The organism is Rhodococcus sp. FW305-130 (assembly GCF_058788335.1).
Map to the genome: position 1 here is coordinate 1 of NZ_JBYTAP010000014.1, position 55,067 is coordinate 55,067.

At 61.8% G+C, this 55,067-nt stretch carries 60 protein-coding genes and 1 riboswitch; of the genes, 36 read left to right on the plus strand and 24 right to left on the minus strand.

Features of this window, described 5'->3' with window-relative positions:
- The 6 genes from AC3WQS_RS29900 to AC3WQS_RS29925 all read right to left on the minus strand — a co-directional run.
- Positions 1-780 (minus strand): copper homeostasis protein CutC (locus AC3WQS_RS29900; RefSeq protein WP_492741630.1); only part of this gene is annotated, 780 nt, incomplete at its 3' end.
- Position 781: 1 nt separating this feature from the next.
- Positions 782-1,561 (minus strand): glucosamine-6-phosphate deaminase, encoded by a 780-nt coding sequence (gene nagB, locus AC3WQS_RS29905; protein WP_021334281.1) that lies wholly within the window; start codon positions 1,559-1,561, stop codon positions 782-784.
- Positions 1,549-2,790 carry an N-acetylglucosamine-6-phosphate deacetylase gene (locus AC3WQS_RS29910; RefSeq protein ID WP_492712858.1) on the minus strand — a complete coding sequence of 414 codons (1,242 nt, stop codon included), beginning with the start codon at positions 2,788-2,790 and terminating at the stop codon, positions 1,549-1,551. Before AC3WQS_RS29910 ends, nagB begins: the two co-directional genes overlap by 13 nt.
- Positions 2,787-4,460: a phosphoenolpyruvate--protein phosphotransferase gene (ptsP, locus tag AC3WQS_RS29915; protein ID WP_083059485.1), complete on the minus strand. Its 1,674-nt coding sequence runs from the start codon at positions 4,458-4,460 to the stop codon at positions 2,787-2,789. The genes AC3WQS_RS29910 and ptsP overlap by 4 nt, the downstream gene beginning before the upstream one ends.
- Positions 4,460-4,729 carry an HPr family phosphocarrier protein gene (locus AC3WQS_RS29920; protein WP_003941322.1) on the minus strand — a complete coding sequence of 90 codons (270 nt, stop codon included), beginning with the start codon at positions 4,727-4,729 and terminating at the stop codon, positions 4,460-4,462. The genes ptsP and AC3WQS_RS29920 overlap by 1 nt, the downstream gene beginning before the upstream one ends.
- A gap of 2 nt (positions 4,730-4,731) precedes the next feature.
- Positions 4,732-6,075: a PTS transporter subunit EIIC gene (locus AC3WQS_RS29925; protein WP_003941307.1), complete on the minus strand. Its 1,344-nt coding sequence runs from the start codon at positions 6,073-6,075 to the stop codon at positions 4,732-4,734.
- 327 nt (positions 6,076-6,402) lie between these two features.
- Between AC3WQS_RS29925 and AC3WQS_RS29930 the strand changes: the two genes are divergently transcribed.
- Both AC3WQS_RS29930 and AC3WQS_RS29935 read left to right on the plus strand, forming a co-directional pair.
- Complete coding sequence (locus AC3WQS_RS29930; RefSeq protein WP_003941324.1) at positions 6,403-6,633, plus strand: PTS sugar transporter subunit IIB; 231 nt, start codon at positions 6,403-6,405, stop codon at positions 6,631-6,633.
- Complete coding sequence (locus tag AC3WQS_RS29935; protein WP_019749215.1) at positions 6,630-7,088, plus strand: PTS sugar transporter subunit IIA; 459 nt, start codon at positions 6,630-6,632, stop codon at positions 7,086-7,088. Before AC3WQS_RS29930 ends, AC3WQS_RS29935 begins: the two co-directional genes overlap by 4 nt.
- Positions 7,089-7,142: 54 nt before the next feature.
- Here the strand turns inward: AC3WQS_RS29935 and AC3WQS_RS29940 are convergent, their stop codons facing one another.
- The 3 genes from AC3WQS_RS29940 to AC3WQS_RS29950 all read right to left on the minus strand — a co-directional run bounded on the left by AC3WQS_RS29940 (position 7,143) and on the right by AC3WQS_RS29950 (position 11,628).
- Positions 7,143-7,892, minus strand: coding sequence for a GntR family transcriptional regulator (locus AC3WQS_RS29940; RefSeq protein ID WP_019749216.1), 750 nt, complete (start codon positions 7,890-7,892; stop codon positions 7,143-7,145).
- A 149-nt stretch (positions 7,893-8,041) separates the two neighbouring features.
- The gene (locus tag AC3WQS_RS29945; RefSeq protein WP_492712857.1) at positions 8,042-8,815 is read right to left on the minus strand and encodes an SWIM zinc finger family protein; all 774 of its coding nucleotides are present in this window, start codon (positions 8,813-8,815) and stop codon (positions 8,042-8,044) included.
- Positions 8,812-11,628 (minus strand): DEAD/DEAH box helicase, encoded by a 2,817-nt coding sequence (locus tag AC3WQS_RS29950; RefSeq protein ID WP_492712856.1) that lies wholly within the window; start codon positions 11,626-11,628, stop codon positions 8,812-8,814. Before AC3WQS_RS29950 ends, AC3WQS_RS29945 begins: the two co-directional genes overlap by 4 nt.
- A gap of 164 nt (positions 11,629-11,792) precedes the next feature.
- Here AC3WQS_RS29950 and AC3WQS_RS29955 point away from each other — a divergent pair, with 164 nt between their 5' ends.
- The 3 genes from AC3WQS_RS29955 (at position 11,793) to AC3WQS_RS29965 (ending at position 14,248) form a co-directional block, all read left to right on the plus strand.
- Entirely contained in the window at positions 11,793-12,023 is a 231-nt protein-coding gene (locus AC3WQS_RS29955; RefSeq protein WP_492712855.1) for a hypothetical protein, read from the plus strand.
- A gap of 1,084 nt (positions 12,024-13,107) precedes the next feature.
- Complete coding sequence (locus AC3WQS_RS29960) at positions 13,108-13,803, plus strand: hypothetical protein (RefSeq protein ID WP_492712854.1); 696 nt, start codon at positions 13,108-13,110, stop codon at positions 13,801-13,803.
- Position 13,804: 1 nt separating this feature from the next.
- Positions 13,805-14,248: a hypothetical protein gene (locus tag AC3WQS_RS29965; protein WP_492712853.1), complete on the plus strand. Its 444-nt coding sequence runs from the start codon at positions 13,805-13,807 to the stop codon at positions 14,246-14,248.
- Between the two features lie 70 nt (positions 14,249-14,318).
- Here the strand turns inward: AC3WQS_RS29965 and AC3WQS_RS29970 are convergent, their stop codons facing one another.
- Positions 14,319-14,468, minus strand: coding sequence for a hypothetical protein (locus tag AC3WQS_RS29970; RefSeq protein ID WP_492712852.1), 150 nt, complete (start codon positions 14,466-14,468; stop codon positions 14,319-14,321).
- 224 nt (positions 14,469-14,692) lie between these two features.
- On the opposite strand from AC3WQS_RS29970, the gene AC3WQS_RS29975 reads away from it, so the two are divergent.
- The 7 genes from AC3WQS_RS29975 to AC3WQS_RS30005 all read left to right on the plus strand — a co-directional run bounded on the left by AC3WQS_RS29975 (position 14,693) and on the right by AC3WQS_RS30005 (position 18,924).
- On the plus strand, positions 14,693-14,959 hold the full coding sequence (locus AC3WQS_RS29975) for a hypothetical protein (protein WP_492712851.1): 267 nt from the start codon (positions 14,693-14,695) through the stop codon (positions 14,957-14,959).
- Positions 14,956-15,180, plus strand: coding sequence for a hypothetical protein (locus tag AC3WQS_RS29980; RefSeq protein ID WP_143538668.1), 225 nt, complete (start codon positions 14,956-14,958; stop codon positions 15,178-15,180). The genes AC3WQS_RS29975 and AC3WQS_RS29980 overlap by 4 nt, the downstream gene beginning before the upstream one ends.
- A 61-nt stretch (positions 15,181-15,241) precedes the next feature.
- Entirely contained in the window at positions 15,242-15,592 is a 351-nt protein-coding gene (locus tag AC3WQS_RS29985) for a hypothetical protein (protein ID WP_492712850.1), read from the plus strand.
- 83 nt (positions 15,593-15,675) lie between these two features.
- Positions 15,676-15,984, plus strand: coding sequence for a hypothetical protein (locus AC3WQS_RS29990; protein ID WP_492712849.1), 309 nt, complete (start codon positions 15,676-15,678; stop codon positions 15,982-15,984).
- Positions 15,985-16,212: 228 nt separating this feature from the next.
- The gene (locus AC3WQS_RS29995; protein WP_446695756.1) at positions 16,213-16,779 is read left to right on the plus strand and encodes an HK97 family phage prohead protease; all 567 of its coding nucleotides are present in this window, start codon (positions 16,213-16,215) and stop codon (positions 16,777-16,779) included.
- Between the two features lie 26 nt (positions 16,780-16,805).
- Positions 16,806-18,212 (plus strand): phage major capsid protein, encoded by a 1,407-nt coding sequence (locus tag AC3WQS_RS30000; RefSeq protein ID WP_492712848.1) that lies wholly within the window; start codon positions 16,806-16,808, stop codon positions 18,210-18,212.
- A gap of 304 nt (positions 18,213-18,516) precedes the next feature.
- Positions 18,517-18,924: an HNH endonuclease gene (locus AC3WQS_RS30005; protein WP_492712847.1), complete on the plus strand. Its 408-nt coding sequence runs from the start codon at positions 18,517-18,519 to the stop codon at positions 18,922-18,924.
- A 36-nt stretch (positions 18,925-18,960) separates the two neighbouring features.
- Here AC3WQS_RS30005 and AC3WQS_RS30010 read toward each other — a convergent pair whose 3' ends face one another.
- The 3 genes from AC3WQS_RS30010 to AC3WQS_RS30020 form a co-directional block, all read right to left on the minus strand.
- Positions 18,961-19,278 (minus strand): hypothetical protein, encoded by a 318-nt coding sequence (locus AC3WQS_RS30010; RefSeq protein ID WP_492712846.1) that lies wholly within the window; start codon positions 19,276-19,278, stop codon positions 18,961-18,963.
- Between the two features lie 406 nt (positions 19,279-19,684).
- Positions 19,685-20,218 carry a hypothetical protein gene (locus AC3WQS_RS30015; RefSeq protein ID WP_317828847.1) on the minus strand — a complete coding sequence of 178 codons (534 nt, stop codon included), beginning with the start codon at positions 20,216-20,218 and terminating at the stop codon, positions 19,685-19,687.
- A gap of 17 nt (positions 20,219-20,235) precedes the next feature.
- On the minus strand, positions 20,236-21,714 hold the full coding sequence (locus AC3WQS_RS30020; RefSeq protein WP_492712845.1) for a recombinase family protein: 1,479 nt from the start codon (positions 21,712-21,714) through the stop codon (positions 20,236-20,238).
- Between the two features lie 25 nt (positions 21,715-21,739).
- Between AC3WQS_RS30020 and AC3WQS_RS30025 the strand changes: the two genes are divergently transcribed.
- Positions 21,740-22,690, plus strand: a complete 951-nt coding sequence (locus tag AC3WQS_RS30025) for an NADP-dependent oxidoreductase (RefSeq protein ID WP_492712844.1) — start codon at positions 21,740-21,742, stop codon at positions 22,688-22,690.
- 80 nt (positions 22,691-22,770) lie between these two features.
- Entirely contained in the window at positions 22,771-23,472 is a 702-nt protein-coding gene (locus AC3WQS_RS30030) for an HNH endonuclease family protein (RefSeq protein WP_492712843.1), read from the plus strand.
- Between the two features lies 1 nt (position 23,473).
- On the opposite strand, the gene AC3WQS_RS30035 is transcribed toward AC3WQS_RS30030, so the two are convergent.
- Positions 23,474-24,706: a metal-dependent hydrolase family protein gene (locus AC3WQS_RS30035; RefSeq protein ID WP_021334169.1), complete on the minus strand. Its 1,233-nt coding sequence runs from the start codon at positions 24,704-24,706 to the stop codon at positions 23,474-23,476.
- Positions 24,707-24,864: 158 nt separating this feature from the next.
- Here AC3WQS_RS30035 and AC3WQS_RS30040 point away from each other — a divergent pair, with 158 nt between their 5' ends.
- The gene (locus AC3WQS_RS30040) at positions 24,865-25,500 is read left to right on the plus strand and encodes a TetR/AcrR family transcriptional regulator C-terminal domain-containing protein (RefSeq protein WP_492712842.1); all 636 of its coding nucleotides are present in this window, start codon (positions 24,865-24,867) and stop codon (positions 25,498-25,500) included.
- Here the strand turns inward: AC3WQS_RS30040 and AC3WQS_RS30045 are convergent.
- A complete protein-coding gene (locus tag AC3WQS_RS30045; RefSeq protein ID WP_492712841.1) occupies positions 25,487-27,061 on the minus strand; it encodes a molybdopterin-dependent oxidoreductase in 1,575 nt (524 codons plus the stop codon). The two genes, AC3WQS_RS30040 and AC3WQS_RS30045, sit on opposite strands and share 14 nt — an antisense overlap.
- A 127-nt stretch (positions 27,062-27,188) precedes the next feature.
- On the opposite strand from AC3WQS_RS30045, the gene AC3WQS_RS30050 reads away from it, so the two are divergent.
- Together AC3WQS_RS30050 and AC3WQS_RS30055 are read left to right on the plus strand one after the other, a co-directional pair.
- The gene (locus tag AC3WQS_RS30050) at positions 27,189-28,007 is read left to right on the plus strand and encodes a shikimate 5-dehydrogenase (protein WP_492712840.1); all 819 of its coding nucleotides are present in this window, start codon (positions 27,189-27,191) and stop codon (positions 28,005-28,007) included.
- A 13-nt stretch (positions 28,008-28,020) separates the two neighbouring features.
- Positions 28,021-28,482 carry a DUF6328 family protein gene (locus AC3WQS_RS30055; protein ID WP_003941357.1) on the plus strand — a complete coding sequence of 154 codons (462 nt, stop codon included), beginning with the start codon at positions 28,021-28,023 and terminating at the stop codon, positions 28,480-28,482.
- A gap of 1 nt (position 28,483) precedes the next feature.
- On the opposite strand, the gene AC3WQS_RS30060 is transcribed toward AC3WQS_RS30055, so the two are convergent.
- Both AC3WQS_RS30060 and AC3WQS_RS30065 read right to left on the minus strand, forming a co-directional pair.
- The gene (locus AC3WQS_RS30060; protein ID WP_315874107.1) at positions 28,484-29,320 is read right to left on the minus strand and encodes a sulfurtransferase; all 837 of its coding nucleotides are present in this window, start codon (positions 29,318-29,320) and stop codon (positions 28,484-28,486) included.
- A 22-nt stretch (positions 29,321-29,342) separates the two neighbouring features.
- The gene (locus AC3WQS_RS30065) at positions 29,343-29,966 is read right to left on the minus strand and encodes a LysE family translocator (protein ID WP_003941342.1); all 624 of its coding nucleotides are present in this window, start codon (positions 29,964-29,966) and stop codon (positions 29,343-29,345) included.
- 102 nt (positions 29,967-30,068) lie between these two features.
- On the opposite strand from AC3WQS_RS30065, the gene AC3WQS_RS30070 reads away from it, so the two are divergent.
- From AC3WQS_RS30070 to AC3WQS_RS30080, 3 genes are read left to right on the plus strand one after another with little or no spacing between them, the layout of a single operon-like run.
- Positions 30,069-30,542 carry an Lrp/AsnC family transcriptional regulator gene (locus tag AC3WQS_RS30070; RefSeq protein ID WP_003941284.1) on the plus strand — a complete coding sequence of 158 codons (474 nt, stop codon included), beginning with the start codon at positions 30,069-30,071 and terminating at the stop codon, positions 30,540-30,542.
- Positions 30,543-30,578: 36 nt separating this feature from the next.
- On the plus strand, positions 30,579-31,817 hold the full coding sequence (locus tag AC3WQS_RS30075; protein ID WP_003941402.1) for a benzoate/H(+) symporter BenE family transporter: 1,239 nt from the start codon (positions 30,579-30,581) through the stop codon (positions 31,815-31,817).
- Positions 31,814-32,263 (plus strand): acyl-CoA thioesterase, encoded by a 450-nt coding sequence (locus AC3WQS_RS30080; RefSeq protein ID WP_492712839.1) that lies wholly within the window; start codon positions 31,814-31,816, stop codon positions 32,261-32,263. The genes AC3WQS_RS30075 and AC3WQS_RS30080 overlap by 4 nt, the downstream gene beginning before the upstream one ends.
- Here the strand turns inward: AC3WQS_RS30080 and AC3WQS_RS30085 are convergent.
- Entirely contained in the window at positions 32,260-33,288 is a 1,029-nt protein-coding gene (locus AC3WQS_RS30085; RefSeq protein ID WP_020908344.1) for a phosphotransferase family protein, read from the minus strand. The genes AC3WQS_RS30080 and AC3WQS_RS30085 overlap by 4 nt on opposite strands.
- Positions 33,289-33,509: 221 nt before the next feature.
- Here AC3WQS_RS30085 and pdhA point away from each other — a divergent pair, with 221 nt between their 5' ends.
- From pdhA to AC3WQS_RS30110, 5 genes are read left to right on the plus strand one after another with little or no spacing between them, the layout of a single operon-like run.
- Complete coding sequence (gene pdhA, locus AC3WQS_RS30090; RefSeq protein ID WP_019749228.1) at positions 33,510-34,598, plus strand: pyruvate dehydrogenase (acetyl-transferring) E1 component subunit alpha; 1,089 nt, start codon at positions 33,510-33,512, stop codon at positions 34,596-34,598.
- Complete coding sequence (locus AC3WQS_RS30095) at positions 34,595-35,572, plus strand: alpha-ketoacid dehydrogenase subunit beta (RefSeq protein WP_019749229.1); 978 nt, start codon at positions 34,595-34,597, stop codon at positions 35,570-35,572. Before pdhA ends, AC3WQS_RS30095 begins: the two co-directional genes overlap by 4 nt.
- Positions 35,569-36,804 (plus strand): dihydrolipoamide acetyltransferase family protein, encoded by a 1,236-nt coding sequence (locus AC3WQS_RS30100; protein ID WP_019749230.1) that lies wholly within the window; start codon positions 35,569-35,571, stop codon positions 36,802-36,804. The genes AC3WQS_RS30095 and AC3WQS_RS30100 overlap by 4 nt, the downstream gene beginning before the upstream one ends.
- Before the next feature lie 10 nt (positions 36,805-36,814).
- Complete coding sequence (locus AC3WQS_RS30105) at positions 36,815-38,020, plus strand: MFS transporter (protein WP_019749231.1); 1,206 nt, start codon at positions 36,815-36,817, stop codon at positions 38,018-38,020.
- Positions 38,021-38,049: 29 nt separating this feature from the next.
- The gene (locus AC3WQS_RS30110) at positions 38,050-38,703 is read left to right on the plus strand and encodes a hypothetical protein (protein WP_020970091.1); all 654 of its coding nucleotides are present in this window, start codon (positions 38,050-38,052) and stop codon (positions 38,701-38,703) included.
- A gap of 374 nt (positions 38,704-39,077) precedes the next feature.
- Here the strand turns inward: AC3WQS_RS30110 and AC3WQS_RS30115 are convergent, their stop codons facing one another.
- Genes AC3WQS_RS30115 through AC3WQS_RS30125 form a run of 3 tightly spaced genes read right to left on the minus strand, consistent with a single transcriptional unit; the run spans position 39,078 to position 41,937 of the window.
- Entirely contained in the window at positions 39,078-40,505 is a 1,428-nt protein-coding gene (locus AC3WQS_RS30115) for an NAD(P)(+) transhydrogenase (Re/Si-specific) subunit beta (RefSeq protein WP_492712838.1), read from the minus strand.
- Positions 40,505-40,828, minus strand: a complete 324-nt coding sequence (locus tag AC3WQS_RS30120) for an NAD(P) transhydrogenase subunit alpha part 2 (RefSeq protein WP_003941319.1) — start codon at positions 40,826-40,828, stop codon at positions 40,505-40,507. The genes AC3WQS_RS30115 and AC3WQS_RS30120 overlap by 1 nt, the downstream gene beginning before the upstream one ends.
- Positions 40,828-41,937: a Re/Si-specific NAD(P)(+) transhydrogenase subunit alpha gene (locus tag AC3WQS_RS30125; RefSeq protein WP_047889211.1), complete on the minus strand. Its 1,110-nt coding sequence runs from the start codon at positions 41,935-41,937 to the stop codon at positions 40,828-40,830. Before AC3WQS_RS30125 ends, AC3WQS_RS30120 begins: the two co-directional genes overlap by 1 nt.
- 273 nt (positions 41,938-42,210) lie before the next feature.
- On the opposite strand from AC3WQS_RS30125, the gene AC3WQS_RS30130 reads away from it, so the two are divergent.
- Positions 42,211-42,447, plus strand: coding sequence for a DUF488 family protein, N3 subclade (locus tag AC3WQS_RS30130; RefSeq protein WP_372448798.1), 237 nt, complete (start codon positions 42,211-42,213; stop codon positions 42,445-42,447).
- A 15-nt stretch (positions 42,448-42,462) separates the two neighbouring features.
- Here AC3WQS_RS30130 and AC3WQS_RS30135 read toward each other — a convergent pair whose 3' ends face one another.
- Positions 42,463-44,001 (minus strand): AMP-binding protein, encoded by a 1,539-nt coding sequence (locus tag AC3WQS_RS30135; protein ID WP_060938991.1) that lies wholly within the window; start codon positions 43,999-44,001, stop codon positions 42,463-42,465.
- Positions 44,002-44,192: 191 nt separating this feature from the next.
- Here AC3WQS_RS30135 and AC3WQS_RS30140 point away from each other — a divergent pair, with 191 nt between their 5' ends.
- Both AC3WQS_RS30140 and AC3WQS_RS30145 read left to right on the plus strand, forming a co-directional pair.
- Entirely contained in the window at positions 44,193-45,011 is an 819-nt protein-coding gene (locus AC3WQS_RS30140) for a maleylpyruvate isomerase family mycothiol-dependent enzyme (RefSeq protein ID WP_060938990.1), read from the plus strand.
- A 34-nt stretch (positions 45,012-45,045) separates the two neighbouring features.
- A complete protein-coding gene (locus AC3WQS_RS30145; protein WP_060938989.1) occupies positions 45,046-45,687 on the plus strand; it encodes a Type 1 glutamine amidotransferase-like domain-containing protein in 642 nt (213 codons plus the stop codon).
- A gap of 39 nt (positions 45,688-45,726) precedes the next feature.
- On the opposite strand, the gene AC3WQS_RS30150 is transcribed toward AC3WQS_RS30145, so the two are convergent.
- Complete coding sequence (locus AC3WQS_RS30150; protein WP_003941297.1) at positions 45,727-46,053, minus strand: hypothetical protein; 327 nt, start codon at positions 46,051-46,053, stop codon at positions 45,727-45,729.
- Positions 46,054-46,628: 575 nt separating this feature from the next.
- Here AC3WQS_RS30150 and AC3WQS_RS30155 point away from each other — a divergent pair.
- Positions 46,629-46,898, plus strand: coding sequence for a GNAT family N-acetyltransferase (locus tag AC3WQS_RS30155; protein WP_020908356.1), 270 nt, complete (start codon positions 46,629-46,631; stop codon positions 46,896-46,898).
- 212 nt (positions 46,899-47,110) lie between these two features.
- Positions 47,111-48,295 (plus strand): MFS transporter, encoded by a 1,185-nt coding sequence (locus tag AC3WQS_RS30160; RefSeq protein ID WP_153211270.1) that lies wholly within the window; start codon positions 47,111-47,113, stop codon positions 48,293-48,295.
- Here the strand turns inward: AC3WQS_RS30160 and AC3WQS_RS30165 are convergent.
- Positions 48,288-49,856, minus strand: coding sequence for a carboxylesterase/lipase family protein (locus tag AC3WQS_RS30165; protein ID WP_060938987.1), 1,569 nt, complete (start codon positions 49,854-49,856; stop codon positions 48,288-48,290). The genes AC3WQS_RS30160 and AC3WQS_RS30165 overlap by 8 nt on opposite strands.
- 130 nt (positions 49,857-49,986) lie before the next feature.
- A riboswitch (TPP riboswitch) is annotated at positions 49,987-50,082 on the plus strand.
- On the opposite strand from AC3WQS_RS30165, the gene AC3WQS_RS30170 reads away from it, so the two are divergent.
- From AC3WQS_RS30170 to AC3WQS_RS30195, 6 genes are all read left to right on the plus strand, one after another.
- Positions 50,070-50,813, plus strand: coding sequence for a TenA family protein (locus tag AC3WQS_RS30170; RefSeq protein WP_019749242.1), 744 nt, complete (start codon positions 50,070-50,072; stop codon positions 50,811-50,813). Its footprint overlaps the riboswitch before it by 13 nt.
- Positions 50,813-51,841, plus strand: coding sequence for an ABC transporter substrate-binding protein (locus AC3WQS_RS30175; protein WP_060939032.1), 1,029 nt, complete (start codon positions 50,813-50,815; stop codon positions 51,839-51,841). The genes AC3WQS_RS30170 and AC3WQS_RS30175 overlap by 1 nt, the downstream gene beginning before the upstream one ends.
- Positions 51,819-52,622, plus strand: a complete 804-nt coding sequence (locus AC3WQS_RS30180; RefSeq protein WP_060938986.1) for an ABC transporter permease — start codon at positions 51,819-51,821, stop codon at positions 52,620-52,622. The genes AC3WQS_RS30175 and AC3WQS_RS30180 overlap by 23 nt, the downstream gene beginning before the upstream one ends.
- Positions 52,619-53,425 (plus strand): ABC transporter ATP-binding protein, encoded by an 807-nt coding sequence (locus AC3WQS_RS30185; RefSeq protein ID WP_060939033.1) that lies wholly within the window; start codon positions 52,619-52,621, stop codon positions 53,423-53,425. Before AC3WQS_RS30180 ends, AC3WQS_RS30185 begins: the two co-directional genes overlap by 4 nt.
- A gap of 306 nt (positions 53,426-53,731) precedes the next feature.
- Positions 53,732-54,289: a LysM peptidoglycan-binding domain-containing protein gene (locus AC3WQS_RS30190; protein WP_020908363.1), complete on the plus strand. Its 558-nt coding sequence runs from the start codon at positions 53,732-53,734 to the stop codon at positions 54,287-54,289.
- Between the two features lie 165 nt (positions 54,290-54,454).
- Positions 54,455-54,937, plus strand: coding sequence for a hypothetical protein (locus AC3WQS_RS30195; RefSeq protein ID WP_020970103.1), 483 nt, complete (start codon positions 54,455-54,457; stop codon positions 54,935-54,937).
- Positions 54,938-55,067 lie beyond the last annotated feature (130 nt).

Below are 55,067 nucleotides of genomic sequence, written 5' to 3' on the forward strand. Positions count from 1 at the left end.
GGATGTCCGTGTGTTTCGAGACCCCAGGGCCCGTGCGCCTTTGTCACCCGCGGGGGGTGAAGAAAGGCCCACAGCGCGGAGCGCGGCTGCCGCTTCCTGCGCGACTACTGCATCGGTGACGTCGTATCCGTCCGATCCCCCGCCCGGGCCACCGGACACCGCGACAACCTTGCGTGCCGAGAGATGCACCGCATCGACGCCGACGGCGGCGATTGCCGGGATGTCGTCGACGGTTATTCCGCCACCGGCCATGATCTGGATCCGGCCTGCGGCATGTTCGACCATTCGACCGATCTCGTCGAGACCCTCGCTGCAGGTATCCGCACCCCCGGACGTCAGCACGCGGGTCACGCCCAGGTCGATCAGTTCGTCCAGCGCGGTCAGTCGGTCGGCCACCACGTCCATCGCACGATGTACCGTCACCTCGACCCTCGCACGGTCCACGCATCCGATGACGCGACGCAGCACGACGGTGTCGATCGTATTGTCTACTGTCAGCGCGCCGACCACGATGCCGGAAGCTCCACCGGCCACGGCCGCACGTACGTCGTGCTCCATCACCCACACTTCGTCGGGTGAGAACACAAAACCTCCGGCGCGCGGACGGATCAGCGGGTGAACCGCGATCCCCACTTCCGACGCTGCCTCGATCACTCCAATGCTTGGCGTCAATCCCCCCGTCGGACCGAGCGCCGCACACAACTCGACTCGAGTCGCTCCTACCGAACGTGCGATCCTCGCCCCCCGCACGTCCTGCACCGCCAGCTCCAGAACCGTCATGTCAGAAGGACTGCCACGACGGCTTGTGCTCGAGCGCATACCGGTAGTAGTCGGCAAGTTTGAGCGAACTGGCCGCAGCTTCGTCGATCACGACGGTGACATGGCGATGCAATTGCATCACCGAAGCCGGGCAGAACGCAGACAACGGACCTTCGACGGCAGCGGCGATCGCATCGGCCTTACCCTCTCCGGTCGCGATCATCACCAGATGCCTTGCATCGCTGATGGTTCCGAGACCCTGGGTGAGCACATGGTGTGGGACGTCGTCCACCCCGTCGAAGAACCGTGCGTTGTCGATCCGGGTCTGCTCGGTCAGCGTCTTCACGCGAGTTCTCGAAGTCAACGACGATCCTGGCTCGTTGAAGCCGATGTGACCGTCGGTGCCGATGCCGAGCAACTGCACGTCCACTCCCCCAGCCGCCGCGATGCTCTGGTCGTATCGCGCGATCTCTTTCTCCGGGCACGGTGCTTCACCGTTGGGACTCGACACCATCGCCGGATCCAGATTGACGTGATCGACGAACTCCGACCGAATCACCGAGTAGTACGACTGCGGATGGCGTTTCGGCAATCCCAGGTACTCGTCGAGCAGAAACGCCCGAGCCAGCGAGAAGTCGAGTTCGGCATCGCGATGCCTCGCTGCCAGTTCACGATAGGTTCCGATCGGCGACGACCCCGTTGCAAGCCCAAGCGTCGTCGCCCCGGCTCTGACGTAGCCTTCGACGATGTCCGCGACGGTCGAGTCGACCTCCGCGGGTGTCGGCTGAATTACGATTTCCATGATTTTTCCTTTCCGGCGGCTTTTCCGCCGAGTAGTACACGCCCCAGGCGCAATTGACGATCGGTGACCACGATGTCGGCTCGGCAGCCCACGGCCAGCGATCCGATCAGGTCGCCAAGTCCCAGCAGACGCGCTGGGCTCCGAGTTGCCGCTGCGACAGCGTCTTCCAGCGCGACGCCGCCGTTGAAGACGGTGCTGCGCAGCACGTCGAGCAACCTCGCGGTCCCTCCGGCGATCGCGCCGACCGAGCCGTCGGTCGTCGCGAGCCGTGCGACGCCCGCCTGTACGGTGACGTCGAGCGCACCGAGTTGGTAGTCGCCGTCGTCCATTCCCGCAGCGGCCATCGAATCGCTGACCAAGGCGATCTGGTCCGGTCCGACAGCATCGAAGACCATCGACACGGTCTCGGGTGCAAGATGCACACCGTCTGCGATCAGTTCCACCACCATCTCGCCTCTCGCGGCAGCCGCCAGGCACGCCGCGACGGGACCCGGAGATCGATGGTGCAGGGGCGGCATCCCGTTGAAGAGGTGGGTCGCGCTGATCTGTCCGGCCCAATCCCCGTGCACCGCAGCATCGATGCGCGCCGATGTCGTTGCCGCATCCGCATCGGTGTGACCGAAACTCGGCACGATGTTGCGACGACGCATGATCGCGAGCAACTCTTCGAAGTTCTCGGTCTCGGGTGCCAAGGTCATGGACCGCACGGTCCCCCGCGCAGCGTCACAGACGGCTTCGAGAAGGTCCGGATCGCCGGGCACGATCGCCGCCGGATCCTGGGCACCGCAGCGAACGCCGTTGATGAACGGCCCCTCGAGGTGGATACCCAGAAGTTCTCCGCGTTCGACCAGATCGGCGAGCATCGTTGCTTGTCGCACCAGATCTGCGCGCGGTGCAGAGACCAGGCTGGCCAGCATTCCGGTCGTGCCGTGCTCACAATGGTGCGCCGCCGCGCGGCTCGCTCCACCGGCGTCGGTGTTCGGGAAACCAGCACCCGCGGCGCCGTGGCTGTGGACATCGATCAAGCCGGGCATGATCACCGCGTCGGTGCGTTCCGGAATGACGACGACGGGTGTGGACGCCACATAGTCCGCAGCCGAGCCGACCCAACTGATCTTTTCGCCGTCCACGACGACGACTCCGTCGTGAATCTTCCCGGCCGGAGATCCGATGACAGTTCCCCGCAATACGATCGGATCGCCGGCAGTAGCCGAGCCTGATGTACTCATGCCGACTCGCGAATCCGCGCGACGGCCGCTCTACCCTCGATCGGGTTTCGCGCGCCCCGCGCCGCAGCGGCCATGTCCTTGCACACCGCCAGATCGAGAGAGGCCAGTTGCGCGCGAACTGCGCCCAATGCCGGGACCGACATCGACAGACTCGTCACGCCCAAACCGACCAGAACCGGAGCCAACAGCGGGTCCGACGCGGATTCTCCGCACACACCAACTGGTTTTCCGGCATCGGCGCCCGCCTGACCGACCATCGCGATCAGATCGAGGACCGCCGGCTGCCACGGATCGAGCAGTTGCGCCAGGCCTCCGGCCATACGATCCACGGCGCAGGTGTACTGGCTCAGATCATTGGTACCGATACTGACAAAATCGAGGTGCTCGAGGATATCCTTCGCCCGCAACGCTGCAGCTGGAACCTCGATCATCGCTCCGACCTTGCCGATCCCCCGCGAACGCGCAAGTTCTGCAAAGTCTTTCGCCTCGTCGGCCGTAGCTACCATCGGCGCCATGACCCACAGATCGGCGCCCGTCGCATTGCCTGCCGCCGCGAGGGCGTCGAGCTGGCTGATGAGTGTGTCGGGATAAACCGTGCCGACACGGAGCCCGCGGATACCAAGGGCCGGATTCTCCTCGACCCCGAGATCGAGAAACGGCAACGGCTTGTCCGAACCCGAATCGAGAGTGCGGACCACCACCTTCTGTCCGGCGAAGTGCCCGAGCACCGACGCGTACGTCTGTGCTTGCTCCTCCACCGACGGTGCGTCGTGACGCCCGAGATACGAGAATTCGGTACGGAACAGTCCGACGCCCTCGCAATCCGCCGCTCCGGCCCGCGCGGCGTCCTCGAGGGTTCCGATGTTGGCCGACAACCTCACCGCGAACCCGTCACGCGTGCGTCCTGGACCCTGTGCCGAAGCCGACTGCTCTGCCACGAACGATGCTTCGAGGACAGCGCGCTCGCGCGTTTCTGCCGAGGGATCGATGGTGACCGTCCCGGTGGTGCCGTCGAGGATGAGAAGTTTCCCCTCCGCCAGCAGATCGGTTCCCGAACAGTTGACCACGGCCGGGATTCCGAGCGACTTCGCCAAGATAGCCGTATGGCTGGTCGGACCTCCTTCGGCAGTCAACAATCCGACCACGTCACTGGTGCCCAGCGTCGCTGTATCCGCCGGAGCGAGGTCGCGCGCCACCAGTATGTACGGGTAACCGGGAGTGGGGATTCCGGGCATCGGCTCCCCGCGAAGAACGGCCACGGCTCGCTGCCCGAGATCGCGCAGATCGGTTGCCCGTTCGGCCATGTACCCGCCGAGCGCCGTGAGCTTTTCACAGAAGGCGTCGAAGGCGACTGCGACGGCGTGTGCGGTCGGCAGCCCCGATTCCAGGTTCGCCTTGGCCGCCTTCACGATGCCCGCGTCGCGCGCCATCGCAGCCGACGTCGTCAGGATCTCCGCGGAGACGCCCTCGACTGTCTTTGCACGCGAGAGCAGTTCCTCCGCGACGGCGTCCAGTGCCTCACGGATCCTGATCAGCTCCGCCTCGGGACTGCCCGTGATCGGGTCCGCCGCCGAGGTCGGCTCAGGCGTGGAGAATCGCAACCACGGCGCGCAGACCGAACCCGCGCTCACTCCGATACCCGCGATGCGGTTGTCCACACTCGCCGTCATCAGGCTTCGTCCAGTTCGGATGCGAGAAGCTCTGCGAGCGAACCGACCGCAGCGTCGGCGCCGTCACCGTCAGCACGCAAGGTCACCGAATCCCCGAATGCGGCTCCGAGAGTCATGACAGACAACATGCTGGAGGCATCGACGGGTTCGCCGTCGCCGAGCGCGATGGTGACGTCTACCGGTAGATCGGCTGCGGCGCGCGCGAAGAGCGCTGCGGGTCGTGCGTGGAGTCCGACGCGGGATCCGATTGTCGTGGTTGCGATCGCCATGTTCAGCGTCCTTCCAGTTCCTTGTCGAGCTTGTTTTCCAGTTCGGCGACGAGCGGGGCGTCGGTGCGGCTGTCACCTTCGGCAGCCAGTGCCAGTTCGGCCTCGAGCAGCGCTGGGTCGGGCTCACCTGCAGCCACCTCGACCTCTTCTTCTCGTCCTGGCGTGCGCAGATTCCACTTCTTGATGACGAAGCTGAAAAGGAAGTAGTAGATCACGGCGTAGCCGAGTCCGATCGGGATCAACATCCATGCGTTGGTTGCCTTGCCGAAGTTCAACACGTAGTCGAAGAAGCCTGCGGAGAACGTGAATCCGTCGTGAATCCCCAGCGCATTGACCAAGGCCATCGACGTTCCGGTCAGGAGCGAGTGGATGACGTACAGGGGCCATGCGACGAACATGAAGGAGAATTCGAGCGGCTCGGTGATACCGGTGAGGAATGCGGTCAGGCCGGTGGAGAGCATGATGCCGCCGACGAGCTTCTTCTGAGAAGGCTTGGCGTTGCGCCAGATTGCGAAGGCTGCAGCGGGGAGGGCGAACATCATGATCGGGAAGAAGCCGGTCATGAACGTACCGGCGGAGGGGTCGCCGGCGAAGAACCGGTTGAGGTCACCGCGAACGATCTGACCGCTCGCGTCCTGGTAGTCGCCGATCAGGAACCACACGGCGGAGTTCAATATGTGGTGCAGGCCCGTGGGGATCAGGAGGCGGTTCGCTGCGCCGTAAATGCCGCCGCCCACAACGGTATTGGAAGCAACTGCTTCACCGACCCAGTTGAGGCCGGAGTTGAACAAGGGGTACACGAATGCCATCAGGACACCGACCACAAGACCGGTGATCGCTGTCAGGATGGGAACGAGCCTGCGCCCGTTGAAGAACCCGAGATAATCGGGAAGCTTCGTTCGATAGAACCGCTGCCACAGGATCGCCGACAGCAAGCCCATCACGATACCGGCGAGCACACCGTAGTTGATCAGGGATTGATCCCCGTTCGGGTCCGTCTTCCCTTCGAGGACGATCGGCGACATCGCCTTGAACACGCCGTCGATCACCATGTAGCCGACGACGGCTGCCAAGGCAGTCGAGCCGTCGGCCTTCTTGGCCCAGCCGATCGCGATACCGACGGCGAAGATCAGCGGCAGCCACGTGAAGACTGCTTGTCCTGCTGCAGAGATCACTGCAGCAGCACTGTGCATCGAACTGAATCGCCCGAGCAGGTCGTCCTGGCCGAGGCGGAGCAAGATTCCTGCAGCCGGCAGAACGGCGATCGGAAGCATCAAGCTTCGGCCGAGGCGTTGAACCCCGGCGAACACTTTCGATTCCTTCTTCGGGGTGTCTTCGAGAGTCATCAAGGACCTTCTTCGTTCGCCGGGCCGCGTCGCGATCGGCCGCTGGTTCTGGAAATTCGGGTGTCGTGCACGTGCAGGTTTCGTGAAAATGCAGGTCACGGTTCATGCTCGGAAGTGAGGGCAAAACCGTTTTGTCGAAACTGTTGTGGAGCCGGACTTCCAACGGGTACTGTCCGGTCATAACCAGTTGTAGTTTTACCTGGTCGAGGCGAGTTGTCAACACCCAAATGTGACATACGTAACCGGGATAGCCTTGACCAGCAACTAGTCAGCCCACCTGTACGACCGTTCAACGATCACGACCAACCCGACAATCAGGAGCAGCAAATGTCGAAAGCGGAAGCAATCATCAAGGGCCTCGGCGGCGCAGAGAACATCGTCGAGATCGAGGCTTGCATCACCCGCCTGCGTACCGAGGTCAAGGACGGAGCGAAGGTGAACGAGTCCGCCCTCAAGGCTGCCGGCGCACACGGCGTACTCAAGGCCGGAACGGTTGTCCAGGTCATCGTCGGGCCCGAAGCCGACACCCTTGCCGAGGACATCGAGGACATCCTGTGACGGTCGTCCTCGCCCCGCTGCCCGGCCGGGTCGTCGCACTCGCGGACGTCCCGGACCCGGTTTTCGCTCAGCAGATGGTCGGCTCGGGCGTCGCGATCGAACCCGCCCGCGGTCAAGGCCCGCTCACGGTCGTGGCGCCGATCAGCGGAAAGATCCTGAAACTTCACCCCCACGCGTTTGTGATCTTCGGCGAGAAGGCCACCGGTGTGCTGGTCCATATCGGCATCGACACGGTCAAGCTCGAAGGCGACGGATTCACGCTCATCGCCGCCGAGGGTGACACCGTCGATGCGGGTGATCCCATTGTCAGCTTCGATCCAGCGCACATCGACACGACCGGCTACTCGGCGATCTGCCCGGTTGTCGTGATGGATTCCAAACCGGACACCGTCGAATCCCCTTCCGTCGGTGGGGACGTCGCCACTGGCGACACTCTGTTCGACTGGTCGGCGTAACGCAAAGGGCGAGCACACCGGAAGGTGTGCTCGCCCTTTCGTTTCGAACGATGGCTATTGGTCTCCGCGCGTTTTGGGCCGCGCCTGGCCCTGCACTTCCATCTGCAACTGGTAGCGGTCGGATCGGTACCAACTGCGAGTGTGTTCGACCGGCGCGATCTCACTGAACGACACTCGATCGAAGTACAGAACCGGCGCGCCTTTACGAGTGCCGAGGAGAGTCGCGATCTCCGTACTGGCACCATCTGCACTGACAGTCTGCTCTGCCCGGTCGATCGGCTTGTCGTACTTGTCAGCGGTCGCCCGGTAGATCGAACCCGTCAAGTCCATGTCGAGTAGACCAGGCAACAGTTCCGGATTGAACCAGCCGTCGTCCACACTCACCGGCTCGCCGTCGGCGAGGCGCAAGCGCTTGACGTGATACCCCTCGGAACCCGGTCTCATATTCAGTGCGGCAGCAGTGCTTTCGGGGACCGGCCCCTGCTCACTGACCAGGACCACTGTGGTGGGGTGATGCCCCTGGGCCCTCATCTCCTCGGTGAACGACGCAAGGTGCAGCTTGGACTGGACAGCGCGGTGCGCGACAAAGGTGCCCTTGCCACGCACACGCACGAGGTGTCCGTCATTGACCAACTGGCCGATGGCCTCGCGAACAGTGATCCGACTGACGCCGTAGTCCTGCATCAGGTTTCGCTCGCTGGTCATCAAGTCGCCAGGCTGGAGTTCTTGGGTGCACTTGCGCAGGAGAATGGTGCGCAACTGCTCATGTTTGGGTATTGCGCTGTCGCGCAAATGAACGGGCATCACAGCGACTGTCCCTCCGAGAAATGAATAGTCGTCTATTCGCCGACGATAACGATCTGAAATCGCGGGCAGGTCCCGACCGGACCGGTCCAATTAACGATACTGGAATTCACGGTAGGAAACTAGCATCAGTCCGGAGTTGTCCGATTTCAACCGTCCAACCGTCGGTAGATGGACCGTATTTCGTCCAAGGCGACGTTCTGCTGAGCCATGTCCAATCCCAGTGCCGCCACCGCCTCACGCAGACGGCGGATATCCAGATCGTCTATCGCCGGTCGAAATTGCACCTTCGGTAGCGCGGGGAGGGCAGCAGCGATTCCGAACCAATTCTCGACGTCTACCGGAACAGTCGACTCGTCCTCCACTCCCCCGATCAACTGCTCCAGGTCGACCCCGCGAAGTCTCAGCAACCTCAGCGGATCGGTGTCGATCCGCTCGGCAGTCAAGAACGCCACGGCCGCAGCGTGTTTGCACGGCCAACCGTCATCGGGGCAGGTGCAGTCGAAACGGAAAGCCGACGGGCCGTCCGGTATCAGTTGGGCAGCAAGCATGTCCGGGACAGTGCCGGACACCAGCGCGGCAAGGCTTCCCGGCACTCGGCGGATCTTGGTGATGATGTCGTCGATATCCGATTGATCAAGAGTGTCGATCGACAGCGTGGAAACGAAAGGTTGAAGTTGGCTGCCCTGAACCTCGGCCGTCACCACTCCCGGTTCGATGTCGAGCGCCAAAACCTGACCCGAACGCGCATACGTTCGCCCGCGCGTGACACGAGGTTTGTCGCCGATCTCTTCGACGACGCGGACAAAAGCGTTGCCCCAGAACGTTCTCCCGAACGCTGGACGAGGCTTGACCGGCGCAGGTGCTCGCCGCCGGGGCCCGGTGTACTCGCTGAAATCGGGGCCTTTACCGCGCGGACTCATTCGCCCACCGCGTCGTCGCCGAGTCGCAACAACTCGTCCAATTGCTCGACGCTCATCTCCGTCACCCAGTTCTCACCGGTCCCGACTGCAAGTTCGGCGAGTTCACTTTTACTCGCGATCATCGTGTCGATTCGCTCTTCCAAGGTTCCGACGCACACCATCTTGCGGACCTGCACGTTCTTTCTCTGACCGATGCGGAAGACACGGTCCGTCGCCTGGTTCTCAACCGCCGGGTTCCACCATCTGTCGAGGTGAACCACATGGTTGGCCGCTGTGAGATTCAGACCCGTGCCGCCGGCCTTGAGCGAGAGCACCATGATGGGCGGACCGTCTGCGCCTTGGAATGCCTCGACCATCGCGTCGCGTCCAGCCTTGGACACGCCGCCGTGGAGAAACGGAACCTCGGTGGTGAACCGGTCGGCCAGGTACGGCACCACCAATTCGCCGAACTCACGAAACTGTGTGAACAACAGAACCTTCTCGTCGTCGCCGATGACCGACTCGACGATGTCCTCGACCAGTCCGAGCTTTCCCGAACGGTGTTGCCCGCGGCGCATCACCGGCGAACCGTCGCGCAGGAAATGCGCCGGATGATTGCACACCTGTTTGAGTTTGGTCAGCGCAGACAGGACGGCGCCTTTGCGCTTCATCCCTTCCGTTCCCTTGATCTGCGCCATCATCTCGTCCACCACGGCGCGGTACAACGCCGCCTGTTCCTCACTGAGATTCGCTCGAACCGTCATCTCCAACTTCTCCGGGAGATCCGCGATCACGGAGGGATCGGTCTTGACCCGTCGCAGCACAAAGGGGGACGTGACGGCTCGCAGTCTCGAGACGGCAAGTTGATCTTTTTCCCGCTCGATCGGCACGACAAACCGTTTGCGGAACATCTGCTCAGAGCCGAGTACCCCGCGATTGGCAAAATCGAGGATGGACCGCAACTCGTCCAGCCGGTTCTCCACCGGCGTTCCGGTCAGAGCAACGCGATGGTCCGCAGGAATGCTGCGAGCAGCGCGGGCCTGAGATGTCTTGGCGTTCTTGATGTGTTGAGCTTCGTCAAGCACCACGCGCCGCCAGTCGAGATCCTTGAGCGCCGCGACGTCGCGGGTCATGAGCGCGTAGGTGGTGATCACCAGATCACTCTCACGAACTGCCTGTTCCAACTCCGCCCCGGTAGCGCGATCCGAACCGTGATGAACGTAGACGCGCAGGCTCGGCACAAATCGCGCCGCTTCACGCTGCCAGTTTCCCACGACCGACATCGGGCACACCAAAAGTGTTGCTGTCTTGGACTTCTCGTGCGCAAGTAACGCCAACAGTTGCAGCGTCTTACCCAGACCCATGTCGTCGGCCAGTACCGCGCCGAGCCCGAGGGCACTCATGTACACCAACCAGTCGAGACCGCGTCGTTGATACGGACGCAAAGTCGCGTTGACCGTCGACGGTACCGCGACCTGCCGCGGAGCTACCGACTGGTCGAGCAGTGCAGAAGCCCATCCGGTTGCCTTCACTTCCTCGACCGGCAGGTCTTTGAGGTCGTCGGCGATCAAATCCTTGATCAGATCGACAATCGCCCGGTCCCCGCTCGAATGCCGCTGACTGACAAAACGAGCCGCGCGGGCCAGGACGTCTTTGTCCGCCTGAACCCACTCGCCGCGCAACTGGACCAGATCGGACTTCGCATCGACCAGTCGGGTCATTTCCTCGGCGGTGAGCACCTTGTTTCCGAGCGCCAATTCCCAATCGTATTCCAGCAATTGGTCCATACCGACCGTACGATTCTCCGCAACGATCGGAGACGCCGCCGAGGTCACCCGCACACGCAGGGATGGAGACACCACGTTCCAGGCACGCGGAAGCAGCAGCGTGATCCCTCGCTCTCGCAGGACTATCGCGCCGTGTCCGACCAGGTCCATCACGACAGGAGTGGGCAGCAACAGGTCGAGACTGTCCTCGTCGCGCGGCACGTCGCGAAAACGTGGGTAAGCCTTGATCGCCTCTTCGAGTTTGCGGCTGCCGAGCTGGATACGTTTGGGATCTGCCCGGTGCAGTCGAACACGTTCGGGCGCTTCACCTTCGGGACGCAAACACACGTGCAGACGCCACAGCGCATCGTCGTCCGGATCGGAATTGTCGTCGAGTTCAGGCTCGATCAGCCGCAGAACCAGGTCCGGCTCTCCGGCGGTGAACGTCGACCCCCATTCGGCGAGTCCCTCGGCCGCTCGTACCGACACGTCGTCGAAAGCGTCCCCGGACAACACGGCCTGCCACAGCGGGGTCTGCACCACCGGATGCGAGTCACCGAGAACACGACGGACGATCGGGTCCGTGAGTTCGTTCGTGATGTCTTCGATCGTCGCCCTCGGCGAGCCGACCGCCCGCTGCACCGGCGGCATGGCCACTACCAATTCGCCGATCCAGGCGCGCTGGCGTTCCCCCACCGACAACTGCCACCGCGGCCACCAACTACCCTCGGCTCGCGTCAGCGCCGGTACCACCCGGCCGGCGCGCACCCAACGGTCGATTCCTCGCGCCACGTGCACGAGAAAGTGCAGGTCTCCCGCGATTCGCTGATCGTCGGCCTTGAACCGCAGCAGGAGAGCGACTGCGTCCGGCGGCGCCAACGCAACAGCTGCGTACTCACTCTGCAAAGGCCCGCCAGGCACGGGCGGCATAGCGACATTCACACGATGACGGAACTTACGATGCAGGACAGCACTGACCGGATCTCGCGGATCGTCGGTTCCGGCACCGTCGTGCCCGTCGACCCACAGTTTGAGCCCCGATCCCGGTGACCAGAGTCCATGCAGCATCCGACCATCCAATCAGGTGCCACCGACACCGCTCTTCGTCACCACCCTTCCGGACCGTCCTTCCGATCTGGCTGGGCAATAGGCTGGCAGTCATGACGACGGCATACGGCTTCCACCGTTGCGCTAAGTCTCCCATATCGTCCAATACCGAGGGAGCGTACGTCATGACCAGCATTAATACTGTGGCCGCTACGATGGCCGGAAATCCCGTATTCACCAGTGAGACATACGTTTCCGATGCAATGTCCGAACGCGCACTACTGGCCGCAGAGCTGGTGATGACCTTGCCCGATCGTGAGACCTGGCAGGCGCGCTACTTCGAGACGGCAGAGACACAGGGCTACCTTGTGGCCGACGCATGGCTGATAGTCGCAACCGCCCACCTGATGGAATAACGCCCCGACATATTGAAGTGCAGACAGACAAAAGAACCGCCCAGCTCGCAGGAAGACGAGAGGGGCGGTTCTTTGTGGCGGTGATGGGCCGCGTACTGGTGATCCCAAAGATGACAGTCAAACGAGAACTGAACCAACGACTCCGAGTCTACTCGTTAGCCGCGCTAAGGGCCTGGACTTATTGAATCGCCGAGAGTGCGCGCATGACAAAGCCCCCCAGCTCTGGAAGTAGCCGAGAGGCTTTGCCTTGGCGCGGCCCGCAATGACCGCAGATTCCTCTGTGAGAGACGCTCCCGATTCTAGCGCCGGGTCGAGTGCGCCGCTCCCAAACCTCAACCATGGTTCAGCGTTGCGCCTTCCCGCTGCCTGTGGCCTACTACGCCGCCACGAATTTCAGAGCCCAATTCCGTTGCCCTACAAGGTATTCACGACTCCACGTCTTCTCCACATATGTCGGCCCTGGGGCGTATAACTATCTACAAGACCAGCGAGAGGACGCGCCGCCATGGCACCAAAGACACACTGCAAGAACGGACACGAGTTCACACCCGAAAATACGATCGTCAAAAAGCGTGACGGCATCCCAATTGGCAGAAACTGCAGGACATGCCAGTACGCCGCCAATGAACGCTCGATACTCCGCAGGGTTGCCGCATACAAGGCCGAGCACGGAATCGAATCGTGAGAAGCATCGGGCAGTACGGCGGGACTCACTACGACGCCGACGAATTCACATATCCCGTAGACGAGCCAGCGACCGAGACGCCGCACTGTGCCGACGCCCGAGGTTGCTATCTCAAGATCCACGCAAGCGGACTCTGCCGGAAACACTGGCTCGCCCACAGGAAAGCACGAAAGGAGGAAGAGGAATCATGAGTAAAGCAACGCAGATCCTCGACTACCTGAACAAGGCTGGAGGATCGCAGACACCCCGGCAAATCGAGGTAGCACTTACGGCGGATGGTCCCGCGCTACGAATGGCGCTGCGAGAGCTTCAACTGACGGGCGACCTGATAGATGTCGGCACAGCGGCGCGGCCACGATTAATCACAGCATCGTTGCTATCCGTCCGAATGGGGAAACCATGAGTGTCTATCTCAGCGCGTTGTTCCTGAAGGCGCGCACAGACCTAGATGTTTTCGTACGCAAGTTTGATCTTAGTGCGTCGGACATCGGTTTCTACTACGTACTCATGTCGGTATCTAAACGGGATCTAACGGACGGTCTACTGAGCATGAAGGAGGTTTCTAAGGAGGCTCGAAACGTGCATCTACGTGGGTGGAAAAAGTGCATCGAGAAGCTACTCGAAGCCGGTCTGATTACCGAAATCACCGACGCCGGAATCCAACTCGACTGGAGAGGCCAGACCACACGGGAGGCTGTCGAAAAACGGTCGGTGACCAGGGCCGACGGTACCCACGACGTTGGGAAGATGCACGAGAACGGCGACCATACCTATTGCCGTAAACCGCACTGCGACACTGCGACCCAATGGGCCAAGCGCTACGACGAGAACGGAGTCAAAAGGGTCACCCAAAAGGTAACCGGAAAGGGTTATGGCAGTGACCCCACAGGTGACCACCCCCAGGTCACTCAGAGTCATAACCAAATCCAGAGGCAGAAAGACTCTGGATTTGGGGATGATGAAGCGGCTGCGCCGACGCTTACGCCTGGGGGCGACGCGCCGTACTCGCCGCCAGAAAAAGACGCCCTTCCTGTGGCCGACGACGAGGATTACACGCCGCCGACGCCACGAACGGAAAGAACGTGGGTGATCTGAAATGTTGACGTTGAATCTGAAGAGCTACGAGCCTGACGGCCCCGGAACCGGAAGCAACTGGCTGGACTCGGACGGCCGAGGTTGGGGGGACATGAGCGTGACCCGAGCCGAGTGGACCGCATTGCCGCCAGGTGAGTACGACGACCGCGACTGGTTGCACCCCGACCGGATCGAAGCGCGGATCTTCGCGAGAATGCGCGACCTCCTGTGGGAACCGCTTCGCCGGATCGGTGGGGAAGTCACCGGAGGGACGGGAAGCGGCGTGATCGTTCAGCTACCGATGGACTACCGACCCGAGAACTACGGCACCGACGAGGAAGTGTTCACCCCGACCAGGGAAGCCCTCACGATCCTTGCCGAAGCCAAGACCCGAGCTGTGGATGAGGAGAGGAACGCCATTCGGGAGTGGCTGGTTATCCGCGAGGGGGCCGAGAATGCCTACTAGGTTCCCAAGTGAGGGCAAGCAAGGAAAAAGCCCCCAGAATTGATCTGAGAGCCTTTTCCTGCCGAACTGCTTAGAAGGTGCACATCACGTCGCCCTCGACTTCGCCGGTCTCAGGGTTCACGTACTCGCCCGGTTCGTACCAAGTGAAGCCGGGAAGGGGATGCTTCGGGATGGTCCAGGCGACGGACGGACGACGACGAGTTTCGAGTGCAGCGGTCATGGTTGTTTCCTCCACTGATTCTGCCGGGTCTCCCGAGCAACGGGACTTATTCTACTCCGACTAGAACAATTCTCCAAGCGATCCGTTGGGGGCCACAGGGCAACTCGCTTCGCTCGCCAAAAGCAAACGCCGTGCATCCCTTGCGATTACAACGACAACCGAATAGTGCTTTTCCTCCCTGTGGCCGAAACCGGTTGCCGGACAGCGAATGAAGGAGAAGGCAAGTGATCACCAACAATGGCAAGCGCCACTGCAACGATTGCGGCAAGAGAATCGAAACACTGCACGGCATACTACTTTTGGTTTCGAAAGACAGTGAGCACTACTGCCTCAAGTGCTACCGAAAACACTTCGCGCCGATCGAACTCGAATACCTCGACACCCGCATGACCGAAGTCTTTCGAGCCAAGATTCTGGGTATCCCGACGCCTCAAGATGTGAAGAACGGCGGGCTGGTCGAGTCGGTGCCGACGATCGCAGACCGGCCATGACCAGATCCCCTGTGGCCGAAGCGCTACGCGTGATCGTTGCACTCAAAGCCGCGCCTGGTGCCCTCACAGCGTCCGAACTGGCATCCCGGACTCAACTACCCTTGCCGATTGTTCTCGACGCTCTGGCGGCAAGCGAGGCAGCAGAACTGGTGGCCCGAGTCCCGGACAGCCGCCGAGGGTTCGCGAGTCGTTGGCGCACTACGGAATCGGTCTGGCTATGACTAGCTTCGCGGTAATCCTGGTACTGGTCGTGATGATTGCAGTTCTGGACGAGTGCAGACGATGACGGCAACGTGGAATGACCCGAGGTACGGCGAAATCACCAAGTTGGACGTAACCGCCGAGACCAGACGACGCCGATCGAAGAAACTCGACAAGGCCGCAGCACGTAGACGCAAACTCGAATTCGCTGTAGTCGAAACACTACGGCGACACCCGAACCTGACACGCGGAGAGATTCACAAGCAACTAGCCGAGGACCGAGTGCGGGCAAGTCTGGCGGCAGTGGTGGCAGCCGTAGACAGACTCAGCGAGCAACTACGAATCACCTACGAATTGCAAGGCACCCCAGCGGTACACGTCTACCGACCGAATGAGGGCTACTACTACGGACACAAGGACACCGAGCAATGACAGCCGCGACCATCCCATGGCTACCGGGAGAACTACCGGAATTCGAACCTACACACCTGATTACGATCACGGAGGACAGAACAATGACTACCGACAACTACTCAGCACTACGCGGTATCGAGCTATTCAAGTGGAAGGTCTCGCGGCTGACCGAGATGGCTATCGAGCAACTTCCACCCGATGAACAGCAAGCGATCGCAGACAATCCGGGAGTGAGCTACACCGTGAAAGATCATGTGGTCGAATTCCGCACGGCAGCATTCCCGGATCGTGTGTTGGTGATGGCAGACGCGGATTGGATCTTGGATGACTGCGACCCGAGCGGCCCAGAACTCGAATATGTGCCCTCTGCCGATGAAATCCCGGACACTATCGCCGAACTCACCGACTGACCGAATCCCTGTGGACCCCTGGCAGTGCGGGCTGTCCGGGGTCCACAGCCTTGGCACAATCCCAGATCCTTAGCTATGCTAAAGAGGCTAGGTCGCCCGGTATCAGCCGGGACCGCCAGCAGCGAGCAGATCGAACGCCGGAATCCCTTGCGGATCACCACGTCACGTCCCTGTAGAGGTTTCTGGAGCAACCTAGCTCCCTCTATTTCAGCGACGAAAGACTCTGTCATGTCACGCAATTCTTACACGCGAGCACTCTCGAATGACCTCGAAATCCGCTCCAGCGGCGACGGTCGAACAGTTCACGGCATCGTGGTCCCGTTCGATTCACCGACGCAGATCAGCGATTACGACGGCGACTACCAGGAAACATTCAAACGCGGGGCCTTCACCAGATCCATTGCCGAGCGCGGCGACCGGATCAAGTTTCTCTCTCAGCATCAGCGCACCACGAATCCACTTGGCCGCGCAGTGTTGCTCAGGGAAGACACCGCAGGTCTCTACGGTGAGTTCCGAGTCAGCGCCACCCAAGCGGGAGACGAGGTACTCGAACTCATCCGGGATGGAGCACTCGACAGTTTCTCTGTGGGATTCCAACCGATTCGAGAAACATGGAATCGCAACAGAACCGAGCGAACTCACTACGAGTCCAAGTTGACCGAGGTATCGGTGGTGTCGTTCCCTGCCTACGAGCAGGCACACATCGCGGGCGTACGGGCAGTTCGACTCCCACAACTCGACTCGAATCAACTAGCGGCCCGTCTAGGGCTACTCAAAGCAACGTACGGGCTGTAAAGCCCTCACACTCCAAAGGAACAGCTATGAAGATCAATACGAAGGACGCGCGTTTCGACGCACTCCGAACAATGAACCGAGAAGAGCGGGCAGCCAAGCTCACCGAGCATCAGGCATATGTCGAACCCTTCACCACACGCAGCGAAGCGATCAATGCGGAAGAGGCCGAGCGACTGGCAACGGTACTGGACGAGATCGAATTTCTCTGCCACGTACGCGAACAGGAACAGCGCCTATTGCAGCTGGCGGGCACTTCCGGACACGTCGAAGCTCCCAGCACTCGCGCACGCAAGGACAGCGACCCGACCAGGGATGCAGCGCTGAGTAACATCGAGCGCAGCCACAAGGCCGGACGACTCTCCGACGCCGCTGCAACACTTTCCGAGGCACTGGTGGGCACCGATTCCACTGTGGCCCGATTGGCAGCTGTGACCGGCAGTGATGCTTACCGCAGCGCGTTCGCCAAACTGGTAGTCAACCCCGAGCGCGGGCACTTGCTCTGGACGCCGGAAGAGTCTCAGTCCTACCGGGACGCCGACCAGGTTCGCGGACTTATCGAGGGTGCAGGCGGTACCGGAAAGCATTTGGTGCCCTTCGATCTGGACCCAAGCATCATCCTGACCAACGCGGGTAGCGTCTCTCCGCTTCGCGAAATCTCGCGGGTCGTGCAGACCACTTCCAACGCCTGGAATGGTGTCAGCTCCGCTGGTGTCACATCCGAGTGGTTGGCCGAAGCAGCCGAGGCCGCAGACGCAACACCGACGCTGGCACCCGAGCCGATCCCTGTTCACAAGGCAGCCAGTTGGGTTCCCTTCTCTATTGAACTGGAAGAGGATGGTTTGCAGTTGCTCAGTCAGTTGCAGGCATTGCTCGCTGATTCGGCACTGCAGCTCGAAAACGCGGCCTTTGCAACCGGATCGGGCACCGGACAGCCAACGGGTCTCATCACTGCCCTTGTGGCCGCTGGTGGATCTGTGATCGTTCCGGCAGCCGGTGAAGCGCTCACGTCGGCAGACATCTACACCTTGCAAGGGGCACTCGGTTCGCGCTGGCAGCCCAATGCATCGTTCGCGGGCAACCTGGCGATCCTGAACACCATCCGGCAGTTCGAGACCACCAACGGCGCGCTGAAGTTCCCAGGGGCGCAGGCAGTACCCGCAAACCTGTTGAGCCGACCGCTGCACGAAATTTCGGGAATGGACGGCACGATCAACGCCGCAGTGACCGCAGCCAACTACGCGCTGGTGTACGGCGACTTCTCGAATTTCGTGATCGTGGATCGCATCGGCACGACTGTCGAACTGGTTCCGCACCTCATGGGATCAAACCGTAGGCCGACCGGCGAACGCGGTTTGTACATGCATCGCCGTGTTGGTTCCGATGTTGTGAACGCCAACGCATTCCGGCTCTTGAACGTCGCAACCACGGCCTGATGAACTCCCTCTCGATGATGTTTCGTGAGTGTCGCATCATCGGGAGGGCCGACCGGCAGAGCGCGTGCGAGCCTTAGCCGGTCACCTTGGGCCACAGGGAGATGTTTTGCTTGTCCGGCGACTCCCCCTGTGGCCCTCAAAGGATTCCGGGAGTAGAAGACTCGGATAGGTAGTGGCGGTTCCCATATCGAACGCGGCATCATCTACCCACCAAAGGCTCTGTCCCTTAGTCACTATGGGGGATAGGGCCTTTGGTGTATCACTACAGAAACTCAAACTTATTGAAACGCTTGGAGACTGAGCAATGTCGAACTCGTGGTGGTTGCACGATCCGAGGTGGGTCGCGATTCGCAAGTGGTACAAGGAGAACACACCTGCTGCCGGGGGCTGGACCTGCCATCTCTGCAACGAACCCATCGACCCATATGCAAGCGGCAGAACACGATTGGGTTTGTCTGTGGATCACATCGTGCCGGTCAGTCGAGGGGGTGCATTGTTCGACCATGCCAATACCGCACCCGCACATATGAAGTGCAACAGTGGCAAGCGAGAGGGCCGACAGCTGGCAGGTACCACAGCAGAGCCCTACCGCGCACCGTTCAGACGACGTAGCCGCCGAGCACCGGGAACAACAACAGCGCAGCCGAAGCCAAGCCTGATACCCATCGAACCTGTTGGACCTGACGACGTGCATGGTAGCCAGATCTGGTAAGCCACTGTGCATCTCAGTATGTGTCACACCAACACATCACTTCACTGTGAACTCATACACACCTTGCAATGCCTTGCCAATCATGCTGAACCCACTGACATGCACTGTCTTGCAATGCATCTTGTACTGCTTCCTGTTGCTGCTAGTGACCACCGCCAATGGTGCATTGCGTCCTACGTTAGCCACCATGCACGCCACCACTAGCACCAGACCAAGTGCAAGCAGCATCGACACTGCACTGATTGCTATTGCAACCTTCAATGTTTTCCATCCAACCTTGCGAACCGTGACGCCCTGTGGCAGCTCTTGCCGTACCAACGCGCTCCAGTCGCTCACTGCCTGTGTAGTAGCCATTGTTTGACTCACCCCTTCCAGTTGGTGAATTCCATATGGAAAACATATCGCTAATGTGATTCATTCCCTCACTAACAATGACACTAATCAATTGTTTTGGATTGCGCTAATGGCACTAGGTAGGCAGAGGAATGGATGGTAGGGACCAGCGGGTAGGGGGGGTGCATGTTTCCGATATTCGCAGACACCGAGCAAGACCCTGCCTCCGACCGTTTCTCTCTCTGTTGCATTTTTCAACTACCTTGCGCATAACCGCAGGTCAGAGCGTTTCCATGCGCTGCATGTGGCTTGCGGGAGGGTCCAAAAGAGAATCTGCCATGGGATGGCGATAATCGACCCGAGAAGTTAGCCGGGAAACGCCATTACCCAATTTTCTTGTAGGCAGCCTGGGCGAATTATCAAACGCTCACCGAACTCCACCATTTCGATGTGTGGTTATCACTGTCTCTGTGGTCCGAAGCATATTGCGCTTCGTTTTCGGATATTTGCGGATTGGTTTAAACCGCTGTGCATATCCAACTATTGCCGTTCCATGCGGAATTGGGCTCAGCTTTTCGTCTCTAATTGTCCACACGAGGCACCCGTGAGCTTCGACGCGTGCCGGGAGGTCCGGGCCGTCAAATACATCGCGATGCCCTTCGTAGTTCAGATTGACCGAACGATCCTCCGAGCGAATACCGATGTTCGCGACAGTCGTCGCTTCGGCTCCCTGATTGAGAACGACGAACGTAAATTCATCTTCAACCGTTCCCGTGGCTGGAGTCGGTGGGGGGCCATCACTTTGCGCGGAAGATCCCATGCTCACGATTGAGACAATGGTCGGCACATTGATAATTGCCGATTGCCGGATGACTACTGCAATCCTCGGCCACTTAAGCCATGTCAGGGCGAAGCCCCAGACCAACGCGATTATCGACAACACAAGGGCGGCAACTGACATGCGCGAGAGCCTACCGCCTAATCCGTCTTCCACCAGTCAGAGTCAATCGAAATTATCTTCTTCGGCACGATTTCCACAGTGTCGGGGTCGAATACTCTACGCGGATTGCGCACCTTCACTCTCAGAATCGTCACCTTCAAGCACTCTCTGACCACCTCACGCCTATCCAGAATGGAGAGGGAATCCCACACTTCTCGCGTGGCTCCATTAGCAAACTTCTGCAATACCGGATTACCTACCTGACGCGCTTTGGCTTCGGCGGCTTCGATCTTCGGCAGTAGGGACTGTTCCATCTGCTCTGCCATGCGTGCCCGTGTGGACGCCGAGATATTGGCATTGGTCAGCTCCAGGATTTCAGCGTCGAGTTGCTGTCTCAGTTCGCGGGCCAGTTCGGCAGCTTCCCTGGCAGCTTTGTCGTCACCATACATAGCGGCAGCGGCACGCACATGATCCGAAAAGAACTCCACTACAGCCGATTCCACATGCCTGTCCAGCTCGTCGGCAGCGCGCTTCACGTGACTGTCTGGGCAACGGTATCGAGGCCGAAGGTCTGACTTCATATTGGAATGCTTGACTCCCTGGCCGCACACTTCACAGGTAGCTATGCCCGAAAGTAGATGCGTTACTTGACTTCCCCAGGTACGGGACCGAGAGGGGTCGGTGAGCATGGCAACCAGCCGAGCGTGTTCGCCTTCGGTTATAAGCGGTTCCCAATCGCCCCGTGTACGTGAGATCTCGACCCGTTCGCCGGTTTGCTTGTCGTGCCGCCGACGTACGTGGATTCCGGCATAGGTCGGACTCAGGACCATCGAACGCAAACCCTTGCCGCCGATCTTCGCCCAACCACTCCCCTGCCTACCCACACCACGACTAGGCGCGGGCACTCCGCGTTCTGCGAACTCTTTTGCCAGGCTTCGCAGTGAATCACCCGCCAGCAGTCGGCGCACCGCCTCTTGGACGATCGGCGCGGCTTCCGGGTCCACAGTCCAGCCCTCGGGGCCGCGCACATATCCGAAAGGCATCCACCCGTTGTGCGTCCCTGTGGCAGCGGTCCGATCCTTCGCCCGCATGATTCGTTTGCGCGACAGTGCTACCTCTAGTTCGGCATTCTGAGCCGCGATACCGAGCATGTAGTTATCGTTCGGCTCGTTCAAGTCGTACAGCCGCCCGCCGACGAACCACTGCACACCGAGGTCTGCGCAGAAATCCCGTAGCTCTGCGAACTCACCGAGCTTGCGCGTGATCCGAGACGACTCCCAGGACACCAAGACGACACCACGCCGCAGTAGTGCCTGCAGGCGCAGAAAGCCCGGACGAGTGCCCTGGGAGTACCGAGACGCGCCTATGTCGTTGTCGACCACAACATCAATCACCGGCCACCCTTCGACCTCACACGTGCGCCTGCAATCGGCTTCCTGCTCCGATACCGACCTCGCACGGCCTGACTGGTCACTGGACACGCGGCAGTAGATGACCGCTCCATCAATCGACGCCATGGCTGGTACCTTCCAATCGTTGCGAATGCCCTGGTCACATGGTAGTTCTATATGGGTGACTTTGGCATACGGCTTCACCGAGTACGGCGGACCCGACACACAGTCCTACTTCGACGTCACCCTGCCCCCACCGGGTGCCGGCCAACTGCTGGTGTCGGTCCGAGCGGCAGGCGTCAACCCAGCTGACTGGAAAGTTCGCGCGGGTACTCGAAAAGATACTGTCCCGGTGACGCTGCCTGCGGTTCTGGGCCGCGAAGTGTCTGGTGTTGTCATCGGAGTAGGTCCGCGGGTCACCGAGTTCGAGGTCGGCGACGAAGTGTTCGGCGCTACCGCTACCGGCTTCGGCGGCTACGCCGCGTCGACATTGCTCAACGTCTCGTCGGCAGCACACAAGCCGCCGACCGTGTCCTGGGCCGATGCCGCGGTGCTGACGGTTGCGGCGGGAACGGCTTACGACGCTCTCCACGATCTCGGGCTCAAGCCCGGAGCGACACTCCTGCTCCTCGGTGCCGGCGGCGGCGTTGGTCGCAGCACGACCGCGCTTGCGGTGTCTCGCGGCATCGACGTCATCGGCGTCGCGAGTGAGTCCAAGCGAACCGCGATCGAGGGAGCGGGAGCACGGTGGGTTGCGTCGGGAGACGCCTTTGCAGGCGAAGTGTCCGCGTTGTCCCCAGGCGGAGTGGACGCGGTTTTCGACCTGGTCGGCGGGGACACTCTCACTCGCGGCGCTGAGCTCGCCCGACCGGACGCGCCGATCCTGAGCATCGCCGATCCTCTGGCGGCGAGCCGACTCGGCGGCGGTGGTGTCGAACGCCGAAGAACTACAGCAGTATTCACGGAGGTCGCGGCGCTCGTGGCCGACGGGACCCTCGACCCGTCCGTGTCCGGCCGTTACCCATTCTCCCGCGCTGGGGAAGCGCTCGCTGCAGTCGAAGACGGCCATTCAGCCGGCAAAGTGGTGATCGAGTTCGGCTGATTTCTGTCGGCCCCCGATGGTTCAATCACGTTCTACGACGGGCGGCGTTGAATCACCGTCTACGACGGGCGGGGGCACAGGTGGTTGCACGGTTATCTGCGATCCTGTCGACGCTCGCGCTCGTATGTCTCGTCGCGTCCTGCGGATGGTTCGGGGACGAGCGTCTCGAGTCGGCCCCGGGCAGCCCGACACGATCGGAGCTCGAATCGCTGCTGTCCCGGACCGCGATTGTCGACAACCGACCACATCCGGGTGGATACGAGCGCGGCTGCGGTAACGGCGAGGCTTGCGTCTTCGGCCCCGCTTGGTCCGACGACCAGGACGCACCAGGTGGCCACGACGGGTGCGATACCCGCAACAACGTTCTGGCCCATGATCTCTCGGACGTGGTGTTCAAACCGGGAACACGTGACTGCGTCGTACTGTCGGGCGCGATGACCGACCCGTACTCCGGTGATCGCATCGAATTCGAACGCAGCCAGGCCAAGTCCGTCCAGATCGACCACGTCTTCCCACTCGCCGCGGCTTGGGACTTCGGCGCGAACTCCTGGACGCCCGCGCTTCGGATGAGGTTCGCGAACGACACGTCACTGAACCTGTTGGCCGTCAACGGCCCCGACAACCAGTCGAAAGGCGACAGCACGCCCGGTGAGTGGTTGCCGCCCGATCCTGCATACCGATGCTTTTACGCCGGCAAGTACTTGACCGTCGCGATTTCCTACGGCTTACCGGTCAGCCGGGCGGATCACTCGGCGTTGACAGAACTCGCCACTCGCTGTTGAGCTACCGGCCGTCCTTCACCACTCGACCGCTCTGAATGACGAGTGCGATGCGCTCACGATCGGCGAAGATGGACGGATCCGTCAACGGATTGCCGCGGAACGCAACGAGGTCGGCGAACTTGCCGACTTCGATGGTGCCGACCTCGTCGGCGATACCGAGAATGTCGGCGTTGATCCGGGTAGCGGAAACCAATGCGTCCATCGGGGTTTCGACCTTGGCGCGCAGGACTAGCTCCATTCCCCGGCCCGTTTGATCGGTACCGATGAGGTCCGATCCCAATCCCACTCTGACGCCGGCATTTCGAGCAGCAAGAAGCCCGTCGATCTGACCCTGCATCATCTGGCCGATCCGCGCCGAAATCGATTCGGGTAGACCTGCTGACGCCGCGCTGTCCGAGAGTGCCTGCACCACAGCCAACGTCGGCACCAACGCGACGTCGTGCTCGGCCATCAACTTGGCAGTCTCGTCGTCGATACCTGAGCCGTGCTCGACGCATTTCGCGCCGGCAGTTACAGCGTTTCGGATTCCCTCGTTGTTGTGGGCATGCACCGTGACATAGGTACCGCGCGCATTGGCTTCCTCGACGGCAACTTCGATCTCGTCGACCGTGAACTGGGTATCGGTGAGCTTGTCATGAGTCGATACCACTCCCCCGGTAACACACAGTTTGAGGAAGTCCGCACCCCTGCGGAACGTCTCGCGAACGTTCTTTCGCATTTCGTGCGGACCGTCGGAAAGCAGAGACATACAACGTAATCCGGGGATGTCATGATCGGACCAGTCCGAAGTCGGCTCCCACTCGGCCGCCAGGTGTCCGTGTCCACCGGTCTGGCACTGGATCGGGCCGCACTGAATGATCCGCGGACCCGGAATCTTGCCCGAGGCGACAACTCCGGCGAGTCCACCGTCGATTCCGCCGCAGTCACGAACAGTGGTGAATCCTCCGTCGAGGGTCGATGCGCAGGTCGCGAACATGTCTGCAGCGAGCTCGGCTACCGAGATCTGACGCCGCAGACTCGGTGCGAGATCGCTCGATCCACCGAGATGAACGTGTGCGTCGATGAGGCCGGGCGTGATTGTCAGCCCGGTGCAGTCCAGCACCTCCGCCCCCGCGGGCGGCGTTCCACCGAGTGCACTGATGCGGCCATCTTCCACGGCAACAGCGCAGTTCTCGATCGGGTCGGCGCCCGTGCCGTCGATGATCGTTGCACCGGTCAGCCATACGACAGACATATTGAATGTTCCTCCGACGTGTACTGATCGCCGGAAGATTCCGCCGACATACCGAATAGGGTTCGGTTAGTATGATGCATACCGGCTCCCGAAATCAAGGAGTTGTCATCAATCGATCAAGTCCGAGATTGCCGACGAATCCCTCACCAGGAGAATCGATGCCGCGTCCCACTCAGCCGATACTGTCCACGCGAAACATCACCGACGCGGCTCTGGATGCTGTCGACGCAACCGGCGACTTCACCATGCCCGGGATCGCCAAGCAACTGAACGTGACTCCGTCTTCGCTCTACACACATATTTCGGGTCGATCCGAGATCGTCGAACTCATGCGCATCCGCGTGATGTCGTCGATCTCTGTCCCCCACCCACCCGCAGGATGGAGCGAACGGATCAGCGCGTGGGGGTGGGCATATCGCCGAGCTGCCGTCGAACATTGGCGCCTCATCCCGCTACTCATGACACGCAGCGTCCGCACCGAGGTGACTTTTGATATCGATACTGCACTGGTTCAAGCATTTTCGGACGGGGGTTTCGATTCGACCGATACGCGTCACGCAATTTCCACGTTGGACAGTCTGGTTCTCGGATCCGTCGTGAAACTCTCGACGCCGGATGTCGCGTGGACTCAATCCTCCAACCCGAGCGAGGTCACGCGTGAGGGGGCGAACCCACTGCGAACCGACGACACCTTCGACTTCGGCCTGCGAACGCTGATCGCTGGATGGATGGCCCAGTGCGTCGTCCGCCTGTATACCGAATCCCATTCGGATCTACCTGTCACTTCACGGTGAACGACCTCGTATGCCATCCAGTGGCTCCGCCGGGAATCGGTGGAGTGCGCTCTTCCACCTGAACGTTCCCGTCCAAATCCGTCGCTCTGACCTGCACGGTGTGCAAACCTGAGCCTGCATCCCACATCCACGACCATTGACGCCAGGTGTCGATCGAGTACTCCTCCGCCAGTGTCGCCGGTTGCCATTCGCCGTTGTCGACGCGAACCTCGACCTTCTCGATCCCGCGATGCTGCGCCCAGGCCGTTCCCGCCACCAGCACCTGGCCCGGCTCGATCGGCGCCAAAGCTGCCGGCACCTCGATACGCGAGGACGTCTTGATCGGTGCCTGCGCACCCCAACCGCGCTGGGTCCAATAGGCCTCGACCTTGTCGAAACGCGTCAGTTCCCACTCCGTCACCCACTTGGTGGCGGAGACGAAACCGTACAGGCCGGGAACTACCTGCCGAACGGGATAACCGTGCTCGAACGGCAACGGCTCACCGTTCATCGCCACGGCGAGAATCGCGTCACGGCCGTCGGTGACTATCTCGACCGGGGTGCCGACTGTGAAGCCGTCGACGCTGGTCGACAGGAGCATGTCGGCGTCGGGATGGACACCGACTTCGTCGAGCAGGTCCTTCATGGGATAACCGATCCACTTCGCGTTCCCGGCCAGAACGCCGCCCACCTCGTTGGAAACACACGTCAGCGTGATGACTCGCTCGATGGGCGTTCGCGCCACCAGATCGTCGAACGACAACGTCATCTCGCTGTCCACCATTCCGTGAATCCGCAGTTCCCACGAATCCGTCGTCAATTGCGGAACGAGGAGTGCAGTGTCGATTCGATAGAAGTCGTCGTTGGGCGTGATGTACGTCGACGCACCCGCAATCGCGATGTCCGCACCCGCCGGAATCGGCGGCGCCGGGTCAGCGGCGGTGGGCACGACAAAATCTTCACGATTCGCTACTGCTCCGGCGATTCTCTGCCCCACGAACTTCCCGGCGGCACCCGCTGCCGCAGCCACTGCCAACGCCGCACCTGCCAGCAGAAGGAACTGACGACGAGGCAACCACGAGTCGGCGACGCCAGGCGAGAGCGGCACCTCCAACTGTGTGATCAGCAGCCGCAGTGTTGCAACGCCCGCCACCACACCGACCAGTGTCGGGAACACGTACATCGCATCGGCAGTCGGGCGCTGCATCGCCGCATACACACCAACCGCGCCCAGAAGAACAAGGATGACACTGCCGATCGGGCGGCGTCGCCGTTCCAACAGCCCGGCCACCGCGCCGAGCAGAACGATCAATATCGACATTCCGATGAACAGCGCCGGCTTGTCGTTGGTGCCGAAGGTGTCGATCGCGAACTCGCGAGCCCACGCCGGGGTTCGGTCGACGGTCGTTGCCCCAACTGCGTAGAAGGGCGACGCGTCCGGGTTGATCGGCAGCGCAACCAGTTCACCGACGCCCAGGACGACAGCCGCGGCCAACACTCCGGAGATCGCGTGAGCAGCCCATCTACGACGCGGCGGACGAGATTCGGTGCTCGGGTGCTCGTCGATGTTCTGTGTGACCATGTCGTCTCGGCTCTGTCGGTGCGAGTGGTGCTTCGATCGGATACCCGACATTCGGCGCTGCGGGACATCCGGATGGGTGCACTCGTCTATCAAGAACTACGCCGAACTCGCGATTAGAGTGGGGACAATGACCGTCGACCTCAACAAGGACACGCTCCTGTGCATGTCGCTCTCCGGGCGACCGAGCAACATCGGCACGAGGTTTCACAATTACCTCTACGAGGAATTGGGCCTGAACTTCGTCTACAAAGCCTTCACCACCGAAGACGTGCCAGCCGCGATCGGCGGCATCCGAGCACTCGGGATTCGAGGCTGCGGGGTGTCGATGCCGTTCAAGGAACAGGTCATGGAGCACATCGACGTCATGCACGATTCGGCCAGCGCCATCGACTCCGTGAACACGATCGTCAACGAGTCCGGAGTGCTGCACGCCTACAACACCGACTATCAGGCGGTGGCCGATCTGCTGCGCGACAACGACGTCGACACGAGCCTGTCCGTCGCTGTCGCCGGCAGCGGTGGCATGGCAAAAGCAGTCGTCGCCGCGGTGCGCGACACCGGATTCACCGACGTCACCGTGATCGCCCGCAACCAGCAAGTGGGGTCGTCGCTCGCGAAGCAGTACGGCTTCGACTGGCAGGCCGAACTCGGTGAGCTTCGTCCCGGTGTGCTGATCAACGCCACTCCGATCGGTATGTCCGGCGGTGCAGAAGCAGATGCATTGTCGTTCCCCGAACAAGCAGTGCGCGCCGCCGATGTCGTCTTCGACGTCGTCGCGATGCCTGCGAACACGCCACTGATCGCGTTGGCGACCGAACTCGGCAAGACGGCGATCACGGGAGCGTCGGTCATTGCCCTTCAGGCCGCCGAGCAGTTCGTGCTCTACACCGGCGTGCGTCCGAGCGCGGAGCAGATCCAGCGAGCGTCGGAATACTCACGGGCGTAGGAACCACGTCGCCGTGAACGAGACCGGGGAGACTCCACCTCAACAACTCGCGCGGAACTTCAACGAGTTGTTGCAAGAACTGCGCGTCGCGCTCTCTGGTGTTCAGATCCTGTTTGCCTTCCTGCTGGCCGTGGCATTCACCGAACGCTACGAGGAAGCGTCGGCGTACATCCGCGGCATCCACTTGGTGACGGTGATACTTGTTGCCATCTCGTTCGGGTTCCTGATGGCACCCGCGGTCTGGCATCGCATGCTCTTCCGCCGTGGGCACCGCGAGAACATATTGCCCGTGGCCAACCGATTCGCCCTGTGCGGCATAGCCTTTCTGGCCGCCTCCATGACCGGCACGGTCCTGTTGATCGCCGAGGTCGCCGTCGGCGGAGTTGCCGCAAAGGTTTTGGCAGCGTGCGCCGCGATCATGTTCACGGCACTGTGGTTTCTCGTGCCGTCATTCATCGATCGCACCAAGAGCTGACTCAGGCTCCGGTGTCGACGGCGCGAGTGTTGTCATTCGACCACTGTGACCACGAGCCCGGGAACAGCGTCGCGTCGTAACCGGCGATCGCGAGTGCCGCAATCTCATGCGCTGCAGTTACTCCGGATCCGCAGTACACCGCGACACTGTCTCCGGCGACCAGTCCGGCGAACCGCTCACGCAGGCGGGTCGCATCCAGGAACCGACCGTCGCCGGTGATGTTCTCCGCGGTCGGCGCGCTCACCGCACCGGGGATGTGCCCCGCGACGGGATCCATCGGCTCGACCTCGCCGCGGTACCGCTCCCCTGCTCGGGCGTCGAGAAGCACACCGCCCGCACGCGTCCAGTCGCCGACGCCGTCGATGTCGACCGTCGGCATGTTGCCGCCGGTGAAAGTCGCATTGCCCGGAGTGGCCGACTCACCGATACCCGCCGCCAACGGCAGTCCCGCGGACTCCCAGGCCTGTAGTCCGCCGTCGAGCAGTCGGACATCCGAGAGCCCGGCCCACCGCAGCAGCCACCAACCACGGGCAGCGGCCGTGTTGCCGGTGGCGTCGTAAAGCACCACCGAATCACCGTCGTCGATTCCCCAACGACGCGCAGCGTCCTGCAGGTCTTCGAGACTCGGCAGCGGATGCCTTCCCTTGTCCGGCGACGGCGGCGAGGCAAGTTCCTCGTCGAGGTTCACGAAGACCGCGCCGGGAATATGGCCGTCGCGAAAATGCTGCTCGCCGTTCGAATCACCCAGCGCCCATCGGACATCGAGCAATCGCGGCGCAGCGCCGGCCTCGATGAGAGCGGACAGTTCTTCGACGTCGATCAGCACGGGAAGTGTCATGAACCCATCCTGACACGACCACTCATGCAACCCCGAAGAAGGCACCGAGACCCACCAACAACACTCCCGTCACCACGTCGATTCGCTTGCCGACGCCAGGACGACGCAGCTTCTTGCCGGCTCCGGCCGCCAACACCACCACGATCGCCCACCACAGTGCCGCGGCGACCACCGTCGCGCCCGCCAACATCAACGTGCGCAGCCCTGCGCCTTCACCCGGCTCGATGAATTGCGGGAGTAGCCCGAGAAAGAACAACAGCGCCTTCGGGTTCAGCAGGTTCGAGAGGAAGCCGTAGCGAAATGCCGTGGTGACCGCGATCGGTTCTTTCGCTGCCGGAATTCCCTCGTCCGAGGCTCGGGCTTTGAAAGCACTTCGAATCGCGGAGATACCGAGCCAGGTCAGATATGCCGCCCCGGCGTATGTGAGCGCAGAGAGCAACTGTGGCCGTGTCGCCACAAGTGCGGAGAGACCAAGTGACGCGGCAGCGGTGTGAACGAAGAGCCCGGAAATCACACCGGCGGCCACCACCGCGCCGGTCCGACGATCTGCCAGAGAATGACGCAGGATCAGGACAAAATCCGGTCCCGGCGTGAACAGGACGATGGATAGCAGGGAGCCGAAAGCAAGCCATTGACCGACACTCATCCGAAATACCTCACACCCGAGCTGATTCGAGACACATGTTCATGCCAGGAGTGTGCAACTGGATCCGGGAAGTTCAAAACGACTCCGGATATAGTTCGGCAGATGACGAAGAATGAGCCTCTGGATCCGGTGGACTGGAAGATTTTGGCCGAATTGCAGAACGACGCGTCGATCACCAACAAGGTGTTGGCCGATCGAGTCGGCTTGGCGACGTCCTCGTGCCACGAGCGCGTACGACGCCTACGTGCCAACGGAACGATCAGCGGTATCCACGCGGTTGTCGATCCGGCAGCCGTTGGCCGGTCGATGCAGGCGATCATCGCCGTTCAACTGCGACCACACCGCCGCGACCTCGTCGACCGGTTCACCGCCGACGCCCTAGCACTGCCGGAAACGCTTGCGCTCTTCAACGTCTCGGGGCCTGAGGATTTCTTCCTCCACGTCGCGGTCCGTGACAGTGCTCATCTACAGCGAGTATTGATCGACCACCTCGCCGCACATCCCGAGGTCTGGCACGCCCAAACGCACCTCATCTACGGCAAAGCGGTCACCTCACCCATCCGACCGGACAGGTAAATCGGGTCTGGGGCGGGTCGGGCAGAATCACTGACCATGTCGGACTCCACAGATACCACCGAACCGGAAGCCGTTCGCAGCAACTCGCAACCGATGAGCGCAGGCATCGTCACGGCCCTCGTCGGCTTCACCAGTTCGTTCGCGGTGGTGCTCACCGGCCTCGCGGCTGTCGGTGCGGACGCGACCGAGGCGGCGTCCGGACTGCTGGTTCTGTGTGTGACCCAAGCGTTGGGAATGCTCTGGCTCTCACGCCGGTATCGGATGCCGATCACCCTGGCCTGGTCGACGCCCGGTGCCGCTCTGCTCGCCGGCGCCGGAGCGGTCGAGGGTGGGTGGCCGGCCGCGGTCGGAGCATTCATCGTCGTCGGAATCGCGATCGTGCTGACCGGACTGTGGCCGACGCTCGGAAGGATCATCTCGGCAATCCCGACGCCCCTCGCGCAAGCGATGCTCGCCGGGGTTCTGATGCCGTTGTGCCTGGCGCCGATCATCGCCGTCCGGGACGCACCGGCAGCGGTCGCGCCCGTCATCCTGGTTTGGCTTGCCGCGCAGCGCTTCTCCAAGCGATGGGCGGTTCCGCTCGCGTTTCTCACAGCAGCGGTCGTGATCGGGATCAGCCTCGTCACATCGGATCGAGTGCTCGACGCCGGCGCCATGATTCCCCGCATCGATCTCACCGCGCCGTCGTGGACCTGGCAGGCAATGATCGGCATTGCGATTCCGCTCTACATCGTCACGATGGCTTCGCAGAACATTCCCGGTGTGGCCGTGATGAATTCGTTCGGCTACACCGTTCCCTGGCGGCCGTCGATGATCGTGACGGGTATCGGCACCATCGTCGGCGCACCGGCCGGTGGCCATGCGATCAACCTCGCGGCGATCAGCGCGGCCCTGGCCGCCGCCCCCACCGCACATCCGGATCCCAAACGTCGATGGATCGCTGCCTTCACCGCAGGCTGGGCGTATCTCGTTCTCGCTGCCGGCGCGGCCGCGGTGGCCGCTCTGGTAGCCGCCGCACCGGCCGGAGTCGTGGAAACTGTTGCCGGACTGGCGCTCCTGGCAACGCTTGCCGGCGCCCTCACGTCGGCGCTGAGCGAGGCGAGTGAACGTGAAGGCGCCGTGGTCACGTTTCTGATCGCCGCATCCGGGGTCAGTATCCTGGGAATCGGTTCGGCATTCTGGGCACTGTTGGTGGGGCTGATCGTGCGTGCAGTCCTACAGGGCACCACCCTGCCCTCACTCTCGCGAAAGTCCTCACTACAGTCGAAGCCGTGAGCACAGCGCAGACGCCCCCGTCGATCAGCGAGTTTCCCGTTCTCTGGCCCGTCCCGACGCGGTGGGACGACAACGATCACTACGGCCACGTCAACAACGTGACCTACTACTCGTACTTCGACACCGCGGTCAACGCCTGGCTGATGTCTTCCACTGGAACCGACATCCGCAATCTGCCTGCCATCGGCGTCGTCGCCGAGACGTCGTGCCGGTACCTGAGCGAACTGTCGTTCCCCGAGCAGTTGCAGGTGGGTATCTCCGTCGAGAAGCTGGGCACCAAGAGCATCGTCTACGCGCTGGCGATATTCCACGAGGTCGCAAGCGGCCATTGGGAACCTGCTGCAACTGGGCGCTTCGTGCACGTCTACGTCGATGCCGACACCCGTAAGCCGGTGGAGATCCCGGCTGCGATCAGATCAGCAGCCGGGACCTTGACCGAAAACTAGCTCAGGCCGAGCTGATCTGCCGTCAAGACGGCGCGTGCAACGATTCCGTCGATCAGCGCGACCGTCGGGCCGCCGTGCTCGGCTTTGTTCCGCGGATCGTCGAGAATGCGTCGCAGCACGCCCTCGGCGATGATCGAGAGCTTCCACAGAGCGAGTACGTGCCAATATCCGACCGCTGACACGTCGCGGCCGGTCGCCTCGACGTAGGCAGCGACCAGCTCGTCGCGGTTCGGGAAGCCTTCCAGCGTGGACGCCATGAACGGACCGGCAACTTTGTCACCGGCTTCCGGCCAGTACGCGAGTAGCGCACCGAGATCCGCGAGCGGCTCCCCCAACGTGCACAGCTCCCAGTCGACGACGGCAACGATGCGCCCCTCGACCGGGTCGGTGATGACGTTGTTGAGGTGGAAGTCGCCGTGAACCAAGGTCACTTCGTTCTGTTCCGGAATGTTTCGGTGCAGAATCTCGGCCAACCTGTCGACGTCAGGAACATCGCGGGTCTTCGACTTCTCCCACTGCGCCGACCACCGTTTGAGCTGACGCTCGGCAAAGGGCTTGCGGCTGGCCAGATCGTCGAGGCCGGTCTCTTCCAGGTCAACCCCGTGGATGCTTGCGAGGGTTTTCGGCATCGCCAATCCGACCGCGCGACGCTCGTCCTCGGTCAACTTCTGAGCCACTGGAACGCCGTCGATCACAACGCCGTCGATGTAGCTCATGAGGACCAGCGGAGCGTCCGTGATCTCCGGATCTTCCGTGATGCCGAGGATCTTCGGAACCGGCACTTTGGTTCCCTGGAGCGAGGACAGGATGCGGTGCTCGCGAACGACGTCGTGCGCGGACGCCAACAACGTGCCGAGTGGAGGTCTGCGCAGTACCCACCGTCCTCCGCCCGCATCCGTCACGGAGTAGGTCAGGTTCGATTGCCCGTTACCGATCCTCTCGAAAGTCAGTGGTGTCGTAGCGCCGACCCCCAGTTCGGCGATCCACGCGGAAACAGCTTCTTCGTTCAAACCGACTGCAGTCACCGCACCGATGCTAGCGGTTGAATTCCGATCGGTTGGCCGTACCGACACGTTTGTTACTCGCCAGTTCGCAGTTCCGGTCCTGATACGGCAGTGGAAATACTTGCGGATTTCCCAATCAGGGGGATCCTGATGGTAGAGCGACAACTGCATACAACACATCGGGATTGTGCGGCGTACTCACGAGGCGCGCCGGGCATGAGCAGAAACCGAGGTGAGCGAAGATGATCGACAACCTCGATTATCCGGTCCAACTCATCCAACCGAACGGCGCACGAGTGTGCCGTCCCGAATTCGACCGCCTGATAACAGACATCGGGCCTGACGAACTGCTGTCGTTGTATCGCGATCTCGTCGTGAGTCGCCGAATCGACACCGAAGCTGTTGCCCTGCAGCGTCAAGGCGAAATAGGTTTGTGGGCTCCGATGCTGGGCCAAGAAGCCGCCCAGGTCGGTTCCGCGAGAGCGCTCGCCCCAGACGACTTCGCGTTCACCAGCTACCGCGAACATGCCGTCGCGTACTGCCGGGGAGTTCCCCCCGAATTGCTGACCACCATGTGGCGAGGAATCTCCCATTCCGGTTGGGTTCCAGAACAATTCAACGTCACCAATCCGGCGATCGTCGTCGGCTCCCAAGGGCTGCACGCCACCGGATACGCACTCGGCGCACACCTGGACGGCGCCGAGATCGCAACGATCGCGTACTTCGGCGACGGCGCCACAAGTCAGGGCGACATCGCCGAGGCGATGGGATTTGCCGCCAGTTTCCGTGTCGGCGTTGTCTTCTTCTGCCAGAACAACCAGTGGGCCATCAGTGAACCGGTATCCCTCCAGTCACGCACGCCCATCTCACATCGGGCGATCGGTTACGGCATCCCCGCGATCCGCGTCGACGGCAACGACGTCCTCGCCGTTCTCGCAGTCACGCGCTCGGCGCTCAATCGCGCACGCGAAGGCAGCGGCCCGACGTTCATCGAGGCGATCACCTGCCGAATGGGCCCGCACACGACGTCCGACGATCCGAGCAGGTACCGCGCCGATACCGACATGTCGGAGTGGAGAAGCCGCGATCCGCTCGAGCGAATGCGCCTGTTCCTCGGCCGTCGCGATCTTCTCGGAGAAAACGAACTCAGCACCATCGCGGCGGCGGCCGACGACGTCGCAGCTGGACTGCGACGCGCAACCATCGCGCTCGCCGATCCACCCCCGTCAGCGCTCTTCGATCACGTCTACGCCGAGGCACACCCACTGATCGACGTTGAACGCGAAGAGCATCGCGCGTATCTCCGCAGCATGGAAGGGGCTTCGTCATGACCGTCATGAATCTGGTGACAGCGCTCAACACCGGCCTGCGACGCGCACTCGAAGACGATCGTCGCGTTGTCATCATGGGAGAGGACGTGGGCCGTCTCGGCGGTGTATTCCGGGTTACCGACGCCCTGCAGAAGGACTTCGGCGATACTCGGGTGATCGACATGCCCCTCGCCGAATCAGGGATCGTGGGAACAGCTTTCGGTCTTGCCTTGCGCGGATATCGGCCTGTCTGCGAAATCCAGTTCGACGGGTTTGTCTACCCGGCTTTCGATCAGATCGTCTCGCAGGTGGCCAAGATCCACTACCGCACCCGAGGCGCTGCCTCTGCGCCACTGACGATTCGCATTCCCAGTGGCGGCGGAATCGGTGCGGTGGAACATCATTCGGAGTCGCCGGAAGCGTACTTCGCTCACACCGCGGGACTGCGGGTGGTGTACCCGAGCAATCCGATCGACGGCTTTCACATGATCCGCCAATCCATTGCGGCCGACGACCCGGTGATATTCCTCGAACCCAAACGGCGCTACTGGGATACCGCCGACGTGAATACCGATGCCGCGCCCGAGCTTCCGCTTCACCGTGCCCGCGTCGCTCGCCCTGGAGACGACGCGACAGTAGTTGCGTACGGATCCATGGTCGCCACCGCGCTCGACGCCGCGCGGATCGCCGAAGAAGAAGGCCACGATCTGGAGGTCGTGGATCTGCGTTCACTCTCCCCCATCGACTTCGACACGATCGAGGCGTCGGTGAACAAGACAGGACGGCTGGTCGTCGTCCACGAGGCGCCGAAGTTTCTCGGCGTCGGCGCCGAAATCGCAGCACACGTCGCGGAACACTGCTTCTATCAGCTCGAGTCACCGATCCTGCGGGTCACCGGATTCGACATCCCCTACCCGCCCGCCAAGCTCGAGCGATTTCACCTTCCGGACGCCGACCGGATCCTCGCAGCACTCGACCGGACGCTGGCAGCATGAGTACCGGGCACGAATTCCGGTTGCCGGATCTCGGCGAGGGCCTGACGTCCGCCGATCTGGTCGAGTGGACGGTCGGCGTCGGCGACACGGTGGCACTCAATCAAGTTCTCGCCCAGGTAGAGACAGCCAAAGCTCTCGTCGAACTGCCGTCGCCCTACGTCGGCGTTGTCAGAGAACTCCTCGTCGAACCTGGCTCTACCGTCCCGGTCGGCACTCCGATCATCCGAATCGAGGAGCCTGCAGATTCACCGTCTCCAAGTGATTCACAGTCTCCGAGTGTGCTTGTCGGATACGGACCCGCGGCCGAGAGACCGAGCCGACGACGGAACAGGGTTACGCCACACTCGCAAACCGCGGCGAGTACCGAGCGTCGGCCCGCAACACCCTCGGCGCGGCGCGCGGCCCGCGAAGCCGGCATCGACCTGAGCGAAATCACCGGAAGTGGATTCGACGGTGCCGTCACGGCAGCGGACGTCGCAGACGCGCTTCGCGTGAAGGCCGCGTCGAATGAAGCTCCGCGGCCGGCCGGATCCGGTATACAGAAACAGCCGGTCTCGTCCGGCATGCGGAAACAGATGGCGTCGGCGATGGTTGCCAGTGCCCGCGCCCCGCAAGCCAGCGTCTTCCTCACCGCCGATGTCACGCCTTCGATGGAACTACTCGGCAGGCTCCGTCCCTCGGACGCATTCACCGGACTTTCTCTCACTCCGCTGACTCTCGCGGCCAAGGCCTTGGTTACGGCGATCTCGTCGCACCCGATGGTGAACGCGCATTGGGACGAGGCCCGCGGCGACGCCGTCATCGACGATCACGTGAATCTCGGCATCGCCGTCGCCTCCGAACGTGGACTGTCCGTGCCCAACATCAAAAGCGCCGAGACGCTGAGCCTGGTCCAACTTGCACGCGCGGTGACCGAACTGACCGTCGCTGCCCGCGCGGGAGTGACCGATGTCCATCACCTGACCGGTGGCACCGTCACGATCACCAATGTCGGAGTCTTCGGCGTCGACGGGGGCATTCCGCTCCTCAATCCGGGAGAAGCCGTCATCCTTTGCCTGGGCACAGTGAGCGAGCGTCCCTGGGTAATCGAGCGCAAGATCGAAGCGCGGAGCGTCGCGACACTGACGTTGACGTTCGACCACCGGATACTCGATGGTGAGCAGGCCGCGAGATTCCTCTCATTTGTCGCACAGATGCTCGCGGACCCGGACCTGTTGCTGTCTCACCTGTAAAAAGGAACGAGTGAGCGTCAACCCCACCGACCGAGTAGTCCCCACCTCCGCCCTGGTACGCGCCCGGGCCGGCATCTTCGGCATCTTCGGCATCAACGGATTTCTGCTCGCGATGTGGGTCGTCCACATTCCGTCCATCGAACACCGTGTGGGAATCAGTCACTCGACGCTCGGCTCACTGCTTCTCCTTCTTGCTGTCGGAGCCATTGCCGGTATGCAATTGAGCGGTCCGCTCGCCGACCGATACGGCAGCCGGCGCATGGTCATCCTGGCGGGTAGCGGGCTGGCATTCGCCACTCTCGGCCCGGGATTTGCCACGAACACCTGGCAACTGGGCGCGGCACTTGTTGTATTCGGCTTCGCGAACGGCGCGTTGGACGTGTCGATGAACTCGCAGGCTGTCGAGGCCGAACAGTTGTACCGGCGCCCGATCATGGCGGCCTTTCACGGCATGTTCTCGGTCGGCGGCGTATTGGGGTCCGTCATCGGATTCGGCACTCTCGCACTGGATCTTCCGCCGTACGTCACGCTCAGCATCGCGTCGGCAATCGGCTTGCTCGCGGTCTGGTTGTGCTCGCGACCCCTGCTCCCTCACGTCGACGTGCATGCCGAAACCGCGTCGACTACCGGAAAGACACACGGCAGATTCTCGGCTCGCGTACTAGCCCTCGGAACCCTCGCCTTTGTTCTGATGCTGGCCGAGGGAGTGGCAAACGACTGGAGCGCACTGCAGGTCAAGGAAGATCTGGGTGTCTCGAATGCCGTTGCTGCACTGTCGTTCGGTGCATTCTCCGCCATGATGACCGTCGGCCGATTCACCGCGGATCGAATCAGCGCGGCAGTCGGCCCGGTGGCAGTGGTTCGCTACGGTGCGTTGCTCTCGTCCATCGGAATGCTGACCGTCGTGGTGTCGGGCTGGCTACCACTGACGTTGCTCGGTTGGGCGCTGTTCGGCGCCGGCCTGTCGGGATGCATTCCGCAGATCTTCACAACGGCGGGAAATCTGGGCTCAGGTTCGGCCGGCACCAACATGTCTCGCGTCGTCGGCATGGGATACATCGGATTCCTCGCCGGTCCGGCAACCATCGGCTGGGTCACCACGCTTGTGCCTCTCACCACAGCAATGTTGATCCCGTTTGCATGCGTCCTGGTCGCAGCGGCTTGTGCGGGTGTCGTTCGGCGCGATTCTCCGACCGCCTACAGACCTCACAGCTGATCCTCACGATCGGCACAGACTCAACAGGGATGCTGGTACTCGTGACCGTCTCGACCTCCACCCAGCACCCCGCTCCCTCCACAACCACTCGCTTCCTCGTCCTTGCTGCGATCGCCGTCGTAGCGCTGGGCGTCTTGTATTTCGTGCGACCCACCTCGCCTGGGGTGAGCGTCCCCGAACAGGTGCGCGCACTTGCCGAGTGGACGGTAGGCCGATTCGACGTCACCGCTGTACTCGCAGCCACTACTGCTCTGGCCGTCGTCTCGATGGTCCGCGGACTGCCATACGGCATCGGCGCGATCCTGCTCCTCGGAATGGGCGCCAATCTCACCAATGCGGCATTCGGTTCCTGGCTCCCCGATGTGCCCCAGGACCTGTTGCCCAGCGGTCATGTGGCAGCGGCGACCGCGCTGTACTGCTCGGCGATCTTGATCTCTGCCCCGCAGTGGCGTCCGGTAGTCGCCGGTCTCGGATTCGTGGGGGTTGCTGCGATCGGTGCCAGCGCACTGGCCGCCGAGATGAGCGGCCTTTTCGGAGTGATAGCTGGCGTTCTGATCGCTCTGGTATGGGCCTGTGCTGCAGCCATTTTGATGGCACGATCGCCCATCGCCGCGAAACGTGAAGCGCTACGCCCGGATACGGCAGCAATCGCGTTCTCAAGGCACCGGAGCATCCGACTTTAGTCCTAAATCTTTGTGATTCAGAGATTCTCGCCGTTAAGCCCTCCCGCGACGGCGGGGCATGACGTATGTTCTGAAATGTCCGAATCAAGTAGTTCCACAGCGAAGGAGTCTTTACCGTGAGCCTCGAAGATCTGAACCCGCTCGAACTGATCCAGAAGTTGATCGAACTACTTTCCGGCTTCTCTTCCGACCCCGAAACCCCCGAGGTCCCGTAAAACGTCGCCAGAGGCGCCTGTTCCGAGTTTCGTCTCGGACCAGGCGCCTTTGTCGTTTCAGCACAAGAAGCCGTTTCAGCACAGGAATCGTTGCAACACAGGGACACGAAAAAGGCGCCCACCCGTGGTTACGAGTAGACGCCCTTCCGAGCTCGAGCGCTACAGCGCCTTGAGCTCCTCGGTTACTTCGGAGACCGACTTCTTGGCATCACCGAAGAGCATCGAGGTGCCCTCGGCGAAGAAGAGCGGGTTCTCGATACCGGCGAAACCGGAGTTCATCGAACGCTTGAGCACGATGACCGACTTCGACTGGTCGACGTTGAGGATCGGCATTCCGTGAATCGGTGAGCTCGGATCGTTGCGCGCCGCCGGGTTGGTGACGTCGTTCGCGCCGATCACCAAGGTGACATCGGTACGAGAGAACTCGTCGTTGATGTCGTCCATTTCCTTCATCGCGTCGTACGAGACATCCGCCTCTGCGAGAAGAACGTTCATGTGACCTGGCATACGGCCGGCGACCGGGTGAATGGCGTACTTGACCTCGACGCCCTTCGACTCGAGCAATTTCGCCATGTCCTTGACCGCGTGCTGAGCCTGCGCGACGGCAAGTCCGTATCCGGGTACGACGATGACCTGGTTGGCGTAGGCCATCTGGATAGCCGCGTCGGCGGCCGAGGTCGCCTTTGCCGTGCGCACGACGCCGTCGGAGGACGGCGCTTCGGCGCCGCCACCGAAGCCGCCGGCCACGATGGCCGGGATGGACCGGTTCATGGCCTTGGCCATGAGGTTGGTCAAGATGGTGCCCGAAGCACCCACGATCATGCCGGCGACGATCATCGCCTGGTTGTTGAGCGCCAAACCTGCAGCAGCAGCTGACAAACCGGTCAGAGCGTTGAGCAGCGAGATGACGACGGGCATGTCCGCGCCGCCGATGGGCAGCACGACCATCAGTCCGAGGATGCCCGAGAGTACGAGCACGCCGACGATCCACAGTGAGCTGGTTGGGCCTTCCGGTGAGATCGCCTTGATACCGATGATTACCGAGAATGCGACGGCGGCAATGAGCAGCAGCGCATTGAGCGGCTGCTGGAGCTTACCGATTCCGATCGGACGACCAGGCAGAGTTTCCTGCAGCTTCAGGAACGCGATCACGCTGCCCCAGAAGGAGATCGATCCGATCACCGCAGCAAAGAGCGAAGCGATGACGATGTGCACCGTCGGCGACTCGCCGTGCTGGAAAGCGGTGAACCCGTCCGAGTCCAGGAATTCCGCGTACGCGATCAACGCGACCGTGCCGCCGCCGACACCGTTGAACAGTGCCACCAACTGCGGCATGGCCGTCATCTTCGTGCGCAGCGCCGGCGGGACGCCGAGCACGACACCGATGACAAGGCCGGCAGCGATGAGGATCCAGTTCCCCATCTCCGCATCACGAATGGAGATCAGAGTTGCAACGACGGCGATGAGCATGCCGACCGCGGCGATCTGGTTGCCGCGGACTGCGGTCTTCGGGCCGGTAAGGCCCATGAGGCCGTAGATGAACATCGAGAACGCGACAATGTAGAGCGCATTGACCAGGTATTCCATTACTGGTCACCATCCTTCGACACAGACTTGGCGGCCGGCTTGGCCTTGAACATCGCCAACATGCGGTCCGTGACCACAAAACCACCGACAACGTTCACGGTTCCGAAGACGAGCGCGACGAACAAGATGATCTGCAACCCGATCGAGGGATCGTGCACCTTGCCCAGGACGACCAACGCACCCAGGACGACGATGCCGTGGATGGCGTTCGTGCCGGACATCAACGGGGTGTGCAGGGTGTTCGGAACTTTGGAGATCACAGCGAAACCGACGAACCCGGACAACACCAGGATCGCGATGTTCGCCAGAAGTGATGTGTACATCAGGCGCCCTTCTCTTCACGGGTGACGCACGCACCGGCCAGAACCTCGTCGGAGAAATCAGGCGCCAATGCACCTTCGACGAGCATCAGTTCGATCAGCGCGGAAATGTTCTTCGAGTACAACTCGGACGCATGCTCAGGCATGGACGCCGGCAAATTCAGCGGAGAGCAAATGGTCACGCCGTGCTTGACGACGGTTTGACCCGGCTCGGTCAGCTCGCAGTTACCGCCGGTTTCACCCGCGAGGTCGACCACGACACTGCCCGGCTTCATGCCTTCGACCGCGGCAGCGGTGACCAGGCGCGGCGCCGGACGACCCGGAACCAGAGCAGTGGTGATCACAACGTCGAAGCCCTTGATCGCATCTTCGAGTGCCTGCTGCTGCTTCGCTCGCTCGTCGTCGGTCAACTCGCGGGCGTATCCACCCTCGCCCGCCGCATCGATTCCGAGGTCGAGCCACTGTGCACCCACCGAACGCACCTGGTCGGCGACCTCAGGACGCACGTCGTACCCGGTAGCGCGGCCACCGAGGCGCTTGGCTGTCGCCAGCGCCTGCAGACCTGCCACACCCACTCCGAGCACCAGAACGGTCGCAGGCTTCACCGTGCCTGCAGCGGTGGTGAGCATCGGGAAGAACCGCGTCGACTCCGATGCTGCCAACAGAACAGCCTTGTACCCGGACACGTTCGCCTGCGAAGACAACGCGTCCATCACCTGCGCGCGGGAGATACGAGGAATCGCCTCCACGGCGTATCCCTCGATGCCGGCGGCCTTCAACTCGGCGATGCGGTTGTCCGCATTACGCGGATTCAGGAAACCGATGAGCTTCGCGCCGGTACTGATCCGGGCGATCTCTTCTGTCGACGGGGGCGCAACCTTGACCACGACGTCAGCAGTCCACGGATCGCCGATCTTCGCGCCGGCAGCGGTGTACAACTCGTCGGGAATCAACGCCCCGAGACCGGCCCCGGACTCGACGACCACGTCGACGCCCTTGCCGATCAAAGCGGACACAATTTTCGGCACCAATGCGACCCGACGCTCACCATCACTCGATTCTCGAGGGACGCCGACCGTCGGACGCACTTGTGCGCTCTTCGATGTTTCCATTTTCCATTACCTTCTGCGGTTGGTGGTTCGCCTGCTGCGACGAGCGGCAACCAGCATGTGATGAGCGGAAGATGACCCGCTTTTGGGTGAATGGTGACTGATAGTAGCCAGAGTTACCGCGGCGTAGGGAAACCGACGACGCACTTTCTCCATCTGAATCGAGTCCGAACAGTATGTTTGGACATACCTTGAGAAGCCTACTGTGGCGCCGATCACACTCGAATGGCGGGCTATTCCACTATTTGAAACGGCCGAAAGACGAAAAGGCATGAAATGACGCGCCGAATAATCACCGTCGAGGGAGTTTACGAACCGGCTTCCGAATGTAACGCCGTCGGGCTTCTCATCGACCAACTCTGGCCGCGCGGCGTCAAACGCGAAAACCTGCAGTACGCATCGCACGGCATCGGATTCTCGACCCGTTGTTCTACTGACAGCAAGCAAGGACCTGCCATACAGCCACGCGCAGGTCCTTGCCGACTATCTCGCAGAATTACTCTGATGTCCTAGTATTTCATCGGAGGATCAACTGCTCACATATTGAGACCGCAACTTGTGCTTTACGAGCTTTCCGGTCGCGGTCCTAGGCAATTCGTCGGCAAAGTCGATGCTTCTCGGAGCTTTGAAATGTGCAACCTGGCTGCGAACGTATTCCAGCAATTCCTCGGCGACATGGGCACTCGGCTCGACTCCCTCCGCCAGTTGGACAACCGCCTTGACCTGTTCGCCCATTTCTTCATCGGGAACACCGATGACCGCCACGTCGAACACTTTCGGATGCAAGGTAAGGATGTTCTCGGACTCCTGCGGATAGATATTGACGCCACCAGAGATAATCGTGAATGCCGCACGATCGGTCAGATAAAGGAAACGCTCGGAGTCGATATAGCCGATATCTCCACTCGTTGTCCATGTCGGATGATCCGGATGCTGCGCGGCAGCCGTTTTCTCGGGGTCGTTGTGGTACCGGAATGGCAGAGTCTCCCGCTCCCAGAACACGGTACCGACCTCGCCGACCGGAAGATCACGCCCGGCGTCGTCACAGATGTGCACGATCCCCATCACTCCGTCACGACCGACGGAACCCGGATGCGCCAAGGCCTGCTCGCTGTTGATGAAGGTGGCGCCCGAACCCTCGGTCGAGGCGTAGTACTCGTGGATCACCGGCCCCCACCAGTCGATCATTGCCGTCTTCACTTCAGGCGGGCAGGGAGCAGCAGCGTGAATGGCGACCTTCACCGTCGAGACGTCGTAACGATCGCGGGCCTCCTTCGGAAGTTTCAACATTCGAACGAACATCGTCGGCACCCACTGGCTGTGTGTCACAGCGTGTTTACCGATCAACTCCAGCGCGGTTTCGGCTTCGAATGCATCCATCAAGATCACGGTTCCGCCGACCGAATTGATCACGCCACAAAAGCGCAGGGGCGCCGCGTGATAGACCGGAGCCGGGCACAAATAGACTGTGTCGGAATCGAACCCGTACATCGGCGCGAACACCGCGGTGTACGGATCCATGGTGGTGTCCACCTCGCCCTCCGGAAGGTCTCCCTTGATCCCCTTCGGCCTCCCAGTGGTTCCTGACGAATACAGCATGTCAGCCCCACGTGGCTGCGAGTCGAGTGGATCGGCGGACTGAGCATCGACCGCATCCTCGTAGTCGTCGAAACCCTCGAGGGCGCCGCCGTACACCAATCGGTGGCGCACGCGCGGAATCAGCTTCTCGTCCAACGGAACTGCTGCCGACGCCTGCCCCGACGCCACCAGAATTGTCGCCTCGCAGTCGTCGACGATGTAGGCGGTCTCCGCAGCCGTGAGATGCCAGTTCACCGCAGTGATGTAGAGACCTGATCTCAATGCTGCCCAGTACACCTCGAACGCCCGGAGATCGTTGTTCGAGATGAGAGCGACGTGGTCCCCAGGCTTGGCACCGACACTTCGGAAGTATCGCGCCAACTGCGTCGACCGTTCGTCGAGTTCCCGATAGGTGATGGACTCACCCGTCGCCGGGCGAATGACGGCGGGCTTGTCCGGCGTGGACTGGACAAAATTTCCTGGAAACACGAAGACTCCTCTGTCGGTGACGACAACGCCGCGTGAGCCTGCTTCGGCGTCGACAATCCTGGTCTACCACAGGAACTCTGCCTCCCTCGGATGTTTGGCAACACCGACTCGAAGCATGGGAATGCCCGCTCACTTATCCGGCGCGACATACAGTGAGGAGAACCGCACCGTCCGAAACAGGAGATGTCCGCATGAGTGGTTGGCCCCAGGACGCAGTAGTCGACGCGTTGACCGAGGAATGGACAGTCATCGACGCACTGCTTGCCGAACTCGACGGTGACCAGTGGTTGGCACCGTCCAACCTTCCGGGGTGGACGGTCCATGACATCGTGTCCCACCTGATCGGTACGGAATCACTGCTCGCGGGCATCAATCCGCCGTCGATCGACCTGGACGTGCACGCATTGCCTCACGTCCACAACGAGATTGCGGCGTTCAACGAGCGCTGGGTCGAAGGCCTGAGGCGGACACCGCACGCGGACTTGTTGGCCCACTATCGCGATATCACTGCCACGCGAGCCGACGCTCTTCGCTCGATGACGGGCGCAGACTGGGACGCCGAGACACAAACACCAGTCGGTCTTGCGCCCTATGGCCGGTTCATGCGCATTCGGACCTTCGACTGTTGGATGCACGAACTCGACATCAGAGATGCAGTCGGCATTCCGGGCGAGGAAGGCGGATTGCGCGCGGAGACTGCATTCGGCGAAATCACCAGCGCGCTCGGATTTGTCGTCGGGAAACGAGGAAAGGCACCCGAGGGAGCACGGATCACTTTCGAACTCGAAGGGCCACTTGCCCGTTCACTTCACATCTCGGTCGATGCGCGTGCAACGCTCGTCCCGGAGCTCGACGGTCCGGCGACCACGACCATCTCGATGAGCTCACCGCTCTTCACCCGGATTGCCGGTGGCCGCGTCCACGCGTCCGATCATCGAACCGACATCTCACTTCGCGGCGACACCACGGTGGGCGCACGCGTCGTCGACAATCTGGCGTTCACGATTTGAGAGCTGGGTGGGTAGGTCGCGAAGGTACTGAGAAGTGAAACTGTTTCTCTCGTCCTACCGTTTCGGCGACCACCGCGAGGCTTTTGTCGATCTTGTAGGCCGCGGCGCACGCATAGCGGTGATCGCCGCGGCTGCAGATTCGTGGCCCGTCAATGCCCGCAGTTCGGCAGTGACAAGCGAATTGACCCCATTGCGGGCTGCGGGCTTCACGGCAGAGGAAGTTGACGTCCGAGACTTCCTGGGTGCACCGGAAGCACTCGAAGTCCGGCTTCGCGAATTCGACTGTCTGTGGGTTCGCGGCGGAAACACGTTTGTCCTGCGAGCTCAGCTAGCCCGAAGCGGCGCAGATCGGGTCATCGAGATGCTGGTTCGTTCGGGCCTCGTGGCCTATGCGGGATACAGCGCGGGAGCGTGTCTGGCGACTCCGACTCTGATCGGGCTCGACGCGTCGGACGACCCCGCTGAAGTCACGCCTACGTGCGGTATCGACCCGATCTGGTCCGGGCTCGCGCTGGTCGACTTCGCGATAGTGCCGCACGGCGGCGATTCGTTACTCGAAGATCCGCAGGTGACCGCGCGGACGGTCGCAGCGCTGACCACTGCTGGCGCGCAATTCACCGTGCTTACTGATCAAGAGGTGATAGTCGTCGGCCGCTGCTCTGACGCAGACGGTTGATCTTGACGCAGACTGGGCAGTCGACTCGGCCCGACTGGATCAGCCGTGCTCTGCCACCGCGGTTCCGGCTGCCGGCGACTGACGCTCTAGCCTCGTCCACGCAATCTCCCAGCGCTTGACCGAGACCTCGTCGGCGTCCTCGAGAAGGGCGTCGAGGAGCAGACGCGGATTTTCGCGCCATGCCAGTTCGGCGGCATGGACCTCCGCCGCCGAGAACAACCCGGACGCCTCGAGATCGCGAATCCACTCGCAGATCTCGCCCCGGTGGATCCGTGCGATGGTCTCGTATCCCAGACCTTCGTCAAGGAAGTCGTACGAAAAAATTGCGGCAAAGTAACTGTTCGACTCGCGCTGCCCGAAAATCATGTGCGTTCCTTCCTCGAAGTTGTCCGACGAAGACTCGAAATCGAACCGTTGCGAAGCCGCGCCAAAGTTTTTTTGGCGAAGTTGTAACGCTTCTTCTATCCCCGACGATTCAAACGCTAACCCCCCAAGCGGGTCTTTGGGATCACGTCCGAGAAACGATCTGATGACCAAGGCAATACCCCTGGGGTTTCCGGGCGCTCGCACCCTTCGTCGGCACGCAATCAGCGCCCCGCTGACCTGCAATTTGCCCGTTTCAGGTCCTCCACTTAATCCATCCGAACAGACGACAAAAAACTTTGTGACGAGTCCCACATATTGGGATGTTTACGATCGCGATGCATATGTATCACCCAATTTGGGCACAAAAGTACGGGCAAATCGGCACGTACAGACCAGTTTTCTTCCTGATCCGACACGACCAAGGTCCCTTGAACGGTCGTCCAGTTGTAGTTGCGCTAAGTAACGTAACTCACGCCGGCAAGCGATATTGCGGACCGCCTGCCAGGTAGCGTGGCTCCACAGAACGCAGACGCGGCGCGCCGCAACCGGCCGCCCTTTCGAAACGGAGCCCGAAGATGACCGAGACAGTGGCGCACAACTCCGCGGAAACGCGCTTCGAGATCCGTGTCGACGGCGAACTGGCCGGTTTTGCCGAGTACTCGGACCATTCCGGTGTCCGTGATTTCCACCACACGGTGACGTACCCACAGTTTCGCGGGCGCGGGCTTGCCGCCATCGTGGTGCGTGAAGCGCTCGATCAGACCCGGAACGAGGGATTGAAGATCCTTCCGACGTGCTCGTACGTCGAGAAGTTTGTTGCAGAGAACCCCGTTTACCAGGCATAACCGAACGAGGACGGTCCGCGAAAAATCACTCGCGGACCTGCAACCCCCGCTGCTAGCGTCGATGGTGCCGTCGTCGAAACTCTCGAAATCCTGGTCGGCACCATCTCGGGGAAGGAAAGAACGTGGTCGCCTCAGCAGATCGGCGCCCACCTGCATCCGAGGACGTAGCTACCCCCAGCTATCTCCCTCTCGTCCTCGTCAATCTCGCGACGCTGTTCTCGGCGATCGGCAACGGTATCGCCATCGTCGTACTCCCCTGGCTTGTTCTCGAACGAACCGGCAGGGCTACCGACGCGGCGATAGTTGCCGGCGCAGCAGCCATTCCGTTACTCGTGTCGAGCCTGTTCTCGGGGACATTCGTCGACAAATTCGGACGCCGTCGAACGTCGATGATTTCCGACGCTCTCTCGGCGATGTCCGTAGCGGCGATCCCGATCATCGCGGCCACCGCGGGCTTGACGATCCCGGTGATCGCGGCGTTGGCCGCGCTCGGTGCGGTGTTCGACCCCGCCGGAATGGCGGCGAGGGAGTCCATGCTGCCTGCAGCAACTCGGACAGCCAAGTGGAAGCTCGATCGCACCAACAGCGTGTACGAGGCCAATTTCAACGTCGCATATCTGATCGGCCCTGGCATCGGCGGTGTCCTGATCGCAACGATCGGGGCGGTGAACACGCTCTGGGTGACGGCGGCTGGTTTTGTGTTCTCGATAGTCGTGGTTGCCTTCATCCGCCTTCCTGGCGCCGGAGTCCCAGAACACGAACATCGTCCGAAATCGATCTGGCACGGCACACTCGACGGTCTTCGGTTCGTCTGGAACAACAAACTGCTGCGCACTCTGGCGCTGATCGACATGGCCGTCGTCGCGCTCTACATGCCGGTGGAGAGTGTCGTGTTCCCGGTGTACTTCACAGAGTTGGATCAACCGGCGCAACTCGGATCGGTGCTGATGGCATTGGCGATCGGCGGCATCATCGGCTCTCTCGCCTACGCTCCGCTGGCACCGATCATGTCCCGGCGACTGATCATGATTTTTGCCGTTGCCGTTCTCGGCATAGCGATGCTTGCCATGGCGCTTCTGCCTCCGCTGTGGGTGATCCTCGTGCTCGCCGGACTGCAGGGTCTCGTCTACGGACCAGTCGGCCCGATCGCCAACTACGCCATGCAGACCCACAGCCCGGAGCACATGCGCGGACGCGTCGTCGGTGTCATGACGTCGACTGCCTACGCCGCCGGCCCGCTGGGTTACCTCGCGGTCGGCCCTCTGCTCGATCAACTCGGAATCGCGTCGACCTTTGTGGCCCTGTCGATTCCGATCATCCTGATCGCCGCAGTCTGTGCCTCCCTGCCGGTGCTTCGCGAACTGGATCGTCCGCGACACTCGACCGACGTCAGTTGAACCCCATCACGTCGTTTCCCCAGGCGACGCGCAGTCCGTGATCGGGGTCGCTGACGAGGGTGTCAGCCGAGTCGATCAACAGCGTCGACCGCCTCTCTTCCTCGTACGGCGCCCAGTGCTTCGAACCGTCGAGAGCTGCCGGCACGGCATGCCGCGCGAAGGCCAACCATCGCCGTTGAATACGGCCGGCTACCTCCATCGCAGCCTTCCGTCCACCCAGCCAGAACGTGGGGTCGACGTTCAGGGTTCCGAAATTGCCGAATACATAAGGTAATTCGGTCGCGTGGCCCGCACCGATCCGCGCCGCCTTGAGCATCGGCGTCGCGTGATCGAAGCGGTAGACCCACGTAGGGGAATGCCTGCAGTGGGCGTCGGCGATCCACAGAGTCGGCATGCGAAACGCCGCGTCCCGCGACAGTGCCAGCGCGCCACTTGGTTTCGCGTGATCAGGGTAAGCCGACATGATCTCGGCAAGTTTGGTCGCGGAGATGTCTGGGTGATCATCCGCCAGCAGTTGCAGCATGGCCTCGACCGACTGCGCGCTCACCGGCATCAGCGGAGACTTCATGAACTTGAAGATCGACGCCTCGTCCTTGTTGGAACCGATGATCAGTGGAATTCGGTGCGCGTAACCCTTCTGGAAAGCCGCAACCGGGTAGTGCGGCACCAGATCACGATCGACAACGGGTGCCATCGCCAAAGTTCCCGGAATCCGGGTCGGAATTTCGTTGACCAGGTCATCGCTTGCCTTCACGAGCAGTTCCAGATCCGTGGTCAGCAGATCGCCTGCGTCTTCAGGGTCGATCGAGAGCAGTTCGAGAAACCGCTCCGCCACGGTCTTGGCGCGCTCGGCCCCGTAGACGGAGGTCGCGGGAGGACTCTGGGCAATCGCACGATGGAACAGACCTTCGGCGCTCGGACAGGTCATGAGCGTCGTGATGGATCCTGCGCCGGAGGACTCACCGAACACCGTCACCGCACTCGGGTCACCCCCGAAGGCGTCGATGTTGTCTCGAACCCATTCGAGTGCCGCAATCTGGTCTCGCAGACCACAGTTCGATTCGAAAACGGTATCCGCGGTGGAGAATCCAGACAGGTCCAGGAATCCGAGGGCTCCGACGCGATAGTTGAAGGAGACGAGAACGACGTCACCGGTTTCAGCCAGATGACGGCCGTCGTAAATCGTTTGGGCGGCGGACCCGAGGCAGTAGGCGCCGCCGTGAATCCACACCATCACCGGTCGCGGCGTGCCGTCGGGGCGCGGGGCCCACACGTTGATCGACAAGCAGTCCTCGTCGATTTTGAAGGCCCGGTCGATCGGAACCGCCGGGCTCTGGCCCTGCGGCGCGATCGGCCCGAACTCACGACAGTCGCGCACCCCGTCCCAGGGCTCAGCGGGTTGCGGCGCGCGGAACCTCCGCGCACCCACCGGCGCTGCTGCGTATGGCATGCCCTTCCACGCGAATACTCCGCCATCCGGATACCCGCGGGCTTCTCCGCCGCGGGCACGGATCACGAGTGTTCCGTCCTCGCCGAGATTCGGTCGAACGTCGGTCTCCATGTCTGAATCCCCTCCCGACCCGCGCGTGTGGCAAACAAGACCAAACGTACCAACATAAGGCCGATGTGCGCCGACTACTCAACTGCCAGGTAGGCGCCGACGAAGCAGAGGCTCGGTGTTAAGGTCGCCTAGTTCTGACACGGGGTGCTCCGCATGGGCGGGGCTGAGAACACACCCGGGAACCTGATCAGGTAATGCTGACGAAGGGATGTCATGGCTACTACGCAGCCTGCATACAATTCTGCCGAAAACTCGGTGGCCACAGCGCCGTCGACGGATCGGTTCACCGATCGGCTCTGGGCCGAGACGAAGGTCCTCCGCGAGTCGATCGACTCACTCGAGTTCCTCGAACGCCTCGGCGACGGAACCTTGCCTCTCGACGCGTTCCGCACGTACATCGAGCAGGACAAGCTTTATCTCGAAGGGTATTCGAAAGCGTTGTCCCTGGTCGCGGCCCACGCCCCGGATCCGCAGTCGGCGGGCTTCTGGTCGAATTCCGCGTCCACGGCAGCGACAGTGGAATCTGCGCTTCACGACGGACTTCTCACCGGTGGAATTCTTCCAGCGGGATCGGGAAGGCTCGAGCATTCGCAGGCCTGCCTGGGATACGTCTCGTATCTGACGGCGACTGCGGCAACTGCGCCTTACCCGGTCTCCGCAGCGGCAGTACTCCCCTGCTTCTGGATCTACGCCGAGGTCGGCCGCGATCTTGCCGCTTCAGCGCGCGAGGTACTCGACGCCGATCCGTCGCATCCGTACGCACAGTGGGTCACGACGTACGACGCACCCGAATTCCACGAGTCGGTGGCGCAGGCCCGCGTACTGGTCGATGCTGCGGCCGAAGCAGCCACCGAGACAGAGCGTGAGGCGATGAGTGAAGCATTCCGCATCGCCAGTCGCTACGAGTTGATGTTCTGGGATTCCGCACTCCACCAGCAGCCTTGGCCGGCGTCGTGATGTCGTTTGCGGCGCTGCGCCGCACACTTGCCACGTCTGCCGCGATCGCAGCCGCATTCACAGTTCTGACCGGATGCGCCGCTGACACCGGCTCTTCCGACGGGACCATTCGGTTCGCACTCGACTGGACCCCGAACACGAACCACACCGGTTTGTACGTTGCACTCCAAGAGGGCTACTTCGAGGACGCCGGTCTGGACGTCTCGATCCTGCCGTACAACAACACCTCTCCCGACACCCTGGTCGACGCCGGCAACGCGGAGTTCGGCATCAGCACACAGAGTCAGGCCACGTTCGCCCGAGCGGCCGGCGCCGCCACGACGTCCGTCATCGCGCCACTTCAGCACCGCGCCACCGGCATCGGTGTGAAGGCGGATCGTGCGGACATCACGCGCCCGCGTGATCTCGACGGAAAGACGTACGCTGGGTTCGGCGATCCCGGCGAAGTCGAAACGCTGCAGCAGATCATCCGCAACGACGGCGGGACCGGGAACTTCACGACGGTCACGCTCGGAACGTCTGCTTACGAAGCCGTGTACTCGGGGCAGGCAGATTTCACGGTCTCCTACTTTGCGTGGGAAGGCCTCGAAGCGGAGCGAAACGGAACTCCGATGCGGTACTTCCAGTACACCGATTACGGCTTCCCCGATGCGTATTCGATCGTGATCAACGGCAACCAGCAGTGGTTGAAGGACCATCCCGACGAGGCACGCAAGTTCGTCAACGCCGTTCAACGCGGATATCAGACTGCTGCCGACAACCCGGACCAGGCCGCGCAGGATCTCATCGACGCGAACCCCGGAGCTTTCACCGACGAAGACCTCGTCCGTGACAGTCAGCGGATGCTTGCCGCCGACTACATGAAAGACGCCAACGGCGTCGTCGGTACGCAGAACCTCGAAACCTGGTCGGGTTATTCGGGATTCCTCTTCGACAACGGATTGCTCGCCGGACCGGACGGGAAGCCGTTGACCCAGAAGCCGGACTGGTCGGAGTACTTCACCAATGAGTATCTCGACGCGTCCTGACGTGAGCGGACGGCTGGTCTCGGCCATGCGGCGGGCGCTTCCCGCGCTCGCCGTGGTGGTGCTCCTCGTGGCGGCGTGGCAGATCTACGTCGAGATCAGTGGGATTCGGCCGCAAGTACTTCCGTCTCCGGGGCGCGTTCTGTCCCAGGGGTGGGACAACCGCGAGATCATCTCCGGCCACGCCTGGTCGACATTGCAGGTCACGTTGGTCGGCTTCACTGTTTCACTGGTGTTGGCCTGGATTCTTGCTGTGGTCGTGGACTTTTCGCCGTGGTTGTCACGCGCGCTGGTACCACTTTTTGTCGTCTCGCAGACCTTGCCGATCATCGCCATTGCGCCACTGATGATCATCTGGTTCGGCTTCGGGTTGCTGCCGAAGGTGTTGGTGATCGCACTTGCAACGTTCTTCCCCATGACCATCGGACTCATCGAGGGATTTGCCGCGGCCGACCGTGAAGCGGGCGCTCTCCTGCGCAGTATGGGCAGCACTCGCTGGCAGGAGTTCCGATACGTCCGCCTTCCTTCGGCGATTCCGCGATTCTTCACCGCCCTGCGTATCGGTATCACCTACGCGGTCGTGGGCGCGGTGTTCTCCGAATACGTCGGCGCTACTTCCGGTTTGGGCATTTACATGAGCACCCAGAAGAACTCCTTCCGCACCGATCTGGTGTTGGCGGCCGTACTGGTGACCGCGTTGATCAGCGTCACGCTGTACTTGCTGACGTTCGTCATCGAGCGCATCGTTGCACCATGGGCGATGAACGAAAGGTCGCGGACATGACCGACCCGACGGTCGAGGAGGCAATGGTCGAAATTCAGGACCTGACCAAGAGGTTCGACACTGCCGGAGAATCGCGTCTCGTACTCGATTCGGTGTCCTTCCGCGCCGACGCGGGCGAATTCGTGTCGGTGATCGGGCCGAGCGGCTGCGGCAAGAGCACGATCTTCAACGTCCTGGCCGGGCTCGAATCCCCGACCTCGGGTTCAGTCCGTGTAGGCACGCGCGCAACTGAATCCGAAGCAGCCGCCGAGGTGCACACCGCGTACATGCCGCAGAAGGATCTTCTGTTCCCTTGGCGCTCGGTACTGGACAACACGGCCCTCGGTTTGGAAGTGCAGGGAGTCGGCAAGAAGGAAGCACGCGAGCGTGCTCGTGAGTTGTTCCCCGCGTTCGGCCTGTCCGGATTCGAGGACGCCCGGCCGTCACAGCTGTCCGGCGGTATGCGCCAGCGAGCGGCGATGCTGCGCACCGTTGTTCAGGGCAAACCTGTCCTGCTGCTCGACGAGCCGTTCGGCGCACTGGACTCGTTGACCCGCACCGAGATGCAGGCTTGGCTGCAAGACGTGTGGCAGCAGTACCGGTGGACCGTGCTGATGATCACCCACGATATTCGTGAAGCGATCTATCTGTCCGACCGCGTGGTCGTTCTGTCTGCGCGTCCGGCAACGGTCAGGTGCGTAGTCGACGTTCCCTTGCCGAGACCACGCGAGCTGGACATGATCACCACGCCCGAGTTCGCCGACGTCGAGCGCGAACTGCTTGCCGTTCTCCACGACGAGACGCGCAAGTCGCTACGCCCCTAGCGGTTACTGAAAATGCAGTAGTTACTGATAATGCGCTGAGAGAGTTTCGAGTTCACCTGGAGTTCAGGAGAATGCGCACCGAAACCTGACGAGGTCACGTACCATGATCCGGCACTTTCACCCAAAATGCCTTAATATCAGCAAGATCCGAACGCTCGACACGCAGTCCGTCAACGCTGCACAATTCTCCGTACTCTTCGGTAACGTACACTCGGTCGCCTACGAGACCAACGGCCAGAAGGTAACTGGACGGTAAAGCGGAATCGTGGAGGCACAGTCATCGCAACAGATTTGGAAAGGGACAGCGTGAGCACACTGCAGTCAGGTCAAAGCCTCGGAGTCGGCCAGGAACTCAAGTCCGACAACGGCGCATACACCCTCACCTTGCAGGACGACGGCAACCTGGTTCTGTCCGAGGGCGGACAGGCTGTTTGGGCCGCAGGCACCAACGGATCCGGCGCCAACCGCGCCGAGGTGCAGGCTGACGGAAACTTCGTCATCTACAAGGACTCCGACGCCGTGTGGGCATCGCAGACCGCAGGCAACGACGGTGCCTCCCTCTCGGTTCAGGACGATCGCAACGTCGTTCTGTCCGCCGGTGGAAATGCTCTGTGGTCTTCGGACACTGCAATCGAGGCTCCGGCCGCCGAGGCTGCCCCGGAGCCCGCTCCGGCACCGGAGCCCGAGCCTGCACCCGCCGCTCCGGCAGCGCAGAGCTACACCGTCGAAAGCGGCGACACCCTGTGGGCAATCGCGGAGCGTTTCTACGGTGACGGCAACCAGTACCAGCGCATCGCGGATGCAAACGGCATCCCGAACCCGGATCTCATCAACGCCGGTCAGGTACTGACGATCCCCGCCTGATTCACTGCTTGACCTGGCCCTGGGTGCCGACGTCCGCGTCGACGCCCGGGGCCTTTTGTGTTCTACGCCACACAGATTCGCGTCCCGCCCAGCAGGCCCTGATACTCCATTGCGGCATCTTTTCGCCTACAGTACTTCCGTACTGCTCCCGAAGGACAGGTGTGCATGAAAGACAGAACAGTCATGATCGGCGCTGTCGCAGTGGCCGCTCTCTCTCTGACATCAGGCCTCGTTTTCGGCGGAGCAGCCGGCGCATTCGGTTCCGGCGGCCCTGTGGTGAAGCCTCCCGCTCTGGTCTCGTCGGTTTCCGTGGAGTCCGTCGCCGGGATCGAACCGGCCGCGTTCTACAGCTCGGTTGCAGTTCCCACGGTTGTCATCCCGCCGACGCCGACCTGGCGAATCGCCGACGAGACGACTGCTCCTCGTAATCAGCCGCTGGTGGTGACCGCGACAAGCACGAGTTCCGCTACGTCCACTACGACTGCAACGAGTACGACAACACCGGTCTCGTCCACGACCACCGCGTCGGCTACCGCGACCTCGTCACCGACCGCGACAGCCACGACCACCAAGACCAGCACCACCCCAGTTGTCACGACCGGGTCCACGCCGCCCGTCGTCGAGGTCTCGCCCGTTCTCGCCGGATAGTCATCGCTCTTTCGCCTGCATACCGCCTGGCGTGACGGCGGTTACAGGCACACTTCAGTCGCCGCTCTCAAATACCCGATCTACCTGCGACAACCTTCCTAGTCGTCACGGTTCGTGGCCCGCTGCAATC

What these genes read in the sequence shown, in the direction of transcription:
- nagB (WP_021334281.1), bottom strand. Translation starts at nt 1,561, where the DNA reads ATGGAAATCGTAATTCAGCCGACACCCGCGGAGGTCGACTCGACCGTC.
- AC3WQS_RS29910 (WP_492712858.1), bottom strand. Translation starts at nt 2,790, where the DNA reads ATGAGTACATCAGGCTCGGCTACTGCCGGCGATCCGATCGTATTGCGG.
- ptsP (WP_083059485.1), bottom strand. Translation starts at nt 4,460, where the DNA reads ATGACGGCGAGTGTGGACAACCGCATCGCGGGTATCGGAGTGAGCGCG.
- AC3WQS_RS29920 (WP_003941322.1), bottom strand. Translation starts at nt 4,729, where the DNA reads ATGGCGATCGCAACCACGACAATCGGATCCCGCGTCGGACTCCACGCA.
- AC3WQS_RS29925 (WP_003941307.1), bottom strand. Translation starts at nt 6,075, where the DNA reads ATGACTCTCGAAGACACCCCGAAGAAGGAATCGAAAGTGTTCGCCGGG.
- AC3WQS_RS29930 (WP_003941324.1), top strand. Translation starts at nt 6,403, where the DNA reads ATGTCGAAAGCGGAAGCAATCATCAAGGGCCTCGGCGGCGCAGAGAAC.
- AC3WQS_RS29940 (WP_019749216.1), bottom strand. Translation starts at nt 7,892, where the DNA reads ATGCCCGTTCATTTGCGCGACAGCGCAATACCCAAACATGAGCAGTTG.
- AC3WQS_RS29945 (WP_492712857.1), bottom strand. Translation starts at nt 8,815, where the DNA reads ATGAGTCCGCGCGGTAAAGGCCCCGATTTCAGCGAGTACACCGGGCCC.
- AC3WQS_RS29950 (WP_492712856.1), bottom strand. Translation starts at nt 11,628, where the DNA reads ATGCTGCATGGACTCTGGTCACCGGGATCGGGGCTCAAACTGTGGGTC.
- AC3WQS_RS29955 (WP_492712855.1), top strand. Translation starts at nt 11,793, where the DNA reads ATGACCAGCATTAATACTGTGGCCGCTACGATGGCCGGAAATCCCGTA.
- AC3WQS_RS29960 (WP_492712854.1), top strand. Translation starts at nt 13,108, where the DNA reads ATGAGTGTCTATCTCAGCGCGTTGTTCCTGAAGGCGCGCACAGACCTA.
- AC3WQS_RS29965 (WP_492712853.1), top strand. Translation starts at nt 13,805, where the DNA reads ATGTTGACGTTGAATCTGAAGAGCTACGAGCCTGACGGCCCCGGAACC.
- AC3WQS_RS29970 (WP_492712852.1), bottom strand. Translation starts at nt 14,468, where the DNA reads ATGACCGCTGCACTCGAAACTCGTCGTCGTCCGTCCGTCGCCTGGACC.
- AC3WQS_RS29980 (WP_143538668.1), top strand. Translation starts at nt 14,956, where the DNA reads ATGACCAGATCCCCTGTGGCCGAAGCGCTACGCGTGATCGTTGCACTC.
- AC3WQS_RS29985 (WP_492712850.1), top strand. Translation starts at nt 15,242, where the DNA reads ATGACGGCAACGTGGAATGACCCGAGGTACGGCGAAATCACCAAGTTG.
- AC3WQS_RS29990 (WP_492712849.1), top strand. Translation starts at nt 15,676, where the DNA reads ATGACTACCGACAACTACTCAGCACTACGCGGTATCGAGCTATTCAAG.
- AC3WQS_RS29995 (WP_446695756.1), top strand. Translation starts at nt 16,213, where the DNA reads ATGTCACGCAATTCTTACACGCGAGCACTCTCGAATGACCTCGAAATC.
- AC3WQS_RS30000 (WP_492712848.1), top strand. Translation starts at nt 16,806, where the DNA reads ATGAAGATCAATACGAAGGACGCGCGTTTCGACGCACTCCGAACAATG.
- AC3WQS_RS30005 (WP_492712847.1), top strand. Translation starts at nt 18,517, where the DNA reads ATGTCGAACTCGTGGTGGTTGCACGATCCGAGGTGGGTCGCGATTCGC.
- AC3WQS_RS30010 (WP_492712846.1), bottom strand. Translation starts at nt 19,278, where the DNA reads ATGGCTACTACACAGGCAGTGAGCGACTGGAGCGCGTTGGTACGGCAA.
- AC3WQS_RS30015 (WP_317828847.1), bottom strand. Translation starts at nt 20,218, where the DNA reads ATGTCAGTTGCCGCCCTTGTGTTGTCGATAATCGCGTTGGTCTGGGGC.
- AC3WQS_RS30020 (WP_492712845.1), bottom strand. Translation starts at nt 21,714, where the DNA reads ATGGCGTCGATTGATGGAGCGGTCATCTACTGCCGCGTGTCCAGTGAC.
- AC3WQS_RS30025 (WP_492712844.1), top strand. Translation starts at nt 21,740, where the DNA reads ATGCCCTGGTCACATGGTAGTTCTATATGGGTGACTTTGGCATACGGC.
- AC3WQS_RS30035 (WP_021334169.1), bottom strand. Translation starts at nt 24,706, where the DNA reads ATGTCTGTCGTATGGCTGACCGGTGCAACGATCATCGACGGCACGGGC.
- AC3WQS_RS30040 (WP_492712842.1), top strand. Translation starts at nt 24,865, where the DNA reads ATGCCGCGTCCCACTCAGCCGATACTGTCCACGCGAAACATCACCGAC.
- AC3WQS_RS30045 (WP_492712841.1), bottom strand. Translation starts at nt 27,061, where the DNA reads ATGGTCACACAGAACATCGACGAGCACCCGAGCACCGAATCTCGTCCG.
- AC3WQS_RS30050 (WP_492712840.1), top strand. Translation starts at nt 27,189, where the DNA reads ATGACCGTCGACCTCAACAAGGACACGCTCCTGTGCATGTCGCTCTCC.
- AC3WQS_RS30060 (WP_315874107.1), bottom strand. Translation starts at nt 29,320, where the DNA reads ATGACACTTCCCGTGCTGATCGACGTCGAAGAACTGTCCGCTCTCATC.
- AC3WQS_RS30065 (WP_003941342.1), bottom strand. Translation starts at nt 29,966, where the DNA reads ATGAGTGTCGGTCAATGGCTTGCTTTCGGCTCCCTGCTATCCATCGTC.
- AC3WQS_RS30070 (WP_003941284.1), top strand. Translation starts at nt 30,069, where the DNA reads ATGACGAAGAATGAGCCTCTGGATCCGGTGGACTGGAAGATTTTGGCC.
- AC3WQS_RS30075 (WP_003941402.1), top strand. Translation starts at nt 30,579, where the DNA reads ATGTCGGACTCCACAGATACCACCGAACCGGAAGCCGTTCGCAGCAAC.
- pdhA (WP_019749228.1), top strand. Translation starts at nt 33,510, where the DNA reads ATGATCGACAACCTCGATTATCCGGTCCAACTCATCCAACCGAACGGC.
- AC3WQS_RS30095 (WP_019749229.1), top strand. Translation starts at nt 34,595, where the DNA reads ATGACCGTCATGAATCTGGTGACAGCGCTCAACACCGGCCTGCGACGC.
- AC3WQS_RS30100 (WP_019749230.1), top strand. Translation starts at nt 35,569, where the DNA reads ATGAGTACCGGGCACGAATTCCGGTTGCCGGATCTCGGCGAGGGCCTG.
- AC3WQS_RS30110 (WP_020970091.1), top strand. Translation starts at nt 38,050, where the DNA reads ATGCTGGTACTCGTGACCGTCTCGACCTCCACCCAGCACCCCGCTCCC.
- AC3WQS_RS30115 (WP_492712838.1), bottom strand. Translation starts at nt 40,505, where the DNA reads ATGGAATACCTGGTCAATGCGCTCTACATTGTCGCGTTCTCGATGTTC.
- AC3WQS_RS30120 (WP_003941319.1), bottom strand. Translation starts at nt 40,828, where the DNA reads ATGTACACATCACTTCTGGCGAACATCGCGATCCTGGTGTTGTCCGGG.
- AC3WQS_RS30125 (WP_047889211.1), bottom strand. Translation starts at nt 41,937, where the DNA reads ATGGAAACATCGAAGAGCGCACAAGTGCGTCCGACGGTCGGCGTCCCT.
- AC3WQS_RS30130 (WP_372448798.1), top strand. Translation starts at nt 42,211, where the DNA reads ATGACGCGCCGAATAATCACCGTCGAGGGAGTTTACGAACCGGCTTCC.
- AC3WQS_RS30140 (WP_060938990.1), top strand. Translation starts at nt 44,193, where the DNA reads ATGAGTGGTTGGCCCCAGGACGCAGTAGTCGACGCGTTGACCGAGGAA.
- AC3WQS_RS30150 (WP_003941297.1), bottom strand. Translation starts at nt 46,053, where the DNA reads ATGATTTTCGGGCAGCGCGAGTCGAACAGTTACTTTGCCGCAATTTTT.
- AC3WQS_RS30155 (WP_020908356.1), top strand. Translation starts at nt 46,629, where the DNA reads ATGACCGAGACAGTGGCGCACAACTCCGCGGAAACGCGCTTCGAGATC.
- AC3WQS_RS30165 (WP_060938987.1), bottom strand. Translation starts at nt 49,856, where the DNA reads ATGGAGACCGACGTTCGACCGAATCTCGGCGAGGACGGAACACTCGTG.
- AC3WQS_RS30170 (WP_019749242.1), top strand. Translation starts at nt 50,070, where the DNA reads ATGGCTACTACGCAGCCTGCATACAATTCTGCCGAAAACTCGGTGGCC.
- AC3WQS_RS30175 (WP_060939032.1), top strand. Translation starts at nt 50,813, where the DNA reads ATGTCGTTTGCGGCGCTGCGCCGCACACTTGCCACGTCTGCCGCGATC.
- AC3WQS_RS30180 (WP_060938986.1), top strand. Translation starts at nt 51,819, where the DNA reads ATGAGTATCTCGACGCGTCCTGACGTGAGCGGACGGCTGGTCTCGGCC.
- AC3WQS_RS30185 (WP_060939033.1), top strand. Translation starts at nt 52,619, where the DNA reads ATGACCGACCCGACGGTCGAGGAGGCAATGGTCGAAATTCAGGACCTG.
- AC3WQS_RS30195 (WP_020970103.1), top strand. Translation starts at nt 54,455, where the DNA reads ATGAAAGACAGAACAGTCATGATCGGCGCTGTCGCAGTGGCCGCTCTC.